This is a genomic window from Phocaeicola vulgatus ATCC 8482 (genome assembly GCF_000012825.1).
GTDB lineage: Bacteria > Bacteroidota > Bacteroidia > Bacteroidales > Bacteroidaceae > Phocaeicola > Phocaeicola vulgatus.
The window spans coordinates 1960824-2018494 of the sequence record NC_009614.1; the positions used below are offsets into that span (position 1 = coordinate 1960824).

55 protein-coding genes and 2 pseudogenes (2 of these 57 cut by a window edge) are annotated in these 57671 nt (G+C 42.9%); 32 read left to right on the forward strand and 25 right to left on the reverse strand.

All coding sequences use genetic code 11. The annotated features are described in order from the left end of the window. The 5 genes from BVU_RS07480 to BVU_RS07500 form a co-directional block, all read left to right on the forward strand. Positions 1–1132 carry the 3' end of a PL29 family lyase N-terminal domain-containing protein gene (locus BVU_RS07480; protein ID WP_011965200.1) on the forward strand. It extends 1727 nt beyond the left edge of the window, so the window shows 1132 of its 2859 coding nt (coding positions 1728–2859); the start codon falls outside the window, past its left edge; its stop codon occupies positions 1130–1132. Between the two features lie 138 nt (positions 1133–1270). After that, on the forward strand, positions 1271–1927 hold the full coding sequence (locus BVU_RS07485) for a hypothetical protein (protein WP_005845475.1): 657 nt from the start codon (positions 1271–1273) through the stop codon (positions 1925–1927). Then, positions 1878–2768, forward strand: a complete 891-nt coding sequence (locus BVU_RS07490) for an NUDIX domain-containing protein (protein WP_016271508.1) — start codon at positions 1878–1880, stop codon at positions 2766–2768. The genes BVU_RS07485 and BVU_RS07490 overlap by 50 nt, the downstream gene beginning before the upstream one ends. A gap of 7 nt (positions 2769–2775) precedes the next feature. Beyond that, positions 2776–3618, forward strand: a complete 843-nt coding sequence (locus BVU_RS07495) for a polysaccharide biosynthesis protein (protein WP_011965202.1) — start codon at positions 2776–2778, stop codon at positions 3616–3618. Positions 3619–3724: 106 nt separating this feature from the next. Beyond that, positions 3725–4102 (forward strand): hypothetical protein, encoded by a 378-nt coding sequence (locus BVU_RS07500; protein ID WP_011965203.1) that lies wholly within the window; start codon positions 3725–3727, stop codon positions 4100–4102. Positions 4103–4107: 5 nt separating this feature from the next. Here the strand turns inward: BVU_RS07500 and BVU_RS07505 are convergent, their stop codons facing one another. Next, entirely contained in the window at positions 4108–5172 is a 1065-nt protein-coding gene (locus tag BVU_RS07505) for a M20 family metallo-hydrolase (RefSeq protein WP_011965204.1), read from the reverse strand. A gap of 213 nt (positions 5173–5385) precedes the next feature. On the opposite strand from BVU_RS07505, the gene BVU_RS07510 reads away from it, so the two are divergent. The 6 genes from BVU_RS07510 to BVU_RS07535 all read left to right on the forward strand — a co-directional run bounded on the left by BVU_RS07510 (position 5386) and on the right by BVU_RS07535 (position 12365). Next, positions 5386–7191 (forward strand): AMP-dependent synthetase/ligase, encoded by a 1806-nt coding sequence (locus BVU_RS07510; protein WP_005849510.1) that lies wholly within the window; start codon positions 5386–5388, stop codon positions 7189–7191. A 57-nt stretch (positions 7192–7248) separates the two neighbouring features. Further along, a complete protein-coding gene (prfB, locus tag BVU_RS07515) occupies positions 7249–8364 on the forward strand; it encodes a peptide chain release factor 2 (protein WP_005845487.1) in 1116 nt (371 codons plus the stop codon). A gap of 92 nt (positions 8365–8456) precedes the next feature. Further along, positions 8457–8588, forward strand: coding sequence for a hypothetical protein (locus tag BVU_RS22700; RefSeq protein WP_005845490.1), 132 nt, complete (start codon positions 8457–8459; stop codon positions 8586–8588). 70 nt (positions 8589–8658) lie between these two features. Continuing rightward, complete coding sequence (locus BVU_RS07525) at positions 8659–9129, forward strand: CYTH domain-containing protein (RefSeq protein ID WP_005845492.1); 471 nt, start codon at positions 8659–8661, stop codon at positions 9127–9129. 89 nt (positions 9130–9218) lie between these two features. Further along, positions 9219–11693 (forward strand): TonB-dependent receptor, encoded by a 2475-nt coding sequence (locus BVU_RS07530; protein WP_011965205.1) that lies wholly within the window; start codon positions 9219–9221, stop codon positions 11691–11693. Positions 11694–11861: 168 nt separating this feature from the next. Continuing rightward, positions 11862–12365 (forward strand): RNA polymerase sigma factor, encoded by a 504-nt coding sequence (locus tag BVU_RS07535; RefSeq protein ID WP_011965206.1) that lies wholly within the window; start codon positions 11862–11864, stop codon positions 12363–12365. A gap of 80 nt (positions 12366–12445) precedes the next feature. On the opposite strand, the gene BVU_RS07540 is transcribed toward BVU_RS07535, so the two are convergent. Further along, positions 12446–12832 carry a VanZ family protein gene (locus BVU_RS07540; protein WP_005845500.1) on the reverse strand — a complete coding sequence of 129 codons (387 nt, stop codon included), beginning with the start codon at positions 12830–12832 and terminating at the stop codon, positions 12446–12448. Positions 12833–12927: 95 nt separating this feature from the next. Between BVU_RS07540 and BVU_RS07545 the strand changes: the two genes are divergently transcribed. The 3 genes from BVU_RS07545 to BVU_RS07555 all read left to right on the forward strand — a co-directional run bounded on the left by BVU_RS07545 (position 12928) and on the right by BVU_RS07555 (position 16705). After that, a complete protein-coding gene (locus BVU_RS07545; RefSeq protein WP_008668319.1) occupies positions 12928–14292 on the forward strand; it encodes a sodium-dependent transporter in 1365 nt (454 codons plus the stop codon). A 7-nt stretch (positions 14293–14299) separates the two neighbouring features. Further along, a complete protein-coding gene (locus BVU_RS07550; protein ID WP_005849503.1) occupies positions 14300–15202 on the forward strand; it encodes a ComEA family DNA-binding protein in 903 nt (300 codons plus the stop codon). 144 nt (positions 15203–15346) lie between these two features. After that, entirely contained in the window at positions 15347–16705 is a 1359-nt protein-coding gene (locus tag BVU_RS07555; RefSeq protein ID WP_008667781.1) for a transposase, read from the forward strand. A gap of 183 nt (positions 16706–16888) precedes the next feature. On the opposite strand, the gene BVU_RS07560 is transcribed toward BVU_RS07555, so the two are convergent. Beyond that, positions 16889–18307, reverse strand: coding sequence for an alkaline phosphatase (locus tag BVU_RS07560; protein WP_005845506.1), 1419 nt, complete (start codon positions 18305–18307; stop codon positions 16889–16891). Between the two features lie 303 nt (positions 18308–18610). Between BVU_RS07560 and BVU_RS07565 the strand changes: the two genes are divergently transcribed. Both BVU_RS07565 and BVU_RS07575 read left to right on the forward strand, forming a co-directional pair. Then, positions 18611–19111: a hypothetical protein gene (locus BVU_RS07565; RefSeq protein ID WP_005845508.1), complete on the forward strand. Its 501-nt coding sequence runs from the start codon at positions 18611–18613 to the stop codon at positions 19109–19111. A gap of 607 nt (positions 19112–19718) precedes the next feature. After that, positions 19719–21374, forward strand: coding sequence for an IS1182 family transposase (locus tag BVU_RS07575; RefSeq protein ID WP_011965207.1), 1656 nt, complete (start codon positions 19719–19721; stop codon positions 21372–21374). Between the two features lie 293 nt (positions 21375–21667). Here the strand turns inward: BVU_RS07575 and BVU_RS07580 are convergent, their stop codons facing one another. The 4 genes from BVU_RS07580 to BVU_RS07595 form a co-directional block, all read right to left on the reverse strand. After that, positions 21668–22864 carry a hypothetical protein gene (locus BVU_RS07580; RefSeq protein ID WP_011965208.1) on the reverse strand — a complete coding sequence of 399 codons (1197 nt, stop codon included), beginning with the start codon at positions 22862–22864 and terminating at the stop codon, positions 21668–21670. 12 nt (positions 22865–22876) lie between these two features. Continuing rightward, positions 22877–23224, reverse strand: a complete 348-nt coding sequence (locus BVU_RS07585; protein WP_005845035.1) for a helix-turn-helix domain-containing protein — start codon at positions 23222–23224, stop codon at positions 22877–22879. Positions 23225–23268: 44 nt separating this feature from the next. Continuing rightward, entirely contained in the window at positions 23269–24654 is a 1386-nt protein-coding gene (locus BVU_RS07590) for an AlbA family DNA-binding domain-containing protein (RefSeq protein WP_011965209.1), read from the reverse strand. 77 nt (positions 24655–24731) lie between these two features. Next, positions 24732–25571 carry an AraC family transcriptional regulator gene (locus BVU_RS07595; RefSeq protein ID WP_005845038.1) on the reverse strand — a complete coding sequence of 280 codons (840 nt, stop codon included), beginning with the start codon at positions 25569–25571 and terminating at the stop codon, positions 24732–24734. A 110-nt stretch (positions 25572–25681) separates the two neighbouring features. On the opposite strand from BVU_RS07595, the gene BVU_RS07600 reads away from it, so the two are divergent. The 4 genes and pseudogenes from BVU_RS07600 to BVU_RS07610 all read left to right on the forward strand — a co-directional run. Further along, complete coding sequence (locus tag BVU_RS07600) at positions 25682–26278, forward strand: sugar O-acetyltransferase (protein ID WP_005845040.1); 597 nt, start codon at positions 25682–25684, stop codon at positions 26276–26278. 4 nt (positions 26279–26282) lie between these two features. Beyond that, positions 26283–26921: an HAD family hydrolase gene (locus tag BVU_RS07605; RefSeq protein WP_005845042.1), complete on the forward strand. Its 639-nt coding sequence runs from the start codon at positions 26283–26285 to the stop codon at positions 26919–26921. A gap of 44 nt (positions 26922–26965) precedes the next feature. After that, a pseudogene (locus tag BVU_RS22705) lies at positions 26966–27206 on the forward strand (hypothetical protein). Further along, positions 27160–27429, forward strand: a pseudogene (locus tag BVU_RS07610) (hypothetical protein); the annotation flags it as partial. The pseudogenes BVU_RS22705 and BVU_RS07610, both read left to right, overlap by 47 nt. 637 nt (positions 27430–28066) lie before the next feature. Here BVU_RS07610 and BVU_RS07615 read toward each other — a convergent pair. Further along, complete coding sequence (locus tag BVU_RS07615) at positions 28067–30469, reverse strand: S8 family peptidase (protein ID WP_005636783.1); 2403 nt, start codon at positions 30467–30469, stop codon at positions 28067–28069. 13 nt (positions 30470–30482) lie between these two features. Continuing rightward, positions 30483–31442 (reverse strand): AAA family ATPase, encoded by a 960-nt coding sequence (locus BVU_RS07620; protein WP_005636785.1) that lies wholly within the window; start codon positions 31440–31442, stop codon positions 30483–30485. Between the two features lie 323 nt (positions 31443–31765). Between BVU_RS07620 and BVU_RS07625 the strand changes: the two genes are divergently transcribed. Further along, complete coding sequence (locus tag BVU_RS07625; RefSeq protein ID WP_005636787.1) at positions 31766–32629, forward strand: toprim domain-containing protein; 864 nt, start codon at positions 31766–31768, stop codon at positions 32627–32629. 96 nt (positions 32630–32725) lie between these two features. Here BVU_RS07625 and BVU_RS07630 read toward each other — a convergent pair whose 3' ends face one another. Then, the gene (locus BVU_RS07630) at positions 32726–33505 is read right to left on the reverse strand and encodes a DUF4121 family protein (protein ID WP_032558345.1); all 780 of its coding nucleotides are present in this window, start codon (positions 33503–33505) and stop codon (positions 32726–32728) included. Positions 33506–33921: 416 nt separating this feature from the next. Between BVU_RS07630 and BVU_RS07640 the strand changes: the two genes are divergently transcribed. Together BVU_RS07640 and BVU_RS07645 are read left to right on the forward strand one after the other, a co-directional pair. Further along, entirely contained in the window at positions 33922–35220 is a 1299-nt protein-coding gene (locus tag BVU_RS07640) for an ATP-binding protein (RefSeq protein WP_005636793.1), read from the forward strand. 11 nt (positions 35221–35231) lie between these two features. After that, on the forward strand, positions 35232–38087 hold the full coding sequence (locus BVU_RS07645) for a TOTE conflict system archaeo-eukaryotic primase domain-containing protein (RefSeq protein ID WP_171030713.1): 2856 nt from the start codon (positions 35232–35234) through the stop codon (positions 38085–38087). Positions 38088–38306: 219 nt separating this feature from the next. Here BVU_RS07645 and BVU_RS07650 read toward each other — a convergent pair whose 3' ends face one another. Next, positions 38307–39386, reverse strand: coding sequence for a hypothetical protein (locus tag BVU_RS07650; RefSeq protein WP_011965213.1), 1080 nt, complete (start codon positions 39384–39386; stop codon positions 38307–38309). A gap of 16 nt (positions 39387–39402) precedes the next feature. Next, positions 39403–39729, reverse strand: a complete 327-nt coding sequence (locus BVU_RS07655) for a hypothetical protein (protein ID WP_005636798.1) — start codon at positions 39727–39729, stop codon at positions 39403–39405. Between the two features lie 98 nt (positions 39730–39827). Here BVU_RS07655 and BVU_RS07660 point away from each other — a divergent pair, with 98 nt between their 5' ends. From BVU_RS07660 to BVU_RS07670, 3 genes are all read left to right on the forward strand, one after another. After that, positions 39828–40178: an ISAon1 family transposase N-terminal region protein gene (locus tag BVU_RS07660; protein ID WP_005645980.1), complete on the forward strand. Its 351-nt coding sequence runs from the start codon at positions 39828–39830 to the stop codon at positions 40176–40178. A 10-nt stretch (positions 40179–40188) separates the two neighbouring features. Continuing rightward, positions 40189–41193 (forward strand): ISAon1 family transposase, encoded by a 1005-nt coding sequence (locus BVU_RS07665; RefSeq protein WP_011964719.1) that lies wholly within the window; start codon positions 40189–40191, stop codon positions 41191–41193. A gap of 241 nt (positions 41194–41434) precedes the next feature. Continuing rightward, entirely contained in the window at positions 41435–41683 is a 249-nt protein-coding gene (locus BVU_RS07670) for a hypothetical protein (RefSeq protein ID WP_227945676.1), read from the forward strand. A 177-nt stretch (positions 41684–41860) separates the two neighbouring features. On the opposite strand, the gene BVU_RS07675 is transcribed toward BVU_RS07670, so the two are convergent. Next, positions 41861–42160, reverse strand: a complete 300-nt coding sequence (locus tag BVU_RS07675; protein WP_005636800.1) for a helix-turn-helix domain-containing protein — start codon at positions 42158–42160, stop codon at positions 41861–41863. A 7-nt stretch (positions 42161–42167) separates the two neighbouring features. Next, positions 42168–42452 (reverse strand): helix-turn-helix domain-containing protein, encoded by a 285-nt coding sequence (locus BVU_RS07680; RefSeq protein WP_032558344.1) that lies wholly within the window; start codon positions 42450–42452, stop codon positions 42168–42170. A 469-nt stretch (positions 42453–42921) separates the two neighbouring features. Here BVU_RS07680 and BVU_RS07685 point away from each other — a divergent pair, with 469 nt between their 5' ends. Both BVU_RS07685 and BVU_RS07690 read left to right on the forward strand, forming a co-directional pair. After that, positions 42922–43215: a helix-turn-helix domain-containing protein gene (locus BVU_RS07685; RefSeq protein WP_005636803.1), complete on the forward strand. Its 294-nt coding sequence runs from the start codon at positions 42922–42924 to the stop codon at positions 43213–43215. Positions 43216–43271: 56 nt separating this feature from the next. After that, positions 43272–43976 (forward strand): NYN domain-containing protein, encoded by a 705-nt coding sequence (locus BVU_RS07690; RefSeq protein WP_005636805.1) that lies wholly within the window; start codon positions 43272–43274, stop codon positions 43974–43976. A gap of 83 nt (positions 43977–44059) precedes the next feature. On the opposite strand, the gene BVU_RS07695 is transcribed toward BVU_RS07690, so the two are convergent. The 11 genes from BVU_RS07695 to BVU_RS07750 all read right to left on the reverse strand — a co-directional run bounded on the left by BVU_RS07695 (position 44060) and on the right by BVU_RS07750 (position 53439). Beyond that, on the reverse strand, positions 44060–44851 hold the full coding sequence (locus BVU_RS07695) for a PRTRC system ThiF family protein (RefSeq protein ID WP_005636807.1): 792 nt from the start codon (positions 44849–44851) through the stop codon (positions 44060–44062). Then, a complete protein-coding gene (locus tag BVU_RS07700; RefSeq protein ID WP_011965215.1) occupies positions 44848–45549 on the reverse strand; it encodes a prokaryotic E2 ligase family D protein in 702 nt (233 codons plus the stop codon). The genes BVU_RS07695 and BVU_RS07700 overlap by 4 nt, the downstream gene beginning before the upstream one ends. A 10-nt stretch (positions 45550–45559) precedes the next feature. Next, entirely contained in the window at positions 45560–46669 is a 1110-nt protein-coding gene (locus tag BVU_RS07705; RefSeq protein WP_005636810.1) for a hypothetical protein, read from the reverse strand. 36 nt (positions 46670–46705) lie between these two features. Beyond that, a complete protein-coding gene (locus BVU_RS07710) occupies positions 46706–46927 on the reverse strand; it encodes a PRTRC system protein C (RefSeq protein WP_005636813.1) in 222 nt (73 codons plus the stop codon). 22 nt (positions 46928–46949) lie between these two features. Further along, positions 46950–48005 (reverse strand): PRTRC system protein E, encoded by a 1056-nt coding sequence (locus tag BVU_RS07715; RefSeq protein WP_005636815.1) that lies wholly within the window; start codon positions 48003–48005, stop codon positions 46950–46952. Positions 48006–48024: 19 nt separating this feature from the next. Further along, positions 48025–48234 carry a hypothetical protein gene (locus tag BVU_RS07720; RefSeq protein ID WP_005636817.1) on the reverse strand — a complete coding sequence of 70 codons (210 nt, stop codon included), beginning with the start codon at positions 48232–48234 and terminating at the stop codon, positions 48025–48027. 18 nt (positions 48235–48252) lie between these two features. Next, a complete protein-coding gene (locus BVU_RS21460; protein WP_005636819.1) occupies positions 48253–48465 on the reverse strand; it encodes a hypothetical protein in 213 nt (70 codons plus the stop codon). 301 nt (positions 48466–48766) lie between these two features. Beyond that, positions 48767–50539: a DNA topoisomerase gene (locus tag BVU_RS07730; protein WP_005636823.1), complete on the reverse strand. Its 1773-nt coding sequence runs from the start codon at positions 50537–50539 to the stop codon at positions 48767–48769. Positions 50540–50611: 72 nt separating this feature from the next. Continuing rightward, positions 50612–50887 (reverse strand): DUF4099 domain-containing protein, encoded by a 276-nt coding sequence (locus BVU_RS07735; RefSeq protein WP_005636825.1) that lies wholly within the window; start codon positions 50885–50887, stop codon positions 50612–50614. Positions 50888–50941: 54 nt separating this feature from the next. Further along, positions 50942–52780: a DUF3945 domain-containing protein gene (locus BVU_RS07740; RefSeq protein WP_005636827.1), complete on the reverse strand. Its 1839-nt coding sequence runs from the start codon at positions 52778–52780 to the stop codon at positions 50942–50944. Between the two features lie 368 nt (positions 52781–53148). Then, positions 53149–53439 (reverse strand): hypothetical protein, encoded by a 291-nt coding sequence (locus tag BVU_RS07750; protein WP_005636831.1) that lies wholly within the window; start codon positions 53437–53439, stop codon positions 53149–53151. A gap of 198 nt (positions 53440–53637) precedes the next feature. Here BVU_RS07750 and BVU_RS07755 point away from each other — a divergent pair, with 198 nt between their 5' ends. The 4 genes from BVU_RS07755 to BVU_RS07775 form a co-directional block, all read left to right on the forward strand. Then, a complete protein-coding gene (locus tag BVU_RS07755; RefSeq protein ID WP_005636834.1) occupies positions 53638–54861 on the forward strand; it encodes a tyrosine-type recombinase/integrase in 1224 nt (407 codons plus the stop codon). Between the two features lie 494 nt (positions 54862–55355). Beyond that, the gene (locus tag BVU_RS07765) at positions 55356–55904 is read left to right on the forward strand and encodes a UpxY family transcription antiterminator (protein ID WP_005636842.1); all 549 of its coding nucleotides are present in this window, start codon (positions 55356–55358) and stop codon (positions 55902–55904) included. A gap of 24 nt (positions 55905–55928) precedes the next feature. Next, the gene (locus BVU_RS07770) at positions 55929–57035 is read left to right on the forward strand and encodes an MraY family glycosyltransferase (RefSeq protein WP_005636844.1); all 1107 of its coding nucleotides are present in this window, start codon (positions 55929–55931) and stop codon (positions 57033–57035) included. A 26-nt stretch (positions 57036–57061) separates the two neighbouring features. After that, a protein-coding gene (locus BVU_RS07775; RefSeq protein WP_005636845.1) for a polysaccharide biosynthesis/export family protein crosses the window boundary here: on the forward strand, positions 57062–57671 show its 5' portion. 185 nt of this gene lie beyond the right edge of the window; 610 of the gene's 795 nt are visible here — the first part of the coding sequence; the start codon lies at positions 57062–57064; its stop codon lies beyond the right edge, outside the window.

Consider the following 57671-nt stretch of genomic DNA (forward strand, 5'->3'; position numbering starts at 1 on the left):
GTCGACTACTATTCCTGCAAAGGTTACAGACTTGGCAAAAGCTCTTGAAACGGTTAAAAATGAGGCTGTCTTGTATTATAAGAACGGTGGAAACAATGCCGATAAGGACTCTTTGTTCTTGATTTTGACACCGGGTGCTAACTTTGCACAATTCAAGAATATGTCATTGCTAGCCGGAGCTTCTTCTTATGGACTCTTTGGTTGGGGAGCTACTGAGAAGATGACTAACGGAGTGAACACACCGTATGCAGTTTACAACAGCTTCGTAAACAAGCTGTTTAAGGTTTCTGTAGATAACTTCTCTGTAACCTATAACTTTGATTGTCCTATCAAGGATGAATATAAGAGTCGTACTATTATCGGTACATGGACAAAAACTGCCGGTGCTTATAGCAAATTCATCATGGAGTCTAATAACTTCGACAAGATGTACAATGTTGTTCCTGAAGATGCGACAGTTGAGTTTGAATTGGATTATAAGAAGCAGAATGCTTATGTTCAGGAAATGATGAAAGAAAATAACATTGAATGGACTAACACTAATCAGATTGCCTTTACTCCGCGTGTAGATTTGGCTAAGGTTGGAACTTTGAAAGTTGATATCTATGATGCTACTGCCGGTTCTGCTAAGCGTGTATTGTTTGCGACTGAAGACTGGAAGGTGGAACAACCTATCTTGGCATTCACTGATGTTGTTGATTTGAAGTATAATAATCCGGCATTGGCTACAAACGATCAGATTAAGATTATTGATTTGATTAATGCATTGAATGTTAAGGCAACAGAAGCTTCTTATAAAAAATGGACAAACTTGACATTGAAAGATGCTGTTGGCAATACATTGGTAAAATACAATGCCACTACGATTGCTGCTGAAGAAACCATAGCTGAAACATTGTATAGAAAAGATGCTGCCGGTAATGCTGTTGCTGAAGCTACAGGATTGGAAATTTCTTTGGATGAGAATGAAAAAGACTTTACTTATGATGCAGCTACTGCAACTCTTACTTGGAAGGGAACTCCGGAAGGTACAGTATATACTCATGATGTAAACTTGAATATTACTTATACTCATAACTGGGGTGTTGTAACCAAGACATTCAAGGTAACTGTAACAAGAAAAGTACAGTAAACATTCGGGCTAAGATAGAAAGTATAGCTTAAATTTGATATGCTTTCTTCTTGATGACTTCAAGCGAGGAGGGGATATGAATCTGATTACAGAAGAATATCCTCTCCTTTTTTATTATAAAAATATATTCTTGATATAATGACGAAATTAGTTCGATGCGGTATAAACTTTTATGCGGATGTAGATAATAAAAAAGCGGTAAATGATAGGGATGCCTTGCAGAACACTAAATTAATGGAACATTATACTCACCTTCTTGGTCAATTACAGTATGAAGGAGCTGGTATCTGGAGCCGTTTTAATATTATGTTCGGAATAAATGTTTCTTTATTCGGATTGGAAACCGTCTTGTTTAACTCTATATGTCAAACTTCTGAATATCTGACATTTATTATTGCATTTGGCGGATTGTCATTTTCAATATGGTCTATTTACGTAATGCAGAGATTATGGAGTTATCATGAGCACTGGAAGAATATGTTATGTGAAGCGGAAAAGGCTTTTCCGGATGAGTATGTGAAACTTTTCACAAAGATTCCTTCTAATTTGAAAAGAGAGAAAAAGTCTTGGGAGTTATGGCTGAAATCATACACCCAACCTTTTTTTGCCATATTGTCTCTTATTTGGTTGCTTATTATGGTGTTAAACCATGCTATTTATACTGATATGCTGAATAAGGAAAATATTATTCATCACGTGGGTGTGGTGAAAATACAACAGAATGAAAATTTAAAAAATAATGAAGATGAAAAAGATGATGGATTCGACTACTGTGATTATTACTACAACAGATAATAGAGTATTGTTGCAAAAAAGAGATGAGAACCCGGATATAGAGTACTCCGGATATTATTCTCTTGTTTCTGGCTACCTTGAGGAGGAGGAAACCCCTCTAGATGGCATTATCAGAGAACTGAAGGAAGAATTTGAACACAAGAAATCCCAAAAGGTGCATTTTAGTTCTATAACCTATTTGGGGTCTGAGTATAGAGCAGACTATGATAGATGGGAATATATTCATCATACTTATTTGATGGACGATGCAGCGGATATCCGTATTTTGGAAGGTGAATCTTTTGTCTTGCTGGATATGGATGAGTGTTTGAGATTGGAGAACCTTGCTCCTCATCATAAGTTGTTTTTATTAAAATATCGTGCCGGATTATGTAAAATTGACGTGCGTGAGCAATCAAAAAAAATGTTTGATGAAATAACTGTCAGGGATTTGATAAAAGTGGAATCCGTAGGGGATGTGAAAAATTATAGCTTGCTGGAGGCGGGAACTGGTTTTGTAATTGGCGAGGATACTACTTTGAGTGCTTCAATTCCAGCGGTGGAAGCCGCTAAATATATAGGATTCTTGCAATTCGTCCCAAAGGTTCTTAGAGGCAATCATTATCATTTTAGAAAGGTGGAATATATGCTTATTTTACAGGGGCGTATGCATGCCACTTTTCAGAAATATGATGATAGTGAGGCTGTAATAGAAGAGATTTGGGAAAAGGGGGATTTGGTACGGACTTTACCGGGGTGCGTCCATACATTAACAGCTTTAGGAGAGTCGAATGTGTTGACTATTGAGTTTTCTCCACAGCCTTATGTTGCGAGGGATGTGTTGATGAATGATAAAAAATAGCTTGAATATGGGAACCATTGCAGTAACGGGGGCTACCGGTTATTTGGCTGAGAAATTGATAGAACGGTTGATTACCCAAGGACATACTATTCATGCGATAGCCAGGAATGAAGGAAAACTGATTGCTCTGAGGGGGAAATTTAAAAGCGTTCAAATCTTTCCATGCCCCGTTGAAGATTATCTTTTATTGAAAAAGGCATTGAATGGTTGTGATGGGATATTTCATTTGGCTGCGTTTAAAGATGTCATTTTGGCAAAAGAACATCCTCTGAAAGCTGTTCAGACTAATATTCTTGGTACGTTGAATCTTCTTAAAATAACTGTTGAGGAACAGAACATAAAATTTATTCTGGCAACAAGCACTGATAAAGCTGTTCAAGTTTCAGGAACGTATGGGGCTACTAAATTGCTTATGGAGAATCTTTTTGGGGATTTTGAGCAAATAAACGGATCGAATTGCGCTTATAGGATAGTTCGTTATGGAAATGTATTGCATTCTACAGGGTCTGTTTTGGTAAAATGGAAGTATGCATTAGAAAATAGGAAGGAGCTTATATTGACAGATCCTGAAGCTACCCGGTTTTTTATTACGTGGGAACAGGCAATAGATGTTATTTTTTCCTGTTTAAATGACGCTCAAAGTGCGGAACCGTTTTATCCGCCTGATATGAAATCGATAAGCTTAGGAATTTTATTGGAACTCACAATAAGAAAGTATGCTAAAACTGTTCCTGACATCAGAGTTATCGGTTTACAAAAAGGGGAAAATATGCACGAATGTATCACGGCAGACTTAAGCAGTGAATATGCTGAAAGATGGAATAATGAGGAATTATTAAACCTTATCTAGAAAATACTATGAATGATAGATAGTTAAATCTTTCTTTTAAGACGGGGAATTGCAGTATATTGATTACTTTTGTCCTGTATCATAACTTATTAAACCTCGGATAGATATGGGAACAGAAGGCATACAGGATAAATACATCAACCCTTATGCCGATTTCGGCTTCAAGCTGCTTTTCGGCACGGCAATGAACAAGGAACTTTTCGAGGCTGCCGAGATAGCTAAGTTCAATCCTAAGGAATTAGGCGAGTATTGGGAAAGTTTGAAGAATTTCCGCGACTGGTACAGCGTGATGTCCACCCAGTTGAAAAAAGGGCATGAGGAAGGTCTTAAAGAGGGTATTGAAAAAGGTCTTAAAGAAGGTCTTGAGCAAGGTCGTAAGGAAGAATGCTTCAAGAATGCAAAAAAAATGAAACAGGCCGGTATTGCATTTGATGTAATTGCACAGGTTACCGGTCTGTCTATAGGGGAAATAGCGTCTTTGTAAGTCGTTTACAGCACCAGTCCGTCCAGCATCTCGATATAAAGCCTTATCGCTTCCTCAATTTCCGAAACCATGATATATTCATCAGCCGTGTGTGAACGGGAGGACTTTCCCGGACCGATTTTGACAGACGGGAACTTCATCAACGCCTGATCGGACAAAGTAGGAGAACCGAAAGGTACACGTCCTAGTTTTACCGCGCGTTTCACAAAGGGATGCTCGGCACTGATATGAGATGAGTTCAAGCGGAAAGAACGGGCTTTCGCCTCGCTTTTTAGATGGGCACTTATTTCTTTGAATAGTTCTTCGTTAGAGTAACATTCATTACTGCGGATATCCACAACGAAAGTACAAGTATCGGGGATGACATTATGCTGCGTGCCGGCATTTATTTGTGTCACGCTCATTTTGACGGGGCCTAGCAGGGAGGATTCCTTCGGGAATTTATAATCACGGAACCACTGAATGTCTTCCAGTACTTTGTAAATAGCATTCACTCCTTCATTGCGTGCGGCATGTCCGGCTTTTCCGTATGCGGTAACATCCAGCACCATCAATCCCTTTTCGGCAATGGCAGGCTGCATTTCTGTCGGTTCACCCACTATGCCCAAAGTGATGGGAGGTAGTTGGGGCAATACGCTTTCTATTCCGTTTTTTCCGGAAACTTCTTCTTCACATGAGGCAAGAAAGATCAGATTGTATGCCTGCTCGGTTGTAGAGAGATGGCGGTACACCTGAAATAAGGATACTACACTGGCGCCGGCGTCATTACTTCCCAAACCGTAAATCTTTCCGTTTTCGGCTTTCGGAGTGAAAGGATGTTTCCGCCATCCGTTTACCGGTTTTACGGTATCGATGTGGGAATTTAGTAAAATAGTCGGTTTGTTGAGGTCGAACATCGGACTGATACACCAAATGTTGTTGCCCGAACGACCGGTCATGATACCTGTTTCTTCAATATAGTTCTGCAGAAAGTCGGCGGCAGCTTCTTCTTCCCGGCTCAATGAGGGGATACCGATTAACGAATTCAGCAATGTGGTTGCTTCGGAAGTGTAATATTCTATATCAATCATCTTGATTTTAATAATTTAATGTGTTGCAAAGATACTATTTTTGCGTGGTAAACGGTGATGAAAAAAGTAGGTAATTAAGTTAGATATGCAACTAAAACTTTCGGCTGATTTCTTCTAACTCTTTGACTGGTTGGGAAAATTAATGCCTGTTTATAGAGGATAATTCCAAATTAAACGATAACTTTGCCGATGAATTAAAAATAAATCTTTGGAATGAGTAGTTCTTTCTTATCTGTCCTGATACAACGTCAGGCAGGGAAATATGGTGATCGTGTAGCGTTGCGTTACCGCGATTATAAAACAGAAACATGGATTCCGGTTTCTTGGAACCAGTTTGCCGCAACTGTAAAAACAGTTTCGAATGCATTGATAGAATTAGGTATAGGCATACAGGAAAATATAGCAGTTTTTTCTCAAAATAAACCGGAATGTCTGTATGTGGACTTTGGAGCTTTTGGGGTACGGGCTGTTACTGTACCATTTTATGCTACCAGTTCCGAGGCGCAGGTACATTATATGGTAGGTGATGCCGAAATACGTTATATCTTTGTAGGTGAACAGTTGCAATATGATGTGGCGTTCCGGGTTATGCAACTGGGAAGCCAACTGAAACAGATTATAATTTTCGACAAGGAGGTAAAACGTGATGAGCGGGACCAGACTTCCATTTATTTTGATGACTTTCTGAAATTGGGCGAGGCGCATCCGCATCAAGCTGAGGTAGACAAGCGTACTTCAGAGTCGGGTAATGGTGATCTTGCCAATATTCTTTATACCAGTGGAACAACCGGAGACAGCAAGGGGGTGATGTTGCATCATTCTTGCTATGAGGCGGCCATTCCGGCACACGATGAACGTTTCCCTCAATTGGGTGATCAGGATGTGATTATGAATTTCCTTCCTTTTACTCATGTGTTTGAGCGTGCATGGACTTGCTGGTGTCTTTCGATGGGGTGTACTTTGTCTATCAACTTGCGTCCTGCTGATATCCAGAAGACAATAAAGGAGATCCGTCCTACGGCTATGTGCAGTGTTCCCCGTTTCTGGGAGAAAGTGTATGCCGGCGTGCAAGAAAAAATCAATGAGACAACCGGATTGAAAAAGAAGTTGATGCTGGATGCTATTAAAGTGGGACGTGAACATAATTTGGAATATGTGTACAAAGGGCTGACTCCTCCGCCTGTATTGCACATGAAATATAAATTTTATGAGAAAACGATCTATAGCTTGTTGAAAAAGACTATTGGCATTGAAAACGGGCGTTTCTTCCCTACTGCCGGTGCGGCTATTCCGCCGGCTGTACAGGAGTTTGTTTTGTCGGTGGGAATTAATATGGTAGCGGGTTATGGATTGACGGAATCTACTGCAACGGTTGCTTGTGAGAATGATAATGACCATGTGGTTGGTTCGGTGGGGCGTATCATGCCTCATGTGCAGGTCAGAATAGGGGAGAATAACGAAATAATGCTACGTGGTGAGGGAATCACTCATGGCTATTATAAAAAGGAAGCTGCTACGAAAGCAGCGTTTACTGAAGACGGATGGTTCCATACCGGTGATGCGGGTTATATAAAAGATGGGCATTTGTTCCTTACAGAGCGTATCAAGGACTTGTTTAAAACTTCAAACGGGAAGTATATCGCTCCTCAAGCCATTGAAGCCAAATTGGTGGTAGACCGTTATATCGATCAGATTTCTATTATTGCCGATGAACGTAAATTTGTTTCTGCTTTGATAATTCCTGAATATAAACTGGTGAAAGAGTATGCCGCAAAAAAAGGTATTCGCTATGAAAGTATGGAGGAACTGTTGCAGAAACCGGAAATTATCGATTTGTTTAAAGAGCGGATTGATACACTGCAGCAGCAGTTTGCACATTATGAACAGATCAAGAGGTTTACCTTGTTGCCCCATCCTTTCAGTATGGAACGTGGTGAGCTGACCAATACGTTGAAAATAAAACGTAATGTGCTGAACAAGAACTATGCTGCCGAAATAGAAAAGATGTACGAAGAATAATGGGAAAATGAATAGATTTCCACTATCTTTGCACCTTGAAATGCAAAAATTCTCAAGATGATAACAATAGAGCAACTGAAAGACGTAAAAGAACGTACTGCGGCACTTGAAAGATATCTGGACATAGAAAATAAACTGGTTCAGGTGGAAGAAGAACAACTGCGTACGCAGGCGCCCGGTTTTTGGGATGATGCCAAGAAAGCAGAAGCACAAATGAGGAAGGTGAAAGATCTGCAAAAATGGATCGACGGTTACCGTGAGGTAAAGACGATGGCAGATGAACTGGAATTGGCTTTTGACTTTTGTAAAGATGATTTGGTTACCGAAGAAGAAGTGGATGCAGCGTATCAAAAGGCTGTCACTGCGGTGGAGGCATTGGAACTGAAGAATATGCTTCGCCAGGAGGCCGACCAAATGGATTGTGTATTGAAAATTAATTGCGGTGCCGGTGGTACTGAAAGTCAGGATTGGGCTTCCATGCTGATGCGTATGTATATGCGTTGGGCGGAGACCAATGGCTATAAAGTGAGCGTGGCTAACCTTCAGGATGGGGATGAGGCCGGAATCAAGACGGTGACTATGAATATTGAGGGCAGTTTTGCATATGGTTATCTGAAAGGTGAGAATGGAGTCCACCGCTTGGTGCGCGTGTCTCCTTATAATGCTCAGGGGAAACGGATGACTTCTTTTGCTTCTGTGTTTGTAACGCCGTTGGTGGATGATAGTATTGAAGTGACAATTGAACCTGCCCGTATGTCTTGGGATACTTTCCGTTCGGGAGGGGCCGGCGGACAGAATGTGAACAAGGTGGAATCAGGAGTACGTCTGCGTTATCAATATAAAGATCCGTATACCGGTGAGGAAGAGGAAATCTTGATTGAGAATACTGAAACCCGTGACCAGCCGAAGAATAAGGAAAATGCGATGAGACAGTTGCGTTCAATTTTATATGATAAGGAATTGCAGCACCGCATGGAAGAACAGGCCAAGGTGGAGGCAGGCAAGAAGAAGATTGAATGGGGATCACAGATACGCAGTTATGTCTTTGATGACCGTCGTGTGAAGGATCATCGTACTAATTTTCAAACTTCGGATGTGAACGGAGTGATGGATGGAAAGATTGATGGCTTTATCAAGGCATACTTGATGGAGTTTTCCGGTTCGGAGAATTAGTAAATTCTTCGTAATTTATTTGTTTTCTTCTAGAAACTTTGTACTTTTGGGATATTCAAAAGAGATGGTTTAATCTTAAAAATGAAATACTTATGGGAAAGAATAAGAAAGCTGCTTATAGTAAGCGGGAAGAAGAGAAAGCAAATAGGATTGTAAAAGGTCTGTTCATCGGATTAATTGTATTAGCCCTTGTTATTATGGTGGGCTATGCCATGTATGGATAAAAACGGAAAATAAATAGTGAAGTCCTGCTGAGGTTATTCTCTGCGGGGCTTTTTTATATATTAAAACGCTATGGGACAAGAAATAGAACGAAAATTTTTAGTAAAGGACGACAGTTATAAACTAGAGGCTTATGCACATAGTCATATTGTGCAAGGTTATATCTGTAGTGCTCGTGGAAGAACTGTCCGGGTGCGTATTCGGGATAATAAAGGGTATCTTACTATCAAAGGGGCTTCCAATGACTCCGGTACAAGTCGTTATGAGTGGGAGAAGGAGATCAGTTTGCAAGAGGCCGAAGAGTTGATGAAACTGTGTGAGCCTGGGGTGATTGATAAAATCCGGTATTTGGTGAAAAGTGGAGAGCATATCTTTGAAGTGGATGAGTTTTATGGTGAGAATGAAGGCTTGACTGTAGCGGAAGTGGAATTGAATAGTGAGGACGAATTGTTCAAAAAGCCCCATTTCATCGAAAAAGAGGTAACGGGAGATATTCGTTATTATAATTCTTTTTTGATGAAGAATCCTTATACTCGCTGGTAGATAATATATAGGCTTCTTTAACGTCTGAAAATAAACTACTTGCTATCGTTTACCTACCTTTGCAACAAACACAAACTCATTATTGATATATGAAACACAACATTTTATGGGGCATTATCTTGCTTGTGGCAAGTTTGTCATTTACGGCGAAGGCGCAAAAGGCTGTCCAAGGCCAGTTCTCAGTCAAGGGAGTCTTATTAGATTCTTTGTCTAATGAAGGGGAACCGTATTCTACAATCCGTATTTCATTGAAGAACAATCCTGCAAAGCCGGTGAAACTGGCTGTGACAGGAGCGGACGGCAGGTTTGACGAACGGCTTGCCGTGCCGGGGATTTATCTCATTCATTTTACTTCTGTAGGAAAGTCTCCTGTACAGAAGGAGTTTTCGATATCGGCAAATCGTAGGAATGTTGATTTGGGTAAGATTCTGATAGCAGAAGCGACTGAAATGTTGAAAGGAGTGGAGGTGGTAGCGCAGAAACCTTTGGTAAAGGCGGAAATAGACAAAGTGACGTATAGTATAGAGGATGATCCGGATTCTAAAACTAATACGACTCTTGAAATGCTCCGTAAAGTTCCGCTGGTGACTGTAGATGGAGAGGATAAAATTCAAGTAAACGGTAGCAGTAAGTTTAAAGTGCATGTTAATGGCAAGCCGAATAACATGATGAGCAATAATCCTACCGAGGTATTGCGGAGTATGCCGGCCAATTCCATTAAATCTATAGAGGTTATCACCGAGCCTGGGGCTAAATATGACGCGGAAGGGGTGGCGGGCATCTTGAATATTATCACTGTAGGAGCAGGAATGGAAGGATATACGGTGACATTGAATGGTGGTGCAAGCAATATGCGTGTGTATGGTGGCGGTTATGGTACGGTGCAGTCGGGCAAGTTCACTGTTACCGGTAATTATTCTTATAACTACCAGGGATCTCAAAAGGGATTTGAAGATTCATATCGTGAGGATTTCACGTCTCAGGAAAATAAATTTTTGGAGTCGCATCGAAGAAGCAAGAGCTATGGCAATTTTCAATTTGGCAGTCTGGAAGGAAGTTATGAGATTGACACTTTGAATCTGATTAGTTTTTCTATGAATCTGATGACTGGCAATTTTACGAATAAGAGGATTGGAAATACCCAGATGACGAATCATGCCGGTAATCCGGTTTACGGTTACGGTTCTTTGGGAAATAATGAATCGGGCTTTGGCGAAGTGGGGGGCAACATGGATTATCAGCATTCGTTTAAAAAGAAAGGGGAACTTCTTACTTTCTCTTATCGTTTTAGCCATTCCCCCAATAACAGTGAAGCGAATACGGATTATGAGGATACGTTGAATGTTCCTTATCTTTTGCAAAACCAATATTTTAAAAATGATGCCAGCACACAAGAGCATACGGCTCAATTGGACTATACCAATCCGATAAATTCGATACACAGCATTGAAACTGGTATAAAGTATATTTTTCGTAGAAGTAAAAGTGATGGTAAATATTATCTGGCCGATAAAACCGGAGAATATAAGTATGATCAGGATATGAGTACGCAATATGATCATAAGCAGGATATTCTGGCTGCTTATTTGGGCTATCAGCTGAAGTACAAAAAACTCGGTGGAAAGGCGGGAATTCGCTATGAGCATACATTTATGGATGCGGATTATAAAAATAAGGATGAGAAGTTTGATGCTCAGTTTGATGATTTGGTTCCATCCTTGATGTTCTCTTACCAATTGGCTCCTACTCAAAGTTTGAGGGCATCTTATAATATGCGTATCAGCCGGCCGGGTATTTGGTTTTTGAATCCGTTTACTGACACCAGCAACCCTACTGCGATCAGTTACGGTAATCCTGATTTGGAAAGTGAAAAGGCCCATTCGCTTAGTGTTACTTTCGGTAGTTTCTCGCAGAAATTTAATGTAAATGTCAGTGCTAATTATTCTTTTGTCAATAATGGTATAGAGCAATACTCTTTTATAAAAGATGGTGTGATGAATTCTACCTATGATAATATAGGAAAAAGTAAGAATATTAATTTGTCTTTGTTCTTGAACTGGAATATGTCTCCTAAAACCCGCTTTAATATCAATGGACGGGGAGCTTATGTGGATTATAGAAGTTCAGGGCTTGATTTAAAGAATCATGGCTGGGAAGGAAATGTCTTCGGAAGCTTCCAGCAGACTCTGCCTTGGGATCTGCGTCTGAGTCTGAACGGAGGGGGTGGTACTCCGCATATCTCTTTGCAAGGTAAAAGTTCCTCTTTCTATTATTATGCGATAGGGCTCAGTCGTTCTTTCTTGAAGGAAAAGAGGCTGACTATATCTCTTAACTCGTCCAATTTATTTAATAAATATATTACTTTTAAGAATAACATCAATACTCCTACTTTCTGCTCTTCTACTGCTACCAGAATTCCGATGCGTTATTATGGATTTAATATCAGTTGGCGTTTTGGGGAGTTGAAGGCTCAGGTAAAAAAAGCTGCGCGAAGCATTAATAATGATGATTTGAAAAGTGGAGGAGGTAATGCTGGAACCGGTGGAGGGATACCGGCTAATTAAAAGTTAAAACGAAACCACCTGTTAACTGTTAATTTAGGGGGTAAAAACTGTTATTTGATAGTTTATACCCCCTTTGTTGTTAGTTTTTCTGTCGTGACTTTTGCGAGAAGTCGTTAATATTGCAGCAGAAAGCAAAAACAGAAAATAACAATTTAAAAATAGATTAATATGAAGACAGTCGACTTTACACAGCATTTACTAAGTATACAAACCGAATTATTTCGCTTTGCATTTAAATTGACAGCTGACAGAGAAGAGGCTAATGATTTGTTGCAGGAAACTTCACTTAAAGCTTTGGACAACGAAGAGAAGTTTACTCCAGATACGAATTTTAAAGGATGGATGTACACCATCATGCGTAATATATTTATAAATAATTATCGTAAAACAGTGCGTGATCAGACTTTCGTCGATCAGACAGATAACTTGTTCCATTTGAATCTTCCACAGGACTCAGGATTCGATTCTACAGAAGGTGCTTATGATTTGAAAGAGATACATCGTATCGTGAATGCGTTGCCTAAAGATTACCGTGTGCCGTTTGCTATGTATGTATCAGGATTTAAATATAGGGAAATTGCCGAAAAACTGGGACTTCCGTTGGGAACAGTGAAAAGCCGTATCTTTTTCATTCGTCAGAGGTTGCAGAATGATCTGAAAGATTTCCGTTAAGTTGACTCTCTATCTTTATTATATAACTTTGACTTTTATCATCACGCCGACTGTTCGCGAAGAATCGTCGGCGTTTCTTTTTAGGATTTACGCCATATAAGGGGGCGAAGTAAGTAATATCCTATTAAGGCGGCTAGTCCGACTCCAATGCTGTTTGCCAGAAAATCCAGCCAGTCACCGCTGCGGGTATCTGTGCAATAAGCTTGCATCAGTTCGATACACCCGCTCATAGCTACAGGAGCTATGATGCCTCCCCATATTACATGATTCCAATTGATGGCCTTATGATTCCTCAGGTATTCTATCCATAAAATGAAACAGAGTCCTCCATACATGCATATATGCACTATTTTGTCTATGTAGGGGATTTCTTCCACATCTGTTTTAGGAGGAGTGAAAAAGGAAAGATAAAAGATGATAGCTACAATGATCAAGGATACTGGATATTTTCTAAAATAATATAGCATACTTTAATTTTTTTGTGATTCGTCGCAAAAGTACGATTAATTTTATACTTTTGCAGGCTAACCAGTGTTGATTTATAATAATTTGATAGTTTTTTATGCAAAAAAGCGAAAGAGTAAATTTCGGAAGTAAGATTGGGGCTGTTCTGGCGGCGGCAGGTTCGGCTGTAGGACTTGGTAATATATGGAGGTTTCCCTATGAAACGGGAAATCATGGAGGTGCGGCATTTATCTTAGTATACTTGGCGTGTGTTTTTATGTTGGGAATGCCTATTATGATTGCCGAATTCACAGTAGGTCGTCATTCAAAAGCAAGTACGGGACGTGCTTATAAGGTTTTGGCACCCGGAACTCATTGGAAGTGGTTGGGATATTTGGGGGTTTTGGCCGGTTTTCTTATTCTAGGATATTATTCGGTAGTGGCAGGATGGACTTTGGAATATATATTGGAAGCGGGAATGAATGGTTTTGCAGATAAGAAGCCGGAAGATTTTGTGGTTGCTTTCCAGAGTTTTTCGAAGGACCCTGTTCGTCCGCTTATCTGGCTGGTCATCTTTTTATTGGCCACCCATTTTGTTATAGTAAAGGGAGTGAAAGATGGAATAGAGAAATCTTCGAAGGTGCTGATGCCTGTTTTGTTTGTACTGATAGTAGTTTTGGTGGGGTGCTCATTGTCGCTTCCCAATGCGGAAAAAGGTTTGGAGTTTCTGCTGAAGCCTGATTTCAGTAAAGTGAACGGAGATGTTTTCTTAGGGGCTATGGGGCAGGCGTTCTTTTCCTTGAGTTTGGGAATGGGATGTCTTTCAACCTATGCTTCTTATTTTGGGAAAGAAACCAAACTGGGAAATACGGCTCTGAGTGTCGGTGTGATTGATACTTTTGTGGCTGTCTTGGCCGGATTGATTATTTTTCCGGCGGCCTTTTCTGTAGGTATCCAGCCGGATGCGGGACCATCATTAATTTTTATTACATTGCCTAATGTTTTTCAGCAAGCTTTTAGCGGTGTGCCGATATTAGCTTATATTTTCTCGGTGATGTTCTATGTCTTGTTGGCTTTGGCTGCATTGACTTCTACTATTTCTCTACATGAAGTGGTGACGGCTTTTCTGCACGAGGAATTCAATTTAACTCGTGGCCGTGCTGCTAGATTGGTCACTTTCGGGTGCATTATAATTGGAGTCATTTCTTCCTTGTCATTGGGAGTTATGCAGAAATATACGCTGTTTGATAAGGGATTCTTTGACTTACTTGATTTTGTCACTGCAAAAATAATGCTTCCTTTGGGTGGCTTGCTGGTATGTATCTTTGTAGGATGGTATTTGAAACGTTCCGTTTCTTATGAAGAATTGACCAATGGGGGAAAACTGAAAGCAGGTCTTTTCAATCTGTATATCTTCTTGTTGAGATACGTGGCACCTGTGGCTATCATTTTGATTTTTATCAATGAATTAGGGCTAATTTAGAATTGTAATGTGGAAAGACTTCTTCTATTTTTCGAAAAGCGAACGAAGAGCTATACTTTTTTTGTTGACTTTGCTTTTCATATTTATGTGTATATGGGTTCTGTTTCCAGTAAAGGAAGAGTCTTTGGAACAGGATCAAGAGGGGATAGAAGAAATAAAAAACTTTCTGGCCGGAGTACATGAGATGGAGGAGAAGGAATCTCTGCGATATTCCTATGATAAGCCTAAAAGAAGAGAGGTGGTATTGGCTGCTTTTGATCCAAATTCAGCCGATTCCATCGAATTTTTGCAACGTGGATTGCCTCCTTTTATTGCACATACTATTTTGCAATACCGGAGAGCCGGCGGTAAATTCAGGACAGCGGATGATTTCTCTCGTGTTTATGGCTTGTCGTCCGAGAAATTTAATATGTTAAAACCTTATATCCAGATATCAGAGGCTTTTCGGCGGAAACAGGATACATTGCACTTTATCAAAAAGGCGGAGAAAGATACGTTGGCGGTTTATAAATATCCGGAAGGAACTTTAGTCGATTTGAATGAAGCGGACACTACCGAGTTGAAAAAGATTCCGGGAATAGGCAGTGGCATTGCACGCATGATTGTGGCTTACCGGAAACGTTTGGGAGGTTTTTATGATATGGCTCAATTGAAGGAAGTGAACTATGTAGATGAGGATATGTTGAGATGGTTTAAACTCGGAAATGCACCAATTCATCGGATAAATGCCAATAAGGCCGGGCTTGACAAACTTCGCTCTCATCCTTATATGAATTTTTATCAGGCAAAGGTAATTATAGAATATAGGAGGAAAAAGGGAAAATTAAAAAGTCTTTCCCAGTTATCCTTGTATGAGGAATTCACTGAGAAAGACTTGGAACGTTTGTCGCACTATCTTGCTTTTGATTAGGGACATTCATTAAATATTACAAAATCAGCCAACTAATTCATACACAAAGTATTGCGAATTAGTTGGCTTTTTTGTATCTTTAGGTATTCCCCCGAAAATAAGATTTGACGGCCAAAACGGGGGAAATATCCAAACTAATAAGATATGGCAAAGATAGTGAATATTTCAGAAATTCACCCTACTTTGGGTTTTACAGAATTTGATATTCTGGAAAAATACCGCAAGAGTTTTAATGAGAGTGAGCTTGGCAAGCTTCATTCGGTCTTTCCGTTTGAATGTATGGCAAAAGCCGCCGGCCTGTCGGACCGGCGCCTGGGACGCAGGAACAGATTCAGTCCTTCCGCAAAGATCGCCCTTATGGTCCTGAAGGCATACACCGGATTCTCCGACAGGCAACTGGTGGAACATCTGAACGGGAACATACACTACCAGATTTTCTGTGGAATTATGATTCCCCCGTCCCTTCCCATAACCAACTTCAAGATAGTCAGTGCCATCCGTAATGAGATAGCATCCCGCCTTGACATTGATTCTTTCCAGGAGCTCCTGGCTTCACACTGGAAACCTTATCTTGATAACCTTCACGTCTGCATGACCGATGCCACATGCTATGAAAGCCACATGCGTTTTCCTACGGACATGAAACTCCTTTGGGAAAGCCTCGAATGGCTCTACAGGCATATATGCCGGCATTGCAGGGAGTTGGGCATAAGGCGTCCGCGCAACAAATACAGGAATGTGGCGGAATCCTATCTGTCCTACTGCAAGAAAAGAAAGAGGAGAGCTTCAAGGACAAGAATGCTTAAGCGCCGTATGATCAAGCTTCTTGAAAAGCTCCTCAGTCAAAGGGATGGGATCCATAGCGAGTACGGTGCTTTACTCCGATATACCCAGGATTATCATAAGCGTCTTTCCATCATCAGAAAGGTGCTTGTACAAGAAAAGGAAATGTTTGAAGGGCGGAAAGTCAGTGACCGCATCGTCAGCATTGACCGTCATTATGTACGTCCCATCGTCAGAGGCAAGGAAACCAAGTCCGTCGAGTTCGGTGCAAAGGTCAATAATATACAGATAGACGGCATATCGTTCATCGAACACCTCTCGTTCAAGGCATTCAATGAGGGTATACGCTTGAAGGACTGTATCCGTATGCAGCAGAAGCTTATGAATGTAAGGGTAAGATGTGTGGCTGCCGATTCCATATATGCCAATAATGCCAACAGAAAGTTCTGTACAAAATATGGGATATCCACATCCTTTGTGCGCAAGGGAAGGGCGGCCAAAGATGAGCCTTTGAGGAAGGTGCTTAGAAGCGAACTCTCAAAAGAAAGGGCAACACGGCTTGAAGGAAGCTTCGGCACTCAAAAGCAACATTACTCGCTCTCAAGGATAAAGGCCAGAAACAGGAAGACGGAAATACTGTGGATTTTCTTTGGAATACATACGGCAAATGCCATACTGATGATAGAAAAAATCAGAAACAAAACAGCTAAAGCAGCATGATATGATTTTACTCACAGAATCAGAAGAGGTCATCAGACTTCTTCCGGAACGTCATGTCCTGTCGGATAGAAGTATGTGAGAAAGCACGGAAAAATGACAATAAGAATGGCATATGAAATGGTCATGCCCTATCATCTTCATATGCCATCTTATTTTTTAGAGACATTTACTGAATATCCCTGATTAATTGTTGGGATAACCAGCAGCTTCTGCTATTTTTACCGGAATTTCGGTATTGTCAATGCGACCTTGGAATAGTTGGGCGCCGGCTCCGATAGCGAATACGGGTACATAACCTCCAGAGTGCCCACCACTGGTCCAACCTACCAGAGCGATGTCATCCAGAATTCTTTTGGCCTCAGCTGCCAAAGGTTCGTCTTGTTGATATTCACTTTTGGTCAAATCTATCTCTTTACCGCTAAATGATTCATCATATACTTTCTTCAGGGATGCTTCTTGCTTTTCATTCAATTGAATACTATCCCAAAATCCGAAATTATCCTTCAATGATTGCTTGATAACTTCCCAAGGTACTTGATTCTTGTATTTTTTTCTTAATTCGTTTACAATTTTAGTATATCCGCTTTCACTTACTTTTTGTGATTTTAAAGCTTGCAGGTTCAAAGTATACGGACCTTTTCCTAAAACGATTCCTCCGGTTTCGTGGTCGGCTGTTACTACAATCAGGGTTTCATCGGGATGTTGTTCATAGAATTCGTAAGCAACTTTTATGGCATTGTCCATATCCATCACTTCGTGGAATACGGTAGCGGCGTCGTTGCTGTGGCAAGCCCAGTCTATTTTACCTCCTTCAACCATCAGGAAGAACCCTTTTGATAGATCTTTAGACAGGAAATTGATTCCGGCACGGGTGATTTCAGTTAAAGTCATATCGCCTTTTTTTCGATCGATAGCATAGGGGATAGCACTATTGTCTGTTGCTGTCGCAGGTTGTAAGAGAATCAGTTTGTCCGATTTTTTTGCTTTTTTCTGATAGTCCTTGTAGCCACGGGCTATGGTATATCCGGCTTTGTCCACCAGTGTGTACAGACTTTCTGAATTTGAACCGGCGGCTTTTTTGTTGGTGGGATCTAAAAAGTCTGATCCTGCATAGAAATCGAAGTTGGCATCAATCAAATCCAGACCCACGTTGTAATAGCTGCTTCTTTGTCCTTGGTGTGCGTAAAAAGCAGCCGGTGTGGCATGGTCTACGCTGACACTGGTACTGATACCTACACGGCAACCTTTATTTTTTGCCCAAGAAGCAACACTGTTAACTTTGGTTTCCAGATCCTTTTTCACACCTAATGCGCCATTTTTTGTTTTGTTTCCCGTAGCAAGTGCTGTTCCTGCAGCGGCCGAATCTGTCACTCCGTTGGTTGCCGAGAAAGTAGTGGCTATGGTTGCATAAGGAAATTGGGTGAATAATAACGGAGTCACACCAATTTTGCCTTCCAACTCTCCACGATACATCTCTGTTCCTAAAACTTGGTTAACACCCATTCCATCTCCGATGAAATAAAATACATACTTTGCTTGCTGTGCCTGTACAAAAAGAATGGACAGGAATACAAATACAATAATAAACGATAGTTTTTTCATATTAATTGAGTTAATGACATTTTTTTCAGCCTAGCAAATATAGGGAAAAAAGACTTTTTATCGGTACTTCTTTCTTGAATAATTGAGATTTAATGGCCAAATACTTTTTTTGCAATAAGTTTGTAAATGAAATGTTTTTGGGGTGTAATATAAAAAATCTGTTTGGGAGTAGGGAAGCCAGTATTTTATACTATGCATCTGTTTGCTTTCGACATGGATATTGCATACAGATAATTGCTTTAATATTAGTGATTATTAATTATAAATCTTATATTTGTCTAATCTAGAGTCAGTAAATAAAGTATGGGAGAATTTATAAATGTATTAGTGTCAAAAGGGAAAAGCAATTTGATACCGGAAAAAGATAACCTGTATGGACAGTTTGTCGGTGAATGGGATTTTGAATGGGTTGATAACCAAGGTACAACAGGCGAAAGACATGTTCAGGGAGAGTGGATATTCGCTTGGGTGCTGGAAGGGACTGCAATTCAAGATGTGTTTATTTGCCCTTCGCGTAAGGCACGGATTAAAGATTATCAACCGGATGCAGCTTATGCGACTGCGGTACGTATGTATAATCCTAATACAGAGGCATGGGATATTTTATATACGGAATTAGGAGGGGCTACACAACTGGAAGGAAAAAGAGAAGGAAACAGGATTGTTCAGACGGAAATTAATGAGAAGAATATACAGTGGGTGTTTTCAGAAATTACAACGACTTCATTCCGTTGGCAACGTATGGTAAAACGTCCGGATGGTACTTGGGAAACTGAAGCTGAACTTTTTGCCGTTCGTCGATGATTAAGATGTATATTATATAAGTTTGAGAATATTGCAGCCTAAAATAGACTTGTTGTAGTAGAAGCTTAGAGGTGATTTGACGAGTTTATAAAGAAAGAATGTGTGAATGATAAACAACTTCAGAACCGCTTTCTTGCATTTAGCGGAGAAAATATTTTCAAACTAAATCCTGCTAGCTATACGCAGGAAAAGATGTGGGCAGGTATATGGAATCTTTGCGTAAGAATCTTTCTGCTTATACTCTTGATGATGCTCCCGAAGATGTTCGGGAACTCTATAAAGATGAATTCATCCAGCTTTATGCTTCAAGTATAAAGTGTTTTTTAATATGTATCAAATTGGGATTTATATCGGGAAGGAGTAGTTTTGCTCCAAGACTTAATCAAATATGGAGGCAGGTCAGAAGTGGATAAAGTTACAATTGAGCGGAAAGCTCGTATACCTCGTCATCCAGTCTATATTGCTGTATTTTGCGTTTTGTGAGAAAATAAAGAAGGTGTGTCAAAATGCGCACCTTCTTTTTTTATGCACAAAGCCCCGACTTTCACAAGCAGGGGCTTTGTTATTACCTAAAGATTTTGTATCTTTAAGCATAACATTTTATACTATGACAAAGATACATTTTCGTCCTTACAATCCCAACCAAACAGTGCTTTTTCCTCCAAGAATTGACGAGGATATTGCAGAGCATGATCCAGTTCGGATGGTTGACGCTCTGGTTGAGAGCCTGACCCTTGAAAGTTTCAGGAAGTTGTATAAGGAATGCGGGCGCAGCCCTTACCATCCCAGGATGATGCTCAAGGTCATTCTGTATGCCTATATGAACAACATCTACTCCTGCCGGAAAATCGAAAAGCTCCTTCACCGTGACATCCATTATATCTGGCTTGCCGGATATGAGAAACCGGATTTCATTACCATCAACCGTTTCCGCAACCGGGTGAAGAATGAAATCAACGAGGTGTTTACCCAAACCGTACTCCTTCTCTCTTCCAAAGGCTTCATCAGCTTGAATGTGGAATACATTGACGGGACAAAGATTGAGTCCAAAGCCAATAAGTATACTTTCGTCTGGCGGAAAACGGTTGAGCGGAACCGTGAACGCCTGATGAAGAAGATACATATCCTGCTAGGGCAGATAGACAATGTCATCGCCCAGGAGAACTCATCGGAAAGCAATGAGGAGATTGAGTTCACTCCGGCCATGCTGACTGAAATGGCAGGAGAATTGCGTCAAGCACTCGAACAGGTTCCTGAACCCTCCACGAAAGAGGAAAAGACTGCGTTGAAAAAGAAACGCAAACAGCTGAAGGAGTTGGAAGAGCACAGGGACAAGCTACAGGAATACGACAACCGTCTGGACACGCTGCAGGACAGGAATTCCTATTCCAAAACGGACAATGACGCTACTTTCATGAGAATGAAGGAGGATGCCATGCGTAACGGCCAGACAAAGCCCGGTTACAACCTCCAGATCGGCACCGGGAACCAGTTCATTACCGACTTTGCACTCTTCCCGAACCCTACGGATACACTGACCCTGATACCTTTCCTGCAATCCTTCTCAAGCAGATATGACAGGCTGGCCCATACGGTGGTTGCCGATTCCGGCTACGGTTCTGAGGAGAATTACCGCTTCATGTCAGAAAACGGTATGGAAGCCTACGTCAAGTACAACTACTTCCACATGGAACAGCGGCCGAGATTCAAACCGGACCCGTTCAAGGCGGAAAACTTCTACTACAATGAAGAACAAGACTTTTGTATCTGCCCCATGGGACAGAAGATGCAAAGGATAGGGACTAGACATGTGAAAACAGCATCCGGATATGTCAGCGAAAATGCCAGGTACAGAGCCATCAGATGTGAAGGCTGTCCGCTAAGATGCCGATGTTTTAAAGCAAAGGGGAACAGAACGATAGAGTTGAATCACAGACTCAGAAAATACAAGCAAAAAGCCAAAGAGTTGCTCTGCTCAGAGGAAGGGCTGAAACACAGAGGACAGAGATGCATAGAACCGGAAGCCGTGTTCGGACAAATGAAAAACAATATGAATTACAAACGTTTCCGCCATTTTGGAAAGGATAAGGTCTTCATGGACTTTGCCTTCTTTGCCATTGCCTTCAATATAAAAAAGATGTGTGCAAAAATGACTAAAGAAGGTATGGATTGGCTGATTAGACCGTTTTATGAGCTTACAGTTGTTCTATTTAGATGTTGCGAACGCATAAATCAAAGAAATCCTCAAAATATCGCAGCTTAAAAAAATGAGTCGATTTTTATAGTCAATGAAAAAAAGAAGGCGCATCGTGTATTACGACACACCTTCTTACTGTCTTTTTTTCTTTAAGGTGGTGCTACCAGCAACCGAAAACGGGTTGTTATGACACTATCTTTCAGTAAGTTGTATCTTTGCTACGATGTAAGTCCCTTGAATAAGGTTTTCACAGCTTTGCACCGTTCAACACAAGTTTGTATCTTGGGTACGATTTCTGAATGCAAAGATAAGTATTATTATATGAAAGCAATATTTTGCTCTTCATAATTTGAATACGGTTATCGTTTTTTCTTCCAATAAGGTTTAGTCCAAAAAGAGTACCCTGAATTGCGATAGCTTCGTTCTGGAACAGCAGCCTGTAATATTCGATCCATATCATAAGAATTGAGATAATTGTCCTTTTTAGCTATGAAAGGATTAAGCCAATCAGCTTTCTCTCTAGCCCATTGTATCTTTGCTAGCAGTTCATCATCAGTTTCACCATCTTCAATTGCATGGTTCTCAAATGCATTAATATATTCTCTTAAAATATTAGTTTTTCGAAAACGTTCAGCAGAGTATAATAGGTCTTTAAAGTCTTCTAGCTCTTTTCTTTTCTCTTCTTCGAATTCTTCTCTTTTTCGTTCTTCTTCTTTACGTCGCTTTTCTCTCTCTTCTGCTTCAATACGTTCTGTCTTTCTATTATCTGCTTCAATCTCTAGGTATGCTACTATACTAATTATTTTATCTTCGATTTTAGTATAAGCCGTATCATGAACTAGTGTTGGGCTATGAAAGCTCGAACTATGATAAATATAAAACTGTAATTCGCCAGAAAAGATATTATTATTGTTATCACAGCGATTACTGCTATTAGGATTTTGCTTTTTTCTTTCAGTTAATCTTATTTGAATTTCCTCACCATCAACAATGGCATAGGTCTGATTGTCTTTGCATTTAATACTATGTCCTCTAAAAATTAAGCCTTTTATAATTGTATCAAAAATAGATAGTGCTCTATCTAGCATATTCTCAGAAACATAGAGGTCTAACGTTTCTCTTATTTTACTTTTATAGGGATTTTTCTTTAAATATTGATTTTCTGATCGCTGTCTGAATTTTTCTTTTGTGTCGATTATTAGAGGATTTTTAGCATATAAGACTTCTGGAACCTTAAAGCATGAAATATCACCACTGCAAATTTCCAGTTCACGTTGCTTGTATGGATTTACGGATTTCTCCATTTCTACTTTAGGTTCTTTGGCTTCTTGAAGTGTTGTTGATTGAGTTGCGTTTGTTTCCTCTTGTTGGAACGGTAGAGGTGTGACTTGCTTACCATATTTCAGTTTTGCCCAATACCCCAAAGGTGGTGTGGGTATATTCATCGATTTACAGCGTTTTCTTAAACCATTATCTGAAAGACCAAAACGTTTACATATGGTTGTCATTGGCTCAGACCATACTAAGTCATATAATTCTTTGCGTGTCAGTTCCATACTGATTGAGTATTAGTAGTTTCTCTTTGATGTATATTTTTCTTGTAGAGTAGCAACACGTCCCTTCTCAACCCATTTAATTAATTCGTCCTCAAAGAAATAAACTTTGTTTCCTTGTATATAATGAGGTATGGTTCGGCTTCTGACCATTTTATTGATGCCATTTTTAGTTTGATTTAGAATTTGACATGCTTTTTCAATATTTATAGGTCTGTGCTTATCAACCCCTAAACCTAATTGTGACTCTATATGTTCAAGTAAAACTCTCATTTCAGCAATTTCATTTATAAGATAATTTACTGCTTTAGGAGTGTTTTGCAAAGTCAACTCCTCTTTATTGATTGTTTCATCAGTATTCATATGCCAAACAGTTATATTGATTAATAATGCTATGATAATGTAGCTTACTGTTGATTTATAATATAATACCCCCCCGTTTTTTGTGCCCCCCTAAACTCAATTAAACCTGATTTAACTAAAGAATTTAAGTGGCGTTTTGCTGTTGGAATACTTTTCTTTATTAATTCTGCAATCTTGGACGAATTGAGTCCAGGATATTTCTGGATTATCTTTAAAACTTCTTTCTCCTTGCTATTTACAGTATCATTTACAGTATCATTTACAGTATCATTTACAGTATCATTCTTGATACTGATACCTCTTTTGAATATAACCGTAAACATCCCGTCCGTATGAAAATCAGGCTCAGGAAGATTGGCTTCTTTCATAGCTTCTTGCATACGGGGAATGCCGGATGCCACCCTTTCAACCAAATGCATACGGGTAAACAATCCAAAGATTAATGGGTTGCGTGTCATGCTCTTGTGTCCGAAATCTTTAGCTACGATAGGCAAAAGCCCTCCGGGATTAGAAACCTCTACCCGGTCATCAAACATTTCTATTGTAATGGTTGCTCCCTGTTCGTAATAATCACGATGTGAGAGAGCGTTAATAATGGCTTCTTTAAACACAGTAAGAGGAATTTCCCAAATTTCTTCTCTTGGTCCTGCTCCCTCAATTTTATAAGCTACTTGCAGTTTACTTTCTAGCCATGCCATAGCCTGCAAATATTGTTGGTATAGTGGACCGCCAAAGGTTTTATCATCAATGATATATACTTTGGTTGTTCCTTTGAAAAGGACACATCTTGTTACTGCGTGTGGAAACTTTCGTTCAGGTTGTTTCCCAAAGAACATGGCTGTTCCATTCTTGGCTACTCCGTTATCCGTAAACAGTTCCAAATTCTCAAATATCTGTTTGTTGGCAGTCGATGGACTTAGCTTTGCTTCCGTGCGAAAGTCTTTTATCGCTTGTTCATCTGCATCTGTGTAAATGTTGAACCACGAACAAGGGATAGCATCAAAAAATATTTTGTTGCATTCCTGAAAGAAACTGCGCATTTCTTCGACAGTACGAAGTTTCTGTGAGTTTGCTCCCTCACGCACAAAGATAGAACCGGAAAATATATAAGGTTTATCTTTCCCTGATGGAACATCAATTACCCAAACTGTCTTATCCTCGATATTTACCGCATACATATCACAATGGAGAGCTGGAGATATTTCACTGATAGAGCCTTGAATGGCTGAACGTTTGTCATTTTCCAAACCTGTACCAATAATCTGTCCGTTATCATCTACGCCGATAAGCAAATATCCTCCGTCAGCATTAGCGAAAGCGCAAATTTCCTCTGTTAGTTCACGAACTTTTGAAGGTACACGAACTTTAAACTCTACATTATAGCCTTCTCCGCTATCGATAAGTGATTGTATGGTTTCTGTATTTGTCATAGACATCTATAAATATAATGCAAAAATAGTCATTTCTATTGTTTTAATAACTCTAAAAACAAGGATATATATATGGTTTACTTCAAATTGTTCTTTCTGAAATTAGAGGGGCTGCATCCTCTATACTTTTTGAAAAACTTATTAAGATGGCTCTCATCGGTAAATCCCAATTCTTCAACGATTTCACAAATTCTCATTTGACTATGTAATAATCTATTTTCTACTAACTTTAGTTTGTAGTTTAAAATGTATTGCTGCATAGTTTCATTAGTATGTTTTTTGATATATCGTCCTAAATAATTCTCCGAAATGCCAAAATGTTGGCTTATATCTTTTGCTCTGATTTTACCTGTTTTATAGATGTTTGCTTGAATATACTGCAATATGTCAAGCGATTTGTCCTCAGAGCATTCATCCACCTGTTCAGGCAAGAACATTGCGATATTGCGTGCTACCACAATAATAATCGTATTAATTATTTGTGTTATAATCTCCTTGCTGTATAAATTTCGGTTAATATATTCCCTGATAATCGCTTCAATCATGGGTTTCACCAATAGCTTATCTACTTTATTTCTTAGTATACAACCGGGTTGATGATTAGCATGTTGAAGAATAAACTCCAGTCTTTGGATATTTTCAGCACCGAAAACAGAAGAATGTATATATATGTCGTTAAACTTGATGTCGACAAACTTAGTTGTTGTATGGATTTCGAAAGAATGCGTATCTCCGGGAGTAATCATAAACAAATGTCCGTCATGATAAGGAAACATATTGTTGTTAATCCATTGGATGCCTGTTCCTGAAAGAATATATACTAATTCAAAAAAGGTATGTTCATGCTCTTTTAGCAAGGATTCGGCAAGCTCGCTAAAACTAATTTCGAATGGTTGATGTAGGTTTTCTCTTTTCATGCCATAAATATAGCCCTAAAAAACGGATTAATACCAAAATAACGAAAAATAATACCTAAAATTAGCCGAAAAATCGGTATAACTTTGCAATATATTTAAAATTATAGCTTATGAAAACTGAAATGGAAAAATGTTTGGCAGGTGAATGGTATGATTGCCACGACCCGTTTTTTATGGATTTGAAAAGTAAAGCTCATCACTTGTTGATGAAATATAATTCTTTGCCGTATGAACAAAAGACTGAAAAATATGCCGTACTAAAGGAAATGTTTGGAAGTATAGGCGCAAATGTTTCTGTCGGTCATTCGTTTATATGTGATTATGGATGCAATATACATATCGGTGATAATGTCACCGTAAATACTGGTTGTACATTTGTCGATTGCAATAAGATTACCATAGGGAACAATGTGCTGGTAGCACCTAATGTACAAATCTATACGGCAACTCACCCGGTAGAGTTTAATGAACGACTTGTATTGACAGAAACCCCGGATGGCTGTAAGTATGTCCGTCGAACTTTTGCCCTCCCTGTCATGATAGAGGATGGCTGCTGGATTGGCGGTGGAGTAATTATTTTACCGGGAGTGACAATAGGGCAAAAATGTGTGATTGGTGCAGGAAGTGTTGTAACCAAAGATATTCCGGCAAATAGCTTGGCGGTAGGAAATCCTTGCCGGGTGATACGGAAAATCAATCAAATGTAAGGTTATGATTAAATTAGTAGCCTTTGACTTAGACGGTACAATCGGAGATACAATTCCCATGTGCCTCAAAGCCTTAAAAAAGGCAGTAACTCCCTATGTTACTCTTAATGATGTATCCGAAAATGATATTTTAGAAACTTTTGGACTAAATGAAAAAGGGATGATAAAAAAACTTGTTGGTTATAATTGGGAAAATGCTTTGGATGACTTCTACGTGATATACGAACAAATGCATATAATGTGCCCTCGTCCTTTCGACGGTATAACAGAACTGATTGAGAAGTTAAAAAAGAAATCTATTCTTATTGCTTTGGTTACAGGAAAAGGAGAAAAGAGCTGTGCGATAACATTACGTCAATTTAATATGGACACGTGTTTTGATAAAGTAAAAACTGGAAATCCTTTCAAAAATAATAAAGCAGAGAATTTTAGGGAACTGCTCGCAGATTATAAATTACAACCGGATGAAATGATATATATAGGTGATACAGTTTCAGATATTGTGTCTTGTAGGGAAGTTGGAATACGATGTTTATCTGCTTCATGGATAACTTCTTGCTTAGATGCACAAAAATTAGAAGCTCACAATGCTGGGAATGTTTTTTATTCAATAGCTTCACTTGAATGCTATTTAATGGGATGACAAATATATGTGCTTAATAAAAAAACATTTAGTATTTCTATTGTATGAACAAAATATCAGATTTGAGTTTCTTTCGATTATTATCGGAATGCTCACAACGTAAAGTTTTCGGTATCAGAGTTTATGGAAGCTATTGAGGAATTGGCTATTCATTTGGCTGATTTCAGTATCAGCGAACAGGATAATAGCGTTTTATTACGCTATTTTTCATTCGGATTACATAGACTTAAATCGTATCATGTACGGTTTGAGCAAGAAAAAAATGCCTTATTTGTATCCCATTGATGAAGCGATTGGGCTACTGAACAATGAAATACGCCTTGTGGAATGGCGTATCAAGTACCCGGAGCAATTCAAATCACACTTTAACAAACAACCTTTTTCCCCTCTTTATTTGGCAGACAAAACAAATCTGATTGATATAATGGAAATTATCAGCGGTTTATTCCTTTCCAAACATATCGTCTATAAAAATGATAAACCTACTTTCTTGTCCGACTTGTCTAAAGTTACAGGCGCATAATCTATGTTTACTGCCTTTTTCATTTTTTCTATTTCTTCGTTCATTGTACCGAGCAGGGTACGCATTTCCGTCTCTTTTCCGAATACCCGTTTCAGGAGAAGTTTTGTCTTCAGAATGAAGAACAGGATGTTCATTGTTCCTGATCCCTAAGCTCGTATACCTCGTCATCCAGTCTATATTGTTGTATTTGCGTTTTGTGAGAAAACAAAAAATCCTGATTCCGTTTGGAAATCAGGATTTTACTGCCTTTTTTTCTTCAAAGTGGTGCCACCAGAAATCGAACCTTTTGCTTCGGCTTATTCTAACTCCTTGAGTGACTGTACATTTATTACTTTATCTTTTATGAAAGCCATTGAATTAGCATCACACTAAATTCATCGTTTTTCTTGACTAATCTTGTAATCTTTATCTCTTTGACGTTGCAAAGATAAATAAAAGGTTCGATTTCTGCAAACTAATGCATATTTTTTTGCCTGTTTTTGTCAACGATGCTGTTTATATCTATAGTCTCTGCCTACAGTGTCATTGAAACAGTAATTTGTATCTGATGTAAATAAAGACGTTGTGTTTCCGTATATGCTTTATTAATAATCAAGTGCTTATTAGATTTTTTCTTTATTTCCTATACTTCTTGCATTATTTGTACTCCTATTCTATTACTGATAGCCGTTTCTACGGCATCGTAAATTTCAGTTTTCGTTGTCTCTATTGATACGATAAGTGAATATTTGATAACATTATCAACATTAGCTAATTTCCTTTCTTTCCACCATCCTTGGCCTGGATAAACAATTATCTGCCCACAAGAAGCCAATTCAGCGGCCGTACATTCGATCCAGTCAGATTGTACAGTACCTTGTTCTCTTCGTTGTTGTTTGATGGTCCATCTGTTAGTATCATTGTCAGTTCTCTTTTCTCCTTCACTTTTATTTCTTCTGCAAAGAAACTCTTCCATACTCTCGCTTGCACTTTTCAAGTCGAAATGCAGCGTAGCAGATGGATAACGATACTTGTTGCTTCTTCCCGCATATCCAGGAGACGGCTTTACATAATAAGATAGTGTGATTCTTATTTTTACATTTTCTTCTCCCATTTGTTCCAGCACCTCTGTTGGCCAAGGCAAATCATAAAAGTGCAATTGATTATAGGTGTTTGAACCATCTTTTTCCCAATAGGGTATTAACTCATTTTCAAATATAAACGTTGCATATTTTTCATTACTGAATAAGGCCGTCTCTTCATCAGGAACACCATAGCCGCATAAAGGTATAATATCCTTGATATTACCGATACGTATCATTTCCGGTGTCCATTTGGCAGAATGTACCATCATGCCACGAACAGACAACATGGAAAGAGTTGGTGTTGCTGTTTTTATTTTTGCCGCAAGACGTGTCGCTAATGCTGTAGCCGCACTTGTAGCATGGAACTGTTCCAATGATTCCGCCAAATCTTGGCAGGTAGTAATCAAACTTAAATCAGGATGTGTCGTTGTTTGAAAAACAGGATGATAGGCTATATTACCTCCTTCCATGACTATTTCAGGCTTATTGCAACCATTTCTCCAACTCCACGAACTTCTTGACATGGGTGACAGATTCCCTGGAGCTGCCAGTGCCTTGTAGCTTTCATCTGTTACTATCGTTTTCTCCGTATATGCTCCGACTGTTAATGCGTTCCATGCTTGAGCCGGACTTTGTACAGCATTGGCTTTGCAGGACTCCAGATAATTTGTGGCATCTACTTCAGGGGGCTCAATGTTGCCCGCTGAAACGAGCACTAAGCGGTCACACTTGCCATTATGGTATATGCTTTCATCCAATGACGCAGAACTTGACGTTGACTTTCCGTCATACGATGTACCATCAGTTACAGCCATACATTGTATAGACGCCCCCATAGCCTGAGCCTGATAGATAGCATCTTCAATTACCGCTCCATAGAAATCCGGATCTGTTGTATGACCGTTCTCTACAATCTTCACGGAAGCCAAGTCCTGTTCTATGATTATCGGACCTCCATGTCGATAAGTTATATCCGTCAAATCTCCATAAAGCATAAGTCCGGCCATACCTGTACCATGGTCACTGTGGTCTGTTGTATCCGGCACGCTGATAGCACTTTTCATTCTGTCATTAGGAAGAGCAGGTGCCAGCAGTTTATGGGCATTGTTGACGCCTGAGTCCAACAAGCCTATTCTTGTACTGTCTTTATCAAGCGCAAATTGGATTTCTCCTTCAATCAGTTCACTCCACTCGCGACTTTCGCTCCGATTTTTTATAAGTATCGATGGCTGATGATAGGGACGCACTCCTTCTATATAACCGATAGATAGCGGTAATTCACATAACTGTTGTTTGGTTGCTTTTATCATCCAAACATCTACTCCATCAAAATCCAAATGATTTTTACCTGCTTTTAAGATAGCAAGTTTATCCAAGACATCTGATAATTTTACTGTGTCATATTCCTTTGTTTTAGTTATCCACAACTCAAATAAAAAGGCCTTATTATCAGGTAGTTTGTCGAAATCTTCTATAGATGTATAGAGCGCATGTATATCTGCCGGCTTAATGGCGTTGATAGGTTCAATCAAGCCTGTATTTTTAGGTTTGCCTGTTTTCGTATTATACTTTTCATCGGCATACTCGTCTGCCTTCTTGCTCAGCCAATCTTTTTTCTCATTTTTGATATATACGGTTACATCAACATTTCCGTCACTTTTATCTTCAGAGATTTTCAGAATGGATGCTCCACTACTTTGGGCTAACTTTTGGGGAACCAATTTGGGAGACATGTCAAGGTTTATATACACACCATCCGCAGACGGTAAACCACACTTTTCCCTTTCAGAAAGAGCCGTGATGGCAGATTCAACGACTGCATTATAGCTTTCCTTGATAAATGCAGCATGTTCTTGTCTGTTCCTTTCAGGAATAACAGGTGGTGGTACAACCTTTGCTCTTGGCGTGAAAGAACGGGGTTCTGCTATTTGGTTACCTAAGAAAAAATGTTCCTTTTGCATATTATCTCCTTATTCAACTTATTTCACGACAAAGTTGATTCCGTTTGTCAACGACCATCTTTACCAATTCTATATTCATTGGCACATCATTTAACAAAGATTCTTTGAATATATCAGAACATACCATTTTTATCTCTGCATGGCTCATACCTTCAAACAGAGGTGCTGCCATGGAATAATCAAGTTCTTTAGCCGCATATAGATATTCACGCAACAGATGAATACGTTGTCTGGAGTCTGGCAAGCGATATTCAATAACGTCATCAAAACGTCGAAACATCGCTTTGTCTATCGAATCAATGGCATTTGTCGCTGCAATAATGAAACTGTCTGATGAGTCACGTTCCAACAATTGAAGAAATGTGTTGAGTATTCGGCGCTGTTCACCTACTTCATTTTCCATTCCACGCTGAGCACCGATAGCATCGAATTCATCAAAAAGATAGACTGCAGGAACCTCATCTATAAAATCAAAGATACGGCTAAGTTTCTGTCCTGTCTCACCCATGAATTTTGTAACGACTTTCTCTGTCCTCACAATAAATAAAGGAAGATTCAACTCTTTAGCCAATACTCCTGCTGTCATAGTCTTGCCTGTCCCAGGTACGCCATAGAGCAATAATTTGCGGCGGTTGGCAAGTCCATATTTCCTAAGTTCTTCTCTCTTTGTAAATTCTTTGATGACTCTTTCTATCTTTTCTTTCAATGCTTTGTCCGTCACCATATTTTTCAGGCAATCGTATGTCTCGACTTGAAGCAATAAGTCATCCACATCTTTATTACGTGGAATAAGCTTTAAAGCACTAAAAGATGTTTTTCTTTGACTTAAAAGCTCCTGGATGGTTCTTGCTAATACTGCATGACCATTCTTTGCCTCTACAGCAGAAATCTGGAGAGCAACTTTTCTAAATTGTGCATCATCGTTATTCAGATGATTACGTATCAAAGACAATATTTGGTCTGCATTTGCCATCTATAAATCAATAATTATTGATTTGCAAAATTACTATTTTTTCGTCTAATTCCCTAATATATTATCAAATATCACCAATGTCGCCAAACTTTTTGAGGAATGTTTATAGTTTGTATAACAGATTTATGATTTAAGGAGTGTATGTAAAACACACAAATAGTAATGGAGATGATAAATCATATGGTAACATGTTTTTATATTAGGTTGCTTGTCGTCTGATGACTTTTGATGCCATCTGATGACACTGTTTTGTCTGTTTCGGGTATAAAGCGGTTCTTTGTCCTATGTGTTAATCGTGAATTAATTCATGAAAAAGATATGTCATGAACATGCAAGAAGCAAAGAACATCAGGCTTGTTGATTTTTTAGCCGGATTCGGACATGAACCGGTAATGCAGCGTGGGAACAGCGTATGGTATAAATCGCCCTTCAGAACGGAAAAGGAGGCCTCTTTCAAGGTAGACCTCCATAAGGAACTGTGGTATGACTTCGGACTGGGAAGGGGTGGGGATATTATAACGTTGGCCAAGGAGATTTATCGGACACAGGACATAAGCCATGTGTTACGGTGTATTGAGGATAAAAGGACGGTTTTGAAACCGGTTACTGTATCCTGCCCTTTTGAAAAAGCGTATCCCGCCTTTCAGGACTTGAAAATCACTCCTCTTGCCAACCGGATACTGCTTACCTATCTGGAGGAAAGGTGCATTGATACGGAAACGGCCCGAAAAGTATGCAAGGAGGCTCATTTTAATCGGAACGGGAAGAATTATTTTGCCATCGCTTTCCCTAATATTTCCGGAGGGTACGAAATCAGGAACAGGTATTTCAAGGCTTGTATCGCTCCCAAGGACATCACCTGTATTATTAGCACGCCGGAGAGCAGGATTTGCTATATTTTTGAGGGGTTTATAGATTTTCTGTCTTTCAGGCTGGCTTTTCCATCTTTGGAAGAGGGGGATTATATAGTGTTGAATTCTGTCAGTAACTTACAGAAGGCTTTTTCTTTCCTTTCACGATATGACGGCATCTGTTGCTGTCTGGACAATGATACCGCCGGAAAAAATGCGGTGCAGGCATTAAAGGACAAATACGGAATCCGTATATGCGATCTTTCGCATGAATATTCCGAATATAAGGATCTGAATGAATATCTGTGCGGGAAAAACAATCAGCTCCATATATAATAGAGGTATTGAAAAGACTGTTTGATGATATATCCTTATTTTTATCCTGCCGCATGTGGCAGGAAGCAGGGTGATTTTTAATGTGGCGATACTGTGTTAATAGTAGAATGTGGTCAGATGTGTTTTATGATCTTTTACAATCTTTACTTTCTGCATCTGTCCGTATATTTCACGCACGGATACCGGACAGTTCATCTTTTCCCACTCTTCCGGGGAAATCCTCATATCGGAATGCCTGAAACATAGTATGACCATCTCCTGGGAATCCTCTTCTACGAATATGAAACCTTCATGGTCATTGACAAACTGCTTGAGTCCATCCTCATCCTTACAGGATATTTCTCCGATGTACATATCCCCGCCCGACCGGGTGTTTTTGCGGATATGGATTTTGAACCATTCCTGACTTTCCGGCTGTTCAGGTGCGCCACATTCCCACAGGGCTACTTTCGCATCGTAGTAAACTTCCCCGTTTTCACATGCCCCGTAATGTCCCCAGTGCTTGAAACGGCCGGTAGTCCAAGTCTTGAACCTTACATCACCGGTCTTTATCAGCACGCACTCGCCGCCATGCATATCGCATTTGATGCCCTTCTTATCCCAGGACACGAATGGGACACGGGAGAAATTCCGGAGCACAATGTTATCTCCATACACGGCATCTACGAAGAACGGCCGGGAACGTTCACCGTATCCAGAAATAAAGAACAGGCTGTCACCTGTACGGGGATATCGGTTGGAACGTGTTTTTTCGATGTGTTCCACCATTGTGTTCACTTTCTCTATGTCTTCCCGGACAAGCCCGTGTATCCGGTCATACCAGTAGTTCAAACGGATGAATGTTTCCTTGCAATACTTGTTTTTTGTTTGAATCATGATCTTTTTTATTTTATGGTTAAACATGCCCGGCTTTGGTAAAGCCGGTATTTCTTTTCTTACATGCATCCGTTTGTCTTTTGCCCTGATTGTGCAAGGCTTGGCGAAAAAATACCGCGGCGAAGCGAGGATGATTTTTTCAGCCAACCGGTCCGAAGGACCGCCTTGCACGATCAAGGGCAAAAGGCTACCTTTGCAGGTAAGAAATAGAAATGCGGAACATTGCTTGATTCTAAGGTGGAAAAACTTTAACCCGCTAACCTGATATATCTATCAAAAATTCTTTGCTATCCTCTGAAAAATGTAATATTTCCCTTGGATTATCATCGAAAAAGTGTGTTATATATTGGTTCCTATCCTCGAAAAAATGTATCTTTGCAAGAAACAAGTGAATAATTCTTATTTTGAAGGAATCGATGAAACGGAAGATTATACAACAGTTGAAACTTTGGAAAGATAATCCTGCGAGAAAACCTTTGATACTGTTAGGTGCTCGTCAGGTTGGTAAAACTTGGGTGATGAAACATTTTGGTCTGACTGAGTTTGAGAACGTAGCCTACATCAACTGTGATGTCGAGCCACTGGCCAAGGAGTTATTTGCAGCCGACTATAACATCCCCCGTATTTTGCTGACACTTCAGGCTATCACAGGAACGAAGATTGAAGCAGGAAAAACGTTGATTGTATTCGATGAGTTGCAGGAGGTGGAACGGGGATTGCATAGCTTGAAATATTTTCAGGAAAATGCGCCTGAATATCATGTGATGGCGGCTGGCTCCTTGTTGGGAATTACTTTGGGGAAAGGTCAGTCCTTTCCAGTGGGTAAGGTAAATGTAATGCATCTATATCCGATGGATTTTGAAGAATTTCTGATGGCTGCCGGCGAAACTGATTTGTGCGATTTGTTGCATCAGCCCGATTGGGAAATTTTAAAGATTCTCAGTTTAAAATATGTTGATTTGCTTCGCCAATACTATTATGTAGGTGGCATGCCTGAAGTGGTGGATTGTTTCTTTCAGCATCAAAACTTGCAGGAAGTACGTGACAAACAGACTGAAATCCTGGATGCTTATCGGCGGGACATCTCCAAGCATACGACACCTACTGAAAGTATACGTATCGGACAAGTGCTGCAATCCTTGCCTTCGCAGTTGGCCAGGGAGAACAAGAAATTCATCTATAATGTGTTGAAGAAAGGAGCCAGAGCTACGGAATATGAACTCGCCATTCAGTGGCTGATGGATGCAGGTCTGGTACATAAAGTCAGCCGGGTAAAAGAGCTGCAGATGCCTGTCAAATTTTACGAAGATCTGGGTGCCTTCAAATTATTCCTGCTTGATTGCGGTCTTTTAGGTTGTATGACCGAGGCGCCCGCCAGCCAAATGCTGGTAGGAAATAATGTATTCAAGGAGTTCAAGGGCGCTTTTACCGAACAGTTTGTCTTGCAGCAATTAGTGGCCCAAGGCTTTTCGCCCTATTATTGGAGCAGTGACAAAACACCTGCGGAGATTGACTTTGTGGTACAGACGGAGCATCGCGTGATACCTGTGGAAGTGAAAGCCGAAGAGAATGTACGTGCGCGTTCCATGTCGGAATATATTAAAAAACATCCCGATTATCAGTTGAAAGGACTGCGCATCTCCATGATGGGTTATCAAGATCAGGGTTGGATGGAGAATATTCCGCTGTTTGCCATTACGAAGTTCTTTGGATGAATGGTACTTTTATGGATATGAGATACACCTATGAAGAACTTCGGGAGGCTTATCAAAACCTTCTGAAGGAGAACGCTGTTTTGAATCAGGAGATTCAGCGCCTCAAAAGCGGGAATGCAGGGGGAGCTGTCGGATGTAGCACACTTCTCCCAAAGGAACAGCCAGATGTCCGCCTGTCTTTAGAGGAGAAGGTAGCTTTGTTCAGGAGTCTGTTCCGAGGTAGGGAAGATGTATTTGCCCGACGTTGGTATAGCCGTACGTCCGACAAGTCCGGATATCAGCCGGTATGTCTGAATGAATGGAATCGGGCATACTGTGACAAGAAGAAGTTTAAGTGTGCGGAATGTCCCCACCGCCAATTCAAGGCACTTTCCTATGAGGATGTGTATAAGCACTTGGAGGGAAAGCATCCGGAAGGGGGGGATGTAATAGGGGCATATGCTATTCTTCCTGATAATACTTGCTGCTTCTTATGCGCCGATTTCGACGATAAATCCTGTGTCCATGGCTATCAGACTGATGTATTGGCCTATGTGAAGGTTTGCAAGTCATGGGGAATACACTGTTATATGGAACGTTCCCGTTCAGGTAATGGAGCCCATGTCTGGATTTTCTTCGGGCAACCTGTACCTGCCGTAAAGGCAAGGAAGTTAGGCTTTGCCTTGTTGACTCATGCCATGGAGCGGAACGTGAAGTTGACTTTCAAGTCTTATGACCGTTTATTTCCGAATCAGGATTATCTCCCGGAGGGTGGATTGGGGAACCTGGTTGCTTTGCCTTTGCAGGGGCAAGCCCGTAAACTGGGCAATAGCGTCTTTGTCGATGAAGACTTTGTAGCCTTTAAGGACCAGTGGAGTTATCTGCAGCAGGTCGTTAAGGTTTCAGAGGAGGAAGTGGATGTCCTTCTTCAACGGAAAGGGCTCTCAACGGATATAGGCGGATTATCCACCACCAGTGAGAATGTTCCTTGGAAAGTGCCCGAAGTGCAGGCTGTCACCCGATATGATTTCCCCAAAACAATGAATATTGTCCGTTCCAATCGGATTTATGTGCCGTTGAAGGGCGTTTCAGGGAAAGTGCTGTCACATCTGAAGCGGGTCGCTTCGTTCAGGAATCCGGAATTCTATGCTAAACAAGGAATGCGCCTTTCTACCTATAATATACCGCGTGTCATTTCCTGTGCGGAAGTTCTGGAGGATTATCTGGCATTACCTCGGGGCTGTGAGGATGCGGTGTTGGAACTGTTAAATGCCAATGAGGTAGCTTATTCCATTCAGGACGAGCGGGAAAAAGGGCAAGTTCTTATGGTACATTTCAAAGGGCAGTTACGTGAAGAACAAGCCGAAGCCGTACGCATACTGATGCAGCATGATCAGGGTATCCTGAATGGAACAACAGCTTTCGGCAAAACCGTAACAGCCATCGGCCTGATAGCAGAACGTAAGGTAAATACCTTGATTCTGGTACATACAAGGACCTTGCTGGAACAATGGGAGGTGCGGTTGGAGGAATTTCTGGAGTTGGAATATCCGGTAGAAGAAGCCGTTCCGAAGCGGGGAAGGAAAAAGTATTTTTCTCCCTTTGGTACGTTAGATTCCAAAGGAAACAGCTTGCATGGATGGGTAGATGTCGCCCTCATGCAATCCTGCTTGACCGATGAGGGGGTAAAGTCTTTCGTCCGCCGGTACGGCATGGTGATTGTCGATGAGTGCCATCATGTTTCTGCGGTCAACTTTGAGCAAATCTTGAAATCGGTTCCTGCCATGTATGTGTATGGGTTGACAGCTACTCCCATTCGGAAGGACGGCCATCAGCCTATTATTTTTATGCAGTGTGGGCCGATACGCTATTCGGCAGATGCCAAAAGTCAAATAACCAGGCAGACTTTCAAGCGATGGCTGGTGCCTCGGTTTACAGCGTGCCGGGACCTTTTAGATGAACCGCCAATATACGCGCGAATCGTACAATCCCTTGCTACGGATGAACAGCGGAATGCACAGATTGTGGAAGATGTGCGTATGGTTCTGGCAGACGGACGGACACCGATCGTGCTGACCGCGCTCACTTCACATGTGGAGCGGCTGGGGCTGCTGCTTTCTGTATATTGCAGGCATGTCATTACCTTGGTGGGTGCCGAATCCATGAAGGAGAAGCGTGAAAAGATGGAACGGTTGGCAGCGCTTCCTCCAGAGGAGCCTTTGGTGATTGTGGCAACCGGACGTTATGTAGGTGAAGGCTTTGATTATCCTCGTTTGGATACCCTATTCTTGGTTTCTCCTGTTTCATGGAAAGGCATTGTGGCACAATACGCCGGACGTTTGCACCGCGAGTATCATGGAAAGACTGATGTCCGCATTTATGATTACATCGACATTCACTTGCCATTGTGCGACCGCATGTACCAGCGCAGGCTGAAAGGATATGCGGCTATTGGCTATCAGTTGTTAGAGAAAGGAGTGCTTGTAACCGGTCATCATACGCAAAGTATATTTTCAGGTAATAACTATCTGTCCCCCTTGGTTGAGGATATAGCTCAAGCCAGACATACCGTAATTATCTCTGTAACGAAAACCGGATTGAAAAAGCGTTCTCAATTAGGAATCGCCTTGAAGGAAGCTATGCAGCGGGGAGTACAGGTGGTTGTGTTCGTGAGAAACAAGACTGAAGAAGCAGAGTGGTTGCAAAGGGAGGGTTTGACGGTTCGTGTATCCGAACGTTTGACCTTTCAATTGGTGATGATTGATAAAAAAAAGATGTGGTATGGCAGCATCAATTATATGGGTTATGCCACGGAAGAAGAGTGCGCAGTAAGGTTTTCTGATGAACACTTGACGGCGGAAATGCTGGATGTGTTGTATGGTGAGTGAGCAGATTTTGGGAGGAGAGAGTTTGCATCAACAATGGTAAGTGTTATACTGATGAGAAAGTTACTCATACAAGATGACCGATTTATCATAGCCCCATAAAGTTTCGGCCTGTTATATCAGAAATTCTTGATAATAAGTGACATTATATTGAAGATTAAAGCGTAATTATGATGCGTTATCAGTACAATGACAGTTAAAAATAGAGATCGAGAAAGAAAATTATGAAATAATTCTTCTAAACCGCTTACATGCTCGGGCACAACTGGGAGGCGTTTTTTGAGGAACACTTATACTTTTCCATGCTCCGCAATTGGCATAACCATTACGGTTAGCCCACTGGAGATTGTATTCGCATTGAAAACAAGTGCGCGACGAAGGGTCTGACAATGCTTCCTGCTCATCAATTATTCTACGTTTTTCTATGGAGATTTTCAGCTCTTCTTCCTCCTTTTTCTTTCTTGCTTCAGCTTCTGACCTTTCCTTCTCTTTGATTCGTTCCTTTCTCTCGTTCTCGGATTTAATACGTTCATATTCTTGCTGGTAATTTTGGAATAACTCAGACTTGCAGAGCCTATATTTATGTCCGCTTTCTTCAATGACTAAGTATTGATTTATACCTGTCAAACTGTAAACAGGAACACCTGCACAATGGTACGAACATCCCAATTCACATTGCCTGCATTCAGATTCATCAACCACCCGTACGGGCTTTCCGGCCTTGTTGTACAAAGATCCTACTTGAGAAAAATAAGTCACGTTATTCATCCATTTCCTGTCCTTTGAAGAAGATAACAGAAAAGATTCCAGTGTTTCCAGACTTTGGTTGGAAAGGTCTATTTCCAAGCAATTCATGTTCTTATAATCAATAGCGGTCTTGTGTTGGATCTTGTACTGGAAAAGGAATTCAATAAGATATTGCTGACCTTCTTTTGTTGTCGCAATTACGTCCGGTTGTTTATCTGCCCGTTCAAAGCAACTGTCAATTCGTACATCAACGAATTCAATATCCATTTCAGGAAATATTCCATAATAAGAAGGTGCATGAATACGTTTTGCGTTTTGAATAATCTGCTCTGCCAATTTATACATGGTGACCACATAGCATATCTTAAGGTTGGCTCCACGTGTATCACTGTGATGGGCAAAACCGTGCTGTCTCACTTCACCGTGACGGGCAAGCAAGCGTTCGTGACAATAAGGACACTTGCATCCGCATTGAATACCTCTGGGCACGTTGTCAACATGGACCATCTTGCCTTGTTCATTTTCAGCCCAGGAGAAAACAAAGTCAATATTCATACTTCAAGATTTATGTTTAATCAGTCAGGATTGAACTTTGGATAACTTTTCCAGTAAAGTCCGGCATTACGTCATACATTTTGCCGGACAATTCTGACTGTTTGTTGAAAGAAATGCATCCATATTCCTCTTTGGAGTCGTGAAAGACACCAATAATCTGCTCGATGTATACATCGGCGGATTTTTTGTTTATGAAATAGGCATCGAATTCCTTTAGGAACCGGGCCTTGACAACCGGTCTACATATTATTTTCTCTAAGAAGGAACGCAAATCCTTTTCGGGTATCTGCTGTAAAACCTCGATTATTTTTTCTTTCTTTATGCTGTTTTTCTTTTTTGCCATGTTATAGTGTATAATAGGTTACAGTTCGGTTTTTGGGCTCAGCGGAAATTTCTGGTTGGTAAGTTTTAAAATTAGCTATCTTTGCTTACCTTTGTTTTATGAAACCCGAACGACTCCTTCGTGCCATCCTTCCGGATGTGCTTATAGACAACTTTGATATTGTCAATTTCGACAAGAGTGCTGACCGTTTTGATATTTATCTTGATGAAAAAAAAGTTCAGCTAAAAGAAGATAAGACCAACCCGGATATCATATCCTATGGTTTTGGTGAGTACCGTACAATCCAAGACTACCCTATTCGTGGTCGCGCCACTTATCTCCATGTCCGTAAACGTAAATGGCTTGACAAGTCTTCCAATGAAATCTTCAGCTATGACTGGGATTTATCCGAATTTGACGGTACACGGCTCAATTCTGAGTTCGTTTCTTTTTTAAAAGAAGGAGATTGAATCTACTCCTGTGAGCATCTGTGTGCTTGCGGAACGTTATGGCGTAAAAGGACAGACTCTTCGTAAACAATACAAGGAGAAAATCAGTGATTACCGGAACTGGGACCAACTCGAACATGCGCATGACTACCTCCTTTATCCTGAAAACATTGGAGAAAACCTTTCTTTGGATGAAACTTGCCTGAGCAATGGAGATGTTTATACGATTCTGACCAATAAAGCAGCCAAAGGCCGTAAGGGGGCTTTAGTTGCAATGGTTCGTGGAGTGGCCACAGATGCGGTAAGCGGAATCTTGCGCAGGCTTCCGCACCGGAAACGGCTGTCTGTCAAGACTGTCACTACAGATTTATCTTCAGCCATGATGCTGACGGTCAGAAAGGTGTTTCCTGCCGCAAAGCTGATCAATGACCGTTTTCATGTACAGCAGCTCATGTCTGAAGCTGTTGACCGGTTAAGAATACGCTATCGGTGGAAAGTACTTGATGCGGAAAATCAGGCTATCAGGGAGCACCGTCAAAAGAAGAAAGAAGCAAAGAGTAAGGCGGAAAGGGAGAGAATAGGGAAATGGGAGCCTGAAAGAATGGAGAACGGAGAAACCCTGCCACAGATAGTAAGCAGAAGCAAGCATATTATACTGAAACACTGGAGCAAATGGAATGAACAGCAAAAGACCAGGGCTGCCATTCTCTTTGATAAATTCCCCAAGCTTCTGGAAGGATACAGCCTTAGCATGAAACTGACAGACATCTTCAACAAGAAGTCAGGTCCCGATGAAGCAAGGCTAAATCTCGCAAGATGGTACAATGAAGTGGAAAAGTTTGACTATATGGAGTTCAACAAGGTACTTGATACCTTTTCAAACCATAGTACGACCATCATAAATTATTTTGAAGAACGATTGACAAATGCTTCAGCGGAGTCGTTCAATGCTAAAATCAAAGCTTTTCGAAGCCAGTTAAGAGGGGTGGCTGATCTGAAATTCTTCATGTTCAGACTGGCTAGGCTATACGCTTAAAAGAAAGCTTACCAACCAGGAAAATCCGCTGACCCGGTTTTTGGCTTTCCATTTGACTTGTCAACACGTAATTATGACAAAGATAAGTCTTTTGCTTCTAATTAGCTTCTAAAAAATGGTATATTTGCAGACTGATTGTTTGAAAACAGATGTAAAGTATGGTACAAATAGAAAAGAAGATGTAATGTTTAACGGAAACATGAGGGTAAGCCAACCGCATGCTTCAAAATATTACATCAAAATGAGCAGATCAAGAAAAAAGTTCCCGGCTGGGGTTAATTGTTGCTGCAAGTCTCAGAAGAAGGGAAAGAAAGTGGCATCCAAGCGGTTCAGACGAAAAGTGAAAGTACTGATGCACCAGGAAAGTTATGAGCGACTGCCTTTTTTCTCCATCGAATTGACTTCTCCGTGGGATTTGGGTGGAGACGGAAAATCTTTCTATGGTTTTCGCTCCGAGTGTGACTGGTATGAAAAGGTAATGCGGAAATGACGGAAAGCTTTGATTCCACGGTAAAAAGCTACCTTGTTCATAAGTAGTGTGCTTGCTAGCCCAACTTTAACGCCCCGAAAAAGGCTGATTTTTCGGGGCGTTAAAGTTGCAAAATCGTTGATACCTAATATTTCATTTTTCTAATTAAACATGTCTGGCATTTGTGAACATGTGGGGTTATACATCAAAAGCTTCCATTCTGTTTTTTTCCAACAAAGCAAGGATGTCCTTTTCCTTGTATAATAGTTTGCCTCCTATTTTGTAGTAAGGCAGTTTGCCGTTTATTCTGTACTCTGCCAGCGTCCTGCGTGTCAGTTTCAACTGTTCGGCAAGCTCACGGTCCGTAATGTAACGTTCTCCGTTCAGAACCGGACGTAATTTCTCCTCCTGCTTGTCCAGCATTTCGGACAGGCTGTCTATGTTCCGGAAAAAACGAATGATTTCCGGGGTTTCTTTGGTTAACAGGGATTGAATCATAGCACTTCTAAAGGGTTATACGGTGAATATTGTTTTCCATAAAACGGATAATATCCTGACGCTTGTAATACACCTTACGGTCTATATGACTGTAAGGGATGGCACTGCTTCTGCGAAGCTGCAACATCTTTCCGGGAGAGACGTCCATGAGCATGCAAGCCTCCTGGTTGTCAATCCAGTCGTCCATACCGGATACGCAACTTCCGCATGTTTCACACATTTTTTTTACAACGGCTTCCAGAGCCTCATTCATTTCCATGAATGTTTTAGCCTCGATACATACAAACTCCATAAACTTCATTTTTGTCGGATACGAAAATATGAAAGGGAATATTCATGTCCAAAAGGATGTCGTCAAATGACATCAGATGTCATTAAACGTCATATGTAACAAAGGGTTGCAGGGGCAAACTTCAGGAAAATGCTCTGAAATAAATATTATCAACCATATATGTTGAATACCTTGTGTGGAAACGTCTTCAGTTTACCCGGTTTTAAGAATATAGGCGGAGTGGTATCTGTAAATTGTAAAGTTTACATTACGGACTTTACAGTTTTACACTTCAAAATTTTACGCTTACCATCCACTGATAAAAATTACGCAATACTATTCACTTGATTATAAATAAGATGTAATATGCAATTAAGTTAATACCGGCACTCCGGCATAGATTTTTCACTAAAGATGGCATATACTCTCGAAAGTGCGCACAAGAAAGGGTATTTCAGTAAGAACCTTTAAAAGACAGGAGAGATACGCCATGATGTATATAGACAATGAAGTGCTTGAGAAAATGATAATGACCATAGTGGAAGGTTTTGACCGCATAGAAAAGAAACTGGACAGGATGGGGCGTGTGAAGGATTTCATGAACGGGGACGAGCTGTTGGACAATTATGACATAGCCAGGCTGCTCAACGTGTCGTTGCGGACAGTCGCCCGTTACCGGGAAAAGGGGCTGATCCGCTATTACCAGACGGACGATAACGGAAAAAACTTCTACAGAAGCTCGGAAATACAGGAATTCTTGCTGAAACGCGGAAAGAAAAAATGAGCGTGGGAGTATCAATATGCGGAAGTTATGCTAACTTTGTTTCATAAACAGTTGTTATGAAGACAAATACCAATTCTAGATATGCCGTTGCGGTCCTTATTGACGGGGATAACGCCTCCTTTGAGAAGATGGAGGATATAATGGGCTTTGTTTCCCGTTATGGGGATGCCGTTGTGAGACGAATTTATGGAGATTGGACGAGAAAAGCGCTTTCCGCATGGAAGGGAATTGCCCGGGAGCATGGATTCAGGCTTGTACAGGCTTCCTCCCATGCTCCCGGAAAGAACACGACCGATATCGCGCTGGTCATAGACGCGATGGACATTCTTCGTGACGGTCGGGCGGACTGTTTCTGTCTGGTAGCCAGTGACGGTGACTACAGCCTGCTTGCCCAACGGATACGTGAGGCCGGATTGAAGGTGCTGGGATATGGGGAGGATAAGACTCCCGTATCATTGGTGCGGTCCTGTTCCGTGTTCCTGTATGCCGACCGGAAGGAAAACAGGGTTTCGGACAATACTCCCGAATTTTTTATCCAAAGGGACATGGAGTATTTTGACAAGGCTTTTGAGCAAGCGGCTGACGGTAAAGGGGAGGTGTCCCTTTCGCTGATCGGCGGCGCATTGAAAAAAATGATGCCCAAATTCAAGGTCAGAAGATATGGATGCAAGACATTGGGCAAACTTTATGAAAGGCTGGACAGGTACGAGCTGGTCATGACAGACAAGGGAGTGGCAAGTGCCGTGCGGCTGAAAGACTGAACCGCATGGCGGGAACAATCAGGAACCGTCAGTTTCCTTTTATGCATGGCAAGGATGCATAAAAGGAAGCTGACGGTTGTTGTCTATACCGGAATGGGATTAATCCGTAGCGTATCGAGATTGAGATAGGCACCCCGGTAGAATGTCCTTCCTTCCCTGAGCATACGCCACAGGATGTCGCAGCCGGTTTGTGCCAGTATGGAATTGATGAAAAGGTCCTGCTTCTGCAAGGCTTCCGCCAGCGAGCAGCTCGGTCCCGAATCCTTTTCCTTGATGGTGGAGTAGCGTACCTCTTCGGTAATGACGTTCATGCGGGGAATGGGCAGGTACTCGTTGGAGACGGGCTGGAGAATCTTGCCACGGATGTTCCCTATCAGGACCTGTCCGGTGGTCCGGGCGTTGCCGAAGTCCATCCAGTATATGGGCGACCGCTCGTTGTTGGAAGTGTGTTCCCTGTGTTTCTTCAGGAACCGCCAGAGGTTCATCCTGGAGCGGGTGTTGTCGGTACAGGTGACGATGATGTTCGCCAGGGCGGGTTCTTCCCGGTCTGCGGAGGCTTTCAGCGGATAACGCTGCCCCTTTGCCTCCCACGAGAAGCCGAAAAAACGGTTGATGCGGGTCGCGAGTGCCGCTGCCTTGTTCAATCCGAGTTCCGATCCGCTGAACAGCTGGCGTCCGATGTTCGCTTCCGTGACGGTATCGGGGTCAAAGACCGTCACGTGCAGTCCCGGATGTCCTAGCGCCTGTAATGCCACGCTCATCCGCGCCAGGCCGGTGGCCACCTGTGAGCCTGTTCCGCCCGCACCGATTACGAAGACGGTCACGGGATGGTAGGGATTGAGCAGGTATCTGTCTGTATAATGAATCTTTTTCATGCCAGTAAGTCTTTAAGTTGTTTGCTCATGGGTTTCAGTTCGTTCTCGTCAAACGGATTGGCGCGTGCCTTTTCCGTTACCGAGACCAGGTTGCTTCCGGTCGGGTTCCTGCTTCCTCCCAGATGGGAGAACTCGCTGAGCCAGAAACGTTTTTCCCAATACTCGAGGAGTTTTGAGAAAGTCATGTCTTCCGGGGGAGTCAACGCGGCGTTTCCCAGACAGACACTGCTGCCCGTGACATTGAAGAAAGGGGCGAGGAAAAGCGGGCTGTTCTCCGCCGGTTTTTCCCCCTTGTAGGAGAAAATGTCCAGCCTGTCACCGGAAACCTTGTAGATCACGCCGGGCACATGGAATGTCCCGTCAGGAATATTCAGGCTTCCGGCAAAGAACATCCGCCGTTTTCCCGGAGGATTGTACCAGATGTACCTCTCGTGCCCCTTGCGGGTATCACACCACAGCATGTTGGCGGGGATTTTCCCGTGCGGCACGTTCCGCCTGTCATCCGTATAGGATTCCACCAGGGAGTCCATGAACTCATAGGTGACAGGCATGGCAGCCTCCATCCTGCCCCTGTCATTGATGGGATGCAGTTCGAGGTAATGCATTCCGTTCCCATAGCGGTTCTCACGGTATTCATACGCGATCAGTGCCGCCTTGGGCACCATCACCTGTTGCAATTTATTGGTCAGTTCATTCATATCGTTCATTTTAGAAGTTGTCAGCTATATGTTTTGTAAAACGTGCCAGCCATTTTGAAAGCTTTTCCGGGTAGTCGTCCATTTGGAAGAGACAGTCCGTTTCCGGTGTAAGGAACCTGTATGTGACCGGTGTAAGGGCATAAGTCTCCTGGTAGTCCGAGTTCATGAACCCTTCCATGCATTCAGCCAGCGTGTCGCGGGTAGAGTAGACCAGCATGACCTGGCTTTCCATTCCCACCGGGTAAAAATCACGCTCCTCCTCATACGCCCAATCGTACAGGTAGTCTGTGAGGTTCGGGCTTTCCGGGGTGATCAGTGCCATGCCCTCCCTTATCAGGTCCAACAGTTTTTGCTCCTTCTCCTTTTTTGTCCGGTAATTCCGTACAGCCTCTTCCAGAGAATTGCAGAACGGTTTTCCCGACATCCGTTTGAGCGCTTTCGCCCGTTTTCCTGACTGGTAGGAATCCGCCAGTCGCCTGTTCGCCCTGATTTCTTTCGGGGAAGCGTCGGAATCCCGGTTTTCCCAGTCTTCCAGTTCCTCTATGGCGAAGTCATAGCAAAACGCCTCGGTGACATTGCAGACTCCGTGATGCCGGACGAATTGCCGGATGAACTCCTTGACAATGTTCCTCAATGGTACGGGAAGCCGTTCCGTAAAGTCGATGGGAATCCAGAACAGCTCGGGTTCCGGCCAGTCGTGATGGCGGAACAGACAGAAATGGAGCCTTCCTTCTTTCTCTTCCAGATTGACACATTCCGGCACGCTCTCGTCCATCGCCTTGTACAGTTCGGTGATTTTCAGACGGGGGCTGCCCCCTTTCCTGTATCGGAAAGGAAGCTTTATACCCATAAGTCCGGCATAGTTCGATGCCGATTGGTAGAGATAGTCAAAATTCTCCGGTGTCGTGAGATTGACCGGGGAACCGTCATATCCGTCTTTATGCCAGAAATCCGGTGCGAGGGGAGGAATCTTATCTGTCAGAAAATCATGACGCTTCCCGGTGGCGGCAGTATCCTCCTTTTTTGTCCCAATGTTCCTCTTCGGATGTCTGACGGGCCGGCCAAACGGATAATGAGTCCTGCCAGATTCTCCTTGGCTGATTCTGAGAGCTGTCTGCATGGTTTGTCCTCCTTTTTCTTTCTCTTGTCCATACGATTATCCTTTCACTCCGATGGTTGTCTTGAAGCGGTAGACCGCCTTGTCCTCCTCCCATTCCGGTCCGTGAACGGTCGCCGTTGTCAGTTCGGGATAGGTCATGGAGTAGAAGTCCATCACCTCGTTTACGGACAGTTCGTTGTTCGGGTCGCTCAATACCAGTTCCTTAGAGTCCTTCTTGAATTTGAAGACTCTCTGCAATCCTTTGATTTCAAGTGCCATAATTTCTCTTCTTTTATAAGGTTTAACAATATACCATGTCCATTTGTGCCATGTCCGTCATGCGGCATTCCTTCGGGAAGTCCGGATATTCCGCGTACGGGTCTTCCCTGAGCAGTTCCCGGTCATCCTCGCAGTCCTTGTCGAAGTTGTACATTGCAGCCTCTTGCGGTTGCCGGAGGTATTCACGCTCCTCATGAGTTCTTGCGGTCTCCTGCGCCGGTGCATACTGTGACGAGGCCGGTTGCATCCATTGCTTTCCGTCCATCCGTGCCTGTGGCATCTGTACCGGTTGATGGAATTGGATTCCTTGCGGTTGTGGAACTGCCTGTTGCGGGACCGGTTGCGCTTGTGGTGCGGAAATAGTATATTGTACGGGTTGTGTTTGCGGCTGTCCGGCAAATGGTGTTTGCTGTCCTGAATGTACAGCCGGCCGGGGCGGTTGCGGTTGTGAAATGGGTTGCGGAACCGGAGCCGGCTGCTCGGGCAAAAACATCGGGATTTGCTCTCCGCTTCGGTATTGCGATGTCGGGGCTGCCGCCGGTTGCGGCTTGGGCATTGGCGGTTGTTCCATGCCGAACAGGCTTCCCTCCGATGCCTTTTTCTGTACCTCCGCCATCTTCTCGTCAATTTCCTTCTGCTTGTCCGGAAGTGCCAGTATCCTAGCCTGCTTGAGCCATGTCAACGCTTCGGAATAGCGTTTGCCGGTCATGGCATCCTCCGCCTTCTTAAGCAGCTTTTCCATCTTTTCCCGTTTCTCGCGGACCTCCTTGGACTCTTTCTCAGCCGCTGACCTGGCGGCTTTGCTTTGTGAGGCCGCCTGTTCTGCCTGCTTCTCGAACGCTTCCAGGTTGGTAAGGATGCCCTGCGCTTTCTGTACGGGCGTGCCGACAGCCTGCAGGAAGCCCGCATCCAGCTCTTCCGGCGTACCGTTCAGGATGAGCGGGACGATGCGTTCCCCGTCCTTTACCCCCGACCGTCTGGGAACAACGGCCACCGTCAGATTGTTGTTTACTCGTCTGATGTTGATACTCAGGTCTGTGCCTGCCGTGATCATTTGGTTGATTGCTTGAAAAAACATAATGGTAAAATTTTAAATGTTATACATAGGTTTCCTTGAAAAAATCCTTTAGGATTCTCTGCCTGTCCGGATTCGAGGCGATGCCCCTCAACGGTTCCAGATAGTAGCCGATACGTTTCGGTCCGTCTGTCGTATCGGGAATCCGTTTTTTTACAGGTCTCACACGGCTTGTGGCGGGCCATGCGGCCGGCATGGCTGGAGCCGGCGGGGTGAATGCAGCTGTTCTCATGCCTTTATGCTTTAAGGGTTATACAAGCATGCCCATGACGGTCAGGGCGATAATTATTTTTACAATGAGGGTGAACGTCCTGAAAAGGAGGCTGATGAGCGTTCCCGACAAAAGGAACAGGACGAGCAGATACACGGGAATGATTCCCTTGCTGTAGAGCAGGCATATTCCCGTAAGCAGGACCAGTGAGACCGTCCGCTTGCAGATGTTTTCGATAAGTCGCAGTTTCATGTCTTTAAATTTTTAAGAATGAATAATCCCATCGGGATATGTTTTCCCGATTTTATAGGCCTCCGGCCCTTGGATTGCCTTTTTGCGCAAGGCTTGGCAAAAGAAAATACCGCAGCGAAGCGAGGATGATTTTCTTTTGACCAACCAAGCCCCCAAAGGGGGCCGCCTTGCGGCAAAAACGAGGCAATCCAAGACCTTTGCCGCTTAAAATCGGAAAAACGTATCTTGCACATATAAAAAATAAAAAGGAAGTACAGACAGACGTCTGCACTTCCCTTGTCTTGTTGGCTTTGACATTTGTTTATATGGTTCCCTGTGGCCGCTTTTCCACCGGATGGTTCCGGAATATCTCGCCTGTCACCTCATTTACCGTTTCCAGCACGCCGTCCAGGAACTCTTCCTGCGAGAGTTCCCCCCGTTCTATCCGTGCCAGTTCAGTTTCCCAGCCCGAGGTGAGGGAGGCGTCGGCCACCTTCATACCGCGTACCGTCTCATACAGGAAAAGCCCTTTAGGGGTCGGGACGACATATTTACCCGAATAACGGATGTATTTACGTTCCAGCAGCGTGCGGAGGATATTCGTGCGGGTGGAGACGGTGCCCAGTCCGGCCTTGTCCATGTAGTCCACCAGTTCCTCGTCTGTATAAGGGGAGACCGGTAACGATTTCTTATGTATAAGGCTGCACCCTGCCACCGGCAGTATCTCTTCCTGAAAAAATTCCGGCAGCATCGGGCAGGGCATACAGCCTTTTGCGACAATATGTTCCCTCTCGAAGATTCCGAGCCATCCTTTTTCCAGGATGCGGTATGTACGGATGCGGAATTTACGTGCGGCGCACACCGCATCGACGGTTGTGTATTCCACCTTGCAGGGCGGCATGAACGTTTCAAGCACCCTGCCGACAATGAGCGTGTAAACCTGCATTTCCTCCCGGCCCAATTTACCGGGCTGTATACCTGTAATGATGATGGCATGATGCTCCATGGTGTCTTGTGCCCCAATGCTGTCCTGCGGCGCGGCAAGGTCAACCATACCGGCATATTGTCGGAACTCCTTGCGGGAGAGCATCTTCTCCATGACAGGCGGCAACGTGTCATATACATCCCCCGGCAACAGGCGACTGGAGGTGCGCGGATAGGAAATCAGCCTCTTCTCGTACAGGCTCTGTGCAATCTCCTGCACCTGTATGGCCGTCAGGCCGTGGTAACGGTTCGCGTCTTTCTGCAGTTCGGCCAGGTTGTAAAGTGCCGGTGCCCCGATTTCCTCCGTCCGTTTCCTTACCGCTGTGATGCGGGCGTTCTTTGCCGCCTTGCAATCCTCGTACAATGCCAGTGCCTCCCGGCGGGCCACAAGGTCGTCCACGTGGCGCATCTTTAGGATACGGTCATTCTTGCATAGGCTGATGAATACGGGCCAGCTGTCAGCCGGCATGTGGTTCTCCCTCTCCCGGTACCGTCTGCATATCTCCGCCAGTACGGGGGTCTGTACCCTGCCCAGCGAGTTGTTCCCGAAGCCTACCGCCTTGCAGATGGCATGGCTTGAATTGACGCCCAGGAGCCAGTCCGCCCGGTTACGGCTGTCCGCCGCCAGGAACAGGTTGTCGAACCGGTCACATGGAAGGAGGTTCGCCATGCCTTCCGTGATGGCCTCGTCCGTCAGAGACGAGATCCAGAGGCGGAGGCAGGGTTGTTTGCACCCCAGAAAGCCGTAAAGATGGCGGAACAGCATCTCTCCCTCCCGGGAAGCGTCGGTTGCCGCGATGATGGTGTCGCATGCGTTGAGTACCTTGGCTATCACTTTCAACTGGAGCACCGCATTGATGTCGGGATTCCACCCGGTATCCGTCTTCACGTGCCTTACTGTCAGGACGGAAGGCGGCAGCAGGGGAAGGTCCTCCCGCTCCACACGGGCTGTTCCTGAATCCTTCGGCATTGCCAGGGAGAGCATGTTGCCGTATGTCCATGTCACCATGTAGCCGTTCCCGGTCATATAGCCGTTCTCCTTTCTGCCTGCTCCCAACACTCTTGCTATCTCTCTGCCCACGTTGGGCCTGTCAGTCACTATTGCGATCATATTCTTTTTCTTTTTGATGCCCCGTACCGGATTGGGCGATACGGGGACATGTTAAACTTGTTTTATTTTTTGTTATTTCTTTGGAGATTCCTCCTGACGGATGCCGTTGATTTCCATGATTGGCCTGTTGTTGTCACCGGGTACCAGTTTGAATGTGGCATCCATGGCCAGGCTGATTACCGGGGTACGGAGTCTCAACGGGATGATTTCCGACTCCTTGCCTTGCAACAACAGGTCAAGGTTGCCGTCCGCTTCCAGTTGCTCCTTGCTGATACCCACGGCCTTCAGGCCGGGCCAGTCAATGTCTTCTACATTATAGATATAAGGGATGTTCCGATTCATATTCATACGGTTCAGGGATTTGATGTTTGTAAAACTGATTTTGTTTCTCTCCGATCGGGGTCATACCGCTTGTTTTGCGCCATTCTTTTGTTCCTGCTGCTGGCCTTGGGCGGTGTCCGCCTGTGCCGCACGACGGGAAGTGTCCCTGCGGATATCCGGGTTCTCCTGGAAATACTGCAACTGCCCGGAATAAGGGTTTACTTTCAGGTAGGAGCTGAACGTCTGCCCATTGTTTTTCAGCCCTTCGACAAGGAGGGTCTTCCCGTCCTGGAGGTTTGCCTTTTCCTGCGCCGTGAACACATGGCCGTAAACCTCCGCCGGGATACGTGGTGCCTGCTGCTCGTTGAACCCGTCCGGCGTGCGTGAGTACATCGTCCTGCCGGTATTCATGTCCAGCTTGACAAACGCGGAGAATTCCTCTCCCTTACGGTTGATCATGTTTTCCAGATAGACGGCCTGCCCCTTGCGTAAGGTTTCCTTATCCTCGGGGGTCAGTTGCACGCTGCATATCTCCTTGGGGATATAGATTTCTCCGGTTTCCGGATTATGACGGGTGTAATTCGGCCGTCCTGTCGTCTGGTCTATCGTGACAAACGCGGAGAAAGCCCCGTCCCTGTTCTTGAACTTCATGTCCTCGACCAGGATGGTATGTCCCTCGCTGAGCATCTTTATCTGGGTGGGTGAGAGCGGTACGCCCCCGATGGATTTCTCGTTGAATACCTGGTTCTTCGGGAAGATGAACTCCAGCCCCCTGCGCTCGGCGCTGTATTGGAGCGTGGCGTCAAATTCCTTCCCCGTCTTGGAGGTCATCCCCTCCACCTTGACGGGTTGTCCCTCCTTCAGCAGTCTGATCTCCTCGTCCGTAAGTCTTACCCCGCTCACTTCCTGCGGGATGTAGACATGCTCCTGCCGGACGGCGACCAGCTCGTTGGTGTTCTTGTCGATGGAGATCAGGCAGGGGGTGTACTCACTGCCACGCAGGTTGAGTTCCACCGCACGTCCCATGTTGCCGGTCTCACGCAGGTTCTTCTTGTCCTCCTCGCTGAAGTTGAATCCGAAATAAGGGCGTTCCAACTGCGGTTCCTTGCGTATGCCGTGAATGGCCAGTCCCACCTGTCCATCCTGTTGCGGGATGAGTGAGAGCCTTGCATCCAGTTTGGCTGTCAGCAAACCGGAAAGATGGATTGTCAGGGGCACCAGCTTGTTGGTCTTGTAGCCCTTCAGCATGGAATCAAGGAGTCCCTGCTGTTCCAGCGAAGCCTTTGAGATTCCGACCTTTTCCAACTCCTCCCAGTTGACCATGTTCTCATTATACCGGTAATGCGGTCCTTGTGACTCCTGCGCTGCCTGTTGAGCCTGGGGCTGCTGCTGTTGCTGTGCCGCCTGCTGTACCTCGCTCTGTTGCAGGGGTTCCTGCGGTTGTGTCTCTTTGTCTACCATAGCTGTTTTTTCTTTTTGGTTTACACTTTGTTCCTTCTTGTTTTCTCTCGGACGGATTTCGTAGCGTTTGAGGAACTCCTTCACTGCGTCCGTCTTTTTCCCTTCCGCCAGGTCCTTGATCGCCTGCTTGTTCACCTTGTAGTCGTGGAAGGTCATGCGGAGCAGGCGGAAATGGGTAGGTTCCTTGAACTGGCTCCAGAAATTCTTGATGAAGTTTTCGAGTATGCTCGAGTTCTTGTCGAATTTCAGGAATGAGTTCTCATTCTTCTCGTCCGCCGGAACCGTCTTGACCTTCCCGTCCTTGTCGATCTCGCTGACTACTTGTACACCGGCTTTCGGGTCACTCTTGTTATGAACCATCATCAGCTCGGTGATCTGTTCCACCAAAGGGGCGTCGTTCACGGCCTTCGGTTTCCGGGTTCGTCTAGGCTTCCCATTCGGGCTCTTTTCTTGTGCCATACCTTTTCTTTTTGGGGTTAATAAATTGCTTTGACGCTTCAAATGTATGGGCTAAATCCGAATAAAACACTGATTTTCAAAAAGGTGTCATCAGATGTCATCAGATGTCGTCAAATGTCCGAAAGACTGGTTTTCCGTGAGGGAAACATGCCGTGAAAACAAGGATATGGTATGCGGAGGAAGGGCGAAGAAGCCGGCACGGGCGCAAAGGGAGGATTATGCAGAGCAGAGGGAGCTGAAGTCCCTGTCTTCTCATGGGGCGGCGTTTTTTTCATAAGACATTGCCAGGCCTACCCATATATCCCGTACTTCCTGCCGGATTTATTAGGGATATAAAGGAGGCCCTCCTTTTTTCATCAATGACACGGTCATGCGTCGCGTCGGTCGCAGTGAGTCCCTATAATCTTTCCCGAAATCAAAACCATTGTCCGGGCGTTTGTTTCCATGTGTATTTTCCGCGACTTGTCGCAAGGAAAATACTCATGGAAAGCGAAGCCGGAACGCCCGTGACAATACGGTTTTGATTTATCTTTGATTATAGGGAACTCGCTGGTATCCGCCTGTTTTTCACGAATTTCCCAGAAAACATATACTGTCTTGTTGTTTATGCGATATAAATATTTTTGGACTTGTTCCACGGAAAAACCGTCGCTTTTCATTTTCGGACTTTGATTCTTTACGAGGCTATTCGGACTGTCTTTCAAGAAGATTTACAGAGTTTGGCATCGGCATCAGGTGATATTCGGTGTTCCAAGCGGAGAAGCGGAATCTAGGACTAAATATTATTTTCTTCCTTCAACAATATAGCCCACGGGTTGTATCTATGTACCTATTATTCATCATAAAACAGACTATATATGGCTACCATTAAATTAAAATTCCGTCCATCGACGGTACGGGGTAAGGCCGGCACGCTCTGTTATCAGCTTTGCCACCGTCAGGAGAACAGGCAGATTACCACCGACATGAGGATATTTCCCGAGTGGTGGAATGAGACGAAACGTGAGCTTGTCGCTGTCCCCGGCAATGAGAGGGTCCTGACCGCCTACCGGAAACGGGCGGAAAAGGAGATGCGTGACATCCGTGAGATTATCCGCGAGCTGGACTGTAGCGGAGAAACATACACCTTGTTGGAAATACTCAACCGCTATCGCTCCCTGCCTTCCGAGCCCGGTTTCCTATACTACATGAAAAAAGAGATGGAAGCGCTTTGGGAGAACGGCCAATACGGTACCTCGCGTAATTACCGGCGTGCACTGAACAGCTTTTCCGCTTTCCTGGATGGTGATGACGTTCCTTTCTCATTGTTGGATTCCGCCCTGGCGTGTCGGTATGAGGCATGGCTGTGGCAACAAAAGGTAGCGAGGAACAGCAGCTCGTTCTATATGCGGATTCTGCGTGCCGTCTATAACAAGGCCGTAAGGCAAGGTCTTGCGTTGCAGACTTTCCCGTTTCGTGAGGTTTATACAGGAGTGGCTCGTACACCGAAACGCGCCGTGGATGAGGAAACCATCCTGAAGCTCCAAAGGATTGACCTCTCGGACTCACCGGCCCTGGCACTTTCCAGGGACATGTTCGTGTTCAGCTATTGTGCCCGTGGAATGGCGTTTGTGGACATGGCATATCTGAAAAAGGAGAATGTGGACAGCGGGCGAATCACCTATTGTCGTCATAAGACAGGCCAATACCTGACACTCCATATCGAACCGTGTATGGCGGCGATACTGGAACGATATGGGCGGGTTTATCCGGAAAGTCCATATCTTTTCCCCGTCCTTACAGATGAACAGCCGGATCAGGCTTACCGGCAATATCGGACCGGATTGAACTACCATAACCGAAAGTTGAAACGGTTGGGCAAATTGCTTGGCGAACCATTACCTTTGTCCTCATATACGCCTCGCCACAGCTGGGCTACCGCCGCACGCAACCACAACGTACCGATTGCCGTCATCAGTGCGGGGATGGGACACAGCAGCGAAAGGACTACGCTTATTTACTTGGATTCTTTGGACAATGCCGTGATAGATAATGCGAACGAGAAGATTTTGAAGGGTTTGAACGATACCATTTCTATGTAAGAGAGGGTAAAAACACACTGCAAAGGTAATGATTCTCAGTAAAACTGAAAAGTAAAATAAACGTTTTTATTTCCTTATTTTACCCCCCCCCCATTTATAAATGACTGATTATCAATTATTTGCATTACTAATTTAATATAAATCAAAATAGTACCGTAATAAGAATATAAAATAAAAGGAGAACGTTGCATTATCCTTTCGAGCGTATTTTCGAGTCTAAAACCGAGCAAACCGAGCAAAAATGTACTTTTATAGCAATGTATATGCCTAATTATCAGCAAAAACAACATGTGTACCCTCTCTTACATAGAAACGGTACGAATACGGGGTTACGGTATCCGCTCACTGTAGTCAGGAGCGGCCCGCATTCCGGAAGTCCTATGAAGGAAAAAACCGGATTAACCTTGATTGCTGTATCTTCCTTATTTGAAAAAGCAGAAGGTGCAGGAATGGAAATTATATCCTTTTTATCAACCCGGTAACATTACTTTTCGTTGAACATAGAAACACACACACACGAACATTGGTTCGCCCTAAAAGTATTTTATAACAAAGTTTTCGAGATTGAGGATATATTGAAAAAAGACAAGATCGAGACTTACATTCCTTGTGAGGAAACCTTGATGGAACGTAACGGCATAAAGAAGAAACTCCGTCGTCCGGTCATTAATTCGCTTATGTTCTTCCGTTCAACCGTTTGTCGTGCTTTGGAAGTACAGCGACAATTCACCAATAAGGTAATCCTATATACAAGACAGAAGGGATTGAAAAGACTTCCCCTTGCCATTCCTGATCGGGAAATGAACATTTTCATGCTGGTCACCTCGTCCGGCGAGCAGGGAATGGAATATTTCGGGGAGGACAATTCCAAGTTTCAACAGGGAGAACGTGTACGGGTCATTGACGGAAAGTTCAAGGGAGCGGAAGGGGTTATCTGCCGGATTAGGAAGAATCGCCGTTTGGTGGTCACCGTCCAAGGCGTATGCGCCGTGGCTACTTCCTATATTCCACAAGCCTTTCTACAACGGATAGGGCAAGATTAAGAAAATCATCAAAAGAATCATATAGTGGACATTCTTCATTTTATCGAATTTGCCTTTATAGTCATAGTCGGCTGGACATTGAGTGCGATGGTCCTGCCTCGCATTTCGTTGGTCTCTTTCCGACGTCGCCTGTTCGACTCAGTGGACGAACGTAAGTTGCATACTGCCCATATACCAAGGTTAGGCGGTATCGCCTTTTTCCCTTGTATCACAGTTACGGTTTCGCTTGCCATTATCGGTTACAACCTTTGGCAGGGCTATAACATACTCGACATGGACTTGACGAACCGTCTGCTTTCCATGCTCTGTTGTCTGTTCATACTTTATCTTATAGGTATGATGGATGACCTTATCGGTGTACGTTACCGTTCCAAATTTGTAGTGCAAATACTTTGTGGCATACTGTTGGTGATTTCCGGGTTATGCTTCGACAACCTATACGGGTTGTTCGGTATTTATGTCATACCTTATTACATAGGAGTGCCGTTCACAGTATTCGTCATCGTCTATATCCTGAACGCCATCAATTTGATAGACGGCATTGACGGACTTGCCTCTGGGTTGAGTATTATCTCATTCCTCGCTTTCAGCTGCATGTTCATCCATTTGCAATGGTGGATGTATGCCTTTATCAGTCTAGCTGCTTTCAGTGTGTTATTGCCGTTCTTTTATTATAACGTATACGGTAAGATATATCGGGGACGCAAGATCTTTATGGGTGATACCGGTTCGCTCACTATCGGGATGCTGCTGGCAGTGATGGTCATCCGTCTGAGTATGTCCGATCCAGTGAAAGAGAGTGCCTTTCCCGGTAGCATTGTGATAGCTTTTTCTTTTTTGATTGTACCAATGTTTGATGTGATACGTGTGGTTATTCACCGGTTGCGTAACGGTAAAAATCCATTTCTTCCAGACCGGAATCATATCCACCATAAATTTATAGCCTTAGGAATGTCCCAACGTAAAGCTATGGTAAGCATTATTATTATGGCAGCTTTTTTTGCATTGGGAAATTGTTTTTTGATTCATTGCCTTTCCGTAACAAACTTGTTTCTGTTGGATGTGGCTGTTTGGACGGTGATTCATTGCTACATAACTATGAAAATCAAACGAAAACATAAAGTAGAATAATTAACTGTACAGAAAAAAAATCAGATATGAAATTTCATTTAATTAAATTATGTTTCTTGTGTGTCTTATTGGTGTCCTGCAATACCTCCAAAGAAATTGTCTATTTTCAAGATATCGTAGTTAATCAACCCGAGGCGATTATCGGGGCACGGGATATTACCGTACAACCCAAAGACCAGATTTCCATTATGGTGTCCAGTAAGGATCCGCAATTGGCGGCTCTGTTTAATTTGACACGGGTGCAATACCGTGCCGGATCTTCTGATTTACGTTCTGGCAACATCAATGGAGAAATATCAGGTTACACATTGGATGATAAGGGGAACATTGATTTTCCTGTTGTCGGAACATTGCATATTGCCGGTATGACCAAGAGCCAGATTGCCACCCTGGTAAAAAAAAGGCTGATGGAAGAGAATCTGGTAAACGATCCGGTAGTTACAGTTGAGTTTATGAACCTTTATTTCTCCGTGTTGGGCGAGGTGAAAACTCCAGGTAAATATGCCATTACAAAAGATCAGATTACCCTTTTGGAAGCCATCAGTATGGCGGGTGACCTAAGCATCTACGGAAAGCGAGATGCGATATTTGTCATCCGTGAAGAAAACGGCGAGCGTGTAACCCATTGGGTGGATA

Excerpts from the sequence above, each read along its gene's own strand:
- BVU_RS07485 (WP_005845475.1), top strand. The coding sequence starts at position 1,271 with ATGACGAAATTAGTTCGATGCGGTATAAACTTTTATGCGGATGTAGAT.
- BVU_RS07740 (WP_005636827.1), bottom strand. The coding sequence starts at position 52,780 with ATGGCACAAGAAAAGAGCCCGAATGGGAAGCCTAGACGAACCCGGAAA.
- BVU_RS07675 (WP_005636800.1), bottom strand. The coding sequence starts at position 42,160 with ATGATTCAATCCCTGTTAACCAAAGAAACCCCGGAAATCATTCGTTTT.
- BVU_RS07535 (WP_011965206.1), top strand. The coding sequence starts at position 11,862 with ATGAAGACAGTCGACTTTACACAGCATTTACTAAGTATACAAACCGAA.
- BVU_RS07575 (WP_011965207.1), top strand. The coding sequence starts at position 19,719 with ATGACAAAGATACATTTTCGTCCTTACAATCCCAACCAAACAGTGCTT.
- BVU_RS07755 (WP_005636834.1), top strand. The coding sequence starts at position 53,638 with ATGGCTACCATTAAATTAAAATTCCGTCCATCGACGGTACGGGGTAAG.
- BVU_RS07615 (WP_005636783.1), bottom strand. The coding sequence starts at position 30,469 with ATGCAAAAGGAACATTTTTTCTTAGGTAACCAAATAGCAGAACCCCGT.
- BVU_RS07545 (WP_008668319.1), top strand. The coding sequence starts at position 12,928 with ATGCAAAAAAGCGAAAGAGTAAATTTCGGAAGTAAGATTGGGGCTGTT.
- BVU_RS07660 (WP_005645980.1), top strand. The coding sequence starts at position 39,828 with ATGAAACCCGAACGACTCCTTCGTGCCATCCTTCCGGATGTGCTTATA.
- BVU_RS07705 (WP_005636810.1), bottom strand. The coding sequence starts at position 46,669 with ATGCAGACAGCTCTCAGAATCAGCCAAGGAGAATCTGGCAGGACTCAT.
- BVU_RS07645 (WP_171030713.1), top strand. The coding sequence starts at position 35,232 with ATGGATATGAGATACACCTATGAAGAACTTCGGGAGGCTTATCAAAAC.
- BVU_RS07640 (WP_005636793.1), top strand. The coding sequence starts at position 33,922 with ATGAAACGGAAGATTATACAACAGTTGAAACTTTGGAAAGATAATCCT.
- BVU_RS07500 (WP_011965203.1), top strand. The coding sequence starts at position 3,725 with ATGGGAACAGAAGGCATACAGGATAAATACATCAACCCTTATGCCGAT.
- BVU_RS07495 (WP_011965202.1), top strand. The coding sequence starts at position 2,776 with ATGGGAACCATTGCAGTAACGGGGGCTACCGGTTATTTGGCTGAGAAA.
- BVU_RS07565 (WP_005845508.1), top strand. The coding sequence starts at position 18,611 with ATGGGAGAATTTATAAATGTATTAGTGTCAAAAGGGAAAAGCAATTTG.
- BVU_RS07630 (WP_032558345.1), bottom strand. The coding sequence starts at position 33,505 with ATGATTCAAACAAAAAACAAGTATTGCAAGGAAACATTCATCCGTTTG.
- BVU_RS07750 (WP_005636831.1), bottom strand. The coding sequence starts at position 53,439 with ATGAAAAGCGACGGTTTTTCCGTGGAACAAGTCCAAAAATATTTATAT.
- BVU_RS07620 (WP_005636785.1), bottom strand. The coding sequence starts at position 31,442 with ATGGCAAATGCAGACCAAATATTGTCTTTGATACGTAATCATCTGAAT.
- BVU_RS07655 (WP_005636798.1), bottom strand. The coding sequence starts at position 39,729 with ATGGCAAAAAAGAAAAACAGCATAAAGAAAGAAAAAATAATCGAGGTT.
- BVU_RS07600 (WP_005845040.1), top strand. The coding sequence starts at position 25,682 with ATGAAAACTGAAATGGAAAAATGTTTGGCAGGTGAATGGTATGATTGC.
- BVU_RS07700 (WP_011965215.1), bottom strand. The coding sequence starts at position 45,549 with ATGAATGAACTGACCAATAAATTGCAACAGGTGATGGTGCCCAAGGCG.
- BVU_RS07540 (WP_005845500.1), bottom strand. The coding sequence starts at position 12,832 with ATGCTATATTATTTTAGAAAATATCCAGTATCCTTGATCATTGTAGCT.
- BVU_RS07560 (WP_005845506.1), bottom strand. The coding sequence starts at position 18,307 with ATGAAAAAACTATCGTTTATTATTGTATTTGTATTCCTGTCCATTCTT.
- BVU_RS07695 (WP_005636807.1), bottom strand. The coding sequence starts at position 44,851 with ATGAAAAAGATTCATTATACAGACAGATACCTGCTCAATCCCTACCAT.
- BVU_RS07735 (WP_005636825.1), bottom strand. The coding sequence starts at position 50,887 with ATGAATATGAATCGGAACATCCCTTATATCTATAATGTAGAAGACATT.
- prfB (WP_005845487.1), top strand. The coding sequence starts at position 7,249 with ATGATAACAATAGAGCAACTGAAAGACGTAAAAGAACGTACTGCGGCA.
- BVU_RS07510 (WP_005849510.1), top strand. The coding sequence starts at position 5,386 with ATGAGTAGTTCTTTCTTATCTGTCCTGATACAACGTCAGGCAGGGAAA.
- BVU_RS07505 (WP_011965204.1), bottom strand. The coding sequence starts at position 5,172 with ATGATTGATATAGAATATTACACTTCCGAAGCAACCACATTGCTGAAT.
- BVU_RS07530 (WP_011965205.1), top strand. The coding sequence starts at position 9,219 with ATGAAACACAACATTTTATGGGGCATTATCTTGCTTGTGGCAAGTTTG.
- BVU_RS07730 (WP_005636823.1), bottom strand. The coding sequence starts at position 50,539 with ATGATCGCAATAGTGACTGACAGGCCCAACGTGGGCAGAGAGATAGCA.
- BVU_RS07680 (WP_032558344.1), bottom strand. The coding sequence starts at position 42,452 with ATGGAGTTTGTATGTATCGAGGCTAAAACATTCATGGAAATGAATGAG.
- BVU_RS07685 (WP_005636803.1), top strand. The coding sequence starts at position 42,922 with ATGATGTATATAGACAATGAAGTGCTTGAGAAAATGATAATGACCATA.
- BVU_RS07580 (WP_011965208.1), bottom strand. The coding sequence starts at position 22,864 with ATGGAACTGACACGCAAAGAATTATATGACTTAGTATGGTCTGAGCCA.
- BVU_RS21460 (WP_005636819.1), bottom strand. The coding sequence starts at position 48,465 with ATGAAACTGCGACTTATCGAAAACATCTGCAAGCGGACGGTCTCACTG.
- BVU_RS07720 (WP_005636817.1), bottom strand. The coding sequence starts at position 48,234 with ATGAGAACAGCTGCATTCACCCCGCCGGCTCCAGCCATGCCGGCCGCA.
- BVU_RS07525 (WP_005845492.1), top strand. The coding sequence starts at position 8,659 with ATGGGACAAGAAATAGAACGAAAATTTTTAGTAAAGGACGACAGTTAT.
- BVU_RS07690 (WP_005636805.1), top strand. The coding sequence starts at position 43,272 with ATGAAGACAAATACCAATTCTAGATATGCCGTTGCGGTCCTTATTGAC.
- BVU_RS07650 (WP_011965213.1), bottom strand. The coding sequence starts at position 39,386 with ATGAATATTGACTTTGTTTTCTCCTGGGCTGAAAATGAACAAGGCAAG.
- BVU_RS07715 (WP_005636815.1), bottom strand. The coding sequence starts at position 48,005 with ATGTTTTTTCAAGCAATCAACCAAATGATCACGGCAGGCACAGACCTG.
- BVU_RS22700 (WP_005845490.1), top strand. The coding sequence starts at position 8,457 with ATGGGAAAGAATAAGAAAGCTGCTTATAGTAAGCGGGAAGAAGAGAAA.
- BVU_RS07670 (WP_227945676.1), top strand. The coding sequence starts at position 41,435 with ATGAGCAGATCAAGAAAAAAGTTCCCGGCTGGGGTTAATTGTTGCTGC.
- BVU_RS07595 (WP_005845038.1), bottom strand. The coding sequence starts at position 25,571 with ATGAAAAGAGAAAACCTACATCAACCATTCGAAATTAGTTTTAGCGAG.
- BVU_RS07555 (WP_008667781.1), top strand. The coding sequence starts at position 15,347 with ATGGCAAAGATAGTGAATATTTCAGAAATTCACCCTACTTTGGGTTTT.
- BVU_RS07585 (WP_005845035.1), bottom strand. The coding sequence starts at position 23,224 with ATGAATACTGATGAAACAATCAATAAAGAGGAGTTGACTTTGCAAAAC.
- BVU_RS07605 (WP_005845042.1), top strand. The coding sequence starts at position 26,283 with ATGATTAAATTAGTAGCCTTTGACTTAGACGGTACAATCGGAGATACA.
- BVU_RS07625 (WP_005636787.1), top strand. The coding sequence starts at position 31,766 with ATGAACATGCAAGAAGCAAAGAACATCAGGCTTGTTGATTTTTTAGCC.
- BVU_RS07590 (WP_011965209.1), bottom strand. The coding sequence starts at position 24,654 with ATGACAAATACAGAAACCATACAATCACTTATCGATAGCGGAGAAGGC.
- BVU_RS07710 (WP_005636813.1), bottom strand. The coding sequence starts at position 46,927 with ATGGCACTTGAAATCAAAGGATTGCAGAGAGTCTTCAAATTCAAGAAG.
- BVU_RS07550 (WP_005849503.1), top strand. The coding sequence starts at position 14,300 with ATGTGGAAAGACTTCTTCTATTTTTCGAAAAGCGAACGAAGAGCTATA.
- BVU_RS07490 (WP_016271508.1), top strand. The coding sequence starts at position 1,878 with ATGAAAAAGATGATGGATTCGACTACTGTGATTATTACTACAACAGAT.